The sequence below is a fragment of the Ahrensia marina genome (assembly GCF_042140245.1).
Taxonomy (GTDB): Bacteria; Pseudomonadota; Alphaproteobacteria; order Rhizobiales; family MH13; genus MH13.
This window is the reverse complement of record NZ_CP159483.1, coordinates 284,603-339,648: the sequence shown is the minus strand read 5'-3', so window position 1 is coordinate 339,648 and position 55,046 is coordinate 284,603. Positions and strand designations below refer to the sequence as shown.

Below are 55,046 nucleotides of genomic sequence, written 5' to 3'. Positions count from 1 at the left end.
GGTTGTCGGTCCCAACCCGATCGTCGGCTATCTCACCGAAGTGCATGAGGATCGTGGCGCGCCGCATATGCCAACCGATGTCGCCGCGCGCGCCGAAGTGCGACGTCTGGTCGATTGGGCTCTGGTGCTTATGGAGCATGATGTGACTGCGGTTCTCGTCCATGAGAAGGCTGAGAAGCGTGGTATTCCCGCCAATCTGGGTGGTGGACCGCCAGATACCAGCGCCATGCGCATCGCGCGCGATAATCTTGATTGGCACTTGGACTATATCGGCCATGTTCTGGCGAGCCGCGACTGGTTGGCTGGCGAGCGTATGACCCTGGCCGATCTGGCGTTTGCTGCGGCGCTGTCCTCACTGGACTATCTTGGCGAGGTGTCGTGGGCGGATCGCTCTGTCGCCAAACTGTGGTACGCGCGCGTCAAAAGCCGTCCTTCCTTTGCACCGCTTCTGGAGGAGCGTGTCAGTGGTGTGATACCACCGGCGCACTATGACGACCCGGACTTTTAGTCAAAAGCAGATCGATTTCATCCACACCGCTGCGCGAGATGTGGGCTTTGATACCTGCGCCATCACACATGCTGAGCGGATCAACGACCTACGACCGCGCCTGGAGCGGTTTGTGGCACTAGGTCGTCACGGCACAATGGGGTGGATGGAGGAAACGCTGGAGCGCCGCGGCCACCCACGGACGCTTTGGCCAGAGGCGCGCGCGATCATCATGCTGGGCCTATCCTATGGCCCAGCAACGGACCCTATGGGCACCCTTGATCAGGGTGATGTTGGCACGATCTCTGTTTATGCGCGCAATCGGGATTATCACGATGTCATCAAAGGGCGACTGAAAACACTCGCTTCCAAAGTCGTCTCCAAACTGGGAGGTGGCGTCAAAGTCTTCGTCGACACTGCACCGGTTATGGAAAAGCCGTTGGCTGAAGCGGCCGGGCTTGGCTGGCAGGGCAAGCACACCAATCTCGTTTCGCGCGAGCATGGGTCCTGGCTTTTTCTAGGCGCTATCTTCACCACGCTCGACTTGCCTGATGACGCTCCAGAAAGTGACCATTGCGGGTCCTGTACGCGGTGTTTGGATGTTTGCCCGACCAACGCGTTTCCTGCGCCCTATCAGCTGGATGCGCGGCGCTGCATATCCTACCTCACCATTGAGCACAGAGGCCCCATCCCGCTGGAGTTTCGCAAGGCGATGGGTAACCGCATCTATGGCTGCGACGATTGCCTAGCTGTCTGTCCCTGGAACAAGTTTGCTGAGACCGCCCGCGAGACGAAGCTAAAAGCGCGAGACGATCTAAACGCCCCCAAGCTTGCTGATCTCCTTGCTCTTGATGATGTTGCGTTTCGCCAGCTCTTTTCCGGCTCGCCTATCAAGCGGATCGGGCGTGACAGGTTCGTGCGCAACTGCCTGATCGCAGCGGGCAATAGCGAGGATAAAACCTTAGTCCCGCACGTGGACGCGCTTCTGACCGACCCATCAGACGTGGTGCGGGACGCTGCGCAATGGGCGATAGTGGAACTGGCGGGAAAGTAGCAACAACCAAAGGCGTCATCCTCGCCCTTGTGGCGGGGATCCATGCCGAGGAGGTCCCGATCATGGAAGCGAGCAGAAAGCGCCTGGAAACGGATCCCCGTGACAAGCACAGGGATGAGGGCAATGGGGCGCCTGTTTAAACCGGCTCGGACCCGTCGGCTTTCAGCGAGTACCCAGCCAGATAGAGCGAGCCGCAAACGAGAACCCGTGCCGGTTCGCCAGCGGCCATCTCAATTTCTTGCAGTGCATCTTCAAGACTTGGCGAGACCGAAGCAAAGGTGCCGCCCTCGGCCGCCGATGAAGCAAGGCTCACCGTATCATAGCTGTTCTCATGCCCAGGAATTGGGATCGCGATCACTTGGCGTGCAAGACCGGCAAAAGGCTCAAAAAAACTTGAGGCATCTTTGGTGCGCAACATGCCTGAGACCACATAGAGTGGACGTGGCACACGGTCTTCAAGATCGGCCATCGCCTCAGCGAGCGCCTGCCCACCTCCGGCATTGTGTCCGCCGTCAAGCCAAACATCGCAAGATGGGGCAAGCGCTGCCAGTGTGCCCGTCAGCTTTTGCAGGCGGCCCGGCCACGTCACTGTGCTCATGGCCGTCTCAACGGCTTGGTCTGGCAACTCAAACTGGCTGTGGCGCATGCAGGCAATGGCAAGGCCAGCATTGGCGATCTGGTGGCGTCCAGGAAGGCGTGGAAGCGGTAAGTCCAACAGGCCAAAAGCATCTTGGTAGACCAAGCGACCATGCTCCTCATAAGCCATGTAATCCTGCCCGTGGATGACGAGCGGCGCACCCACACGATCAGCAACGGCACGGATAACATTCAAGGCGGCAGGCTCTTGCGGGCCGATAACAGCGGTCACATCGCGTTTTAAGATGCCTGCCTTCTCGCCGGCGATTTTTTCCAGTGTGTCGCCAAGAAAACCCATATGATCCATTGAGATCGGCGTGATGGCGCACAGATGCGGCGTTTCCACCACGTTTGTGGCATCGAGCCGACCGCCTAAGCCGACTTCGAGCAGCGTGGCATCTGCTGGGTTTTGTGCAAACAGCACCATGGCAGCGGCCGTCGTCGCTTCAAAGAAGGTGATCGCTTGGCCAGCGTTGACCCGTTCGCAGTGAAGCAGTGTTTCGGTGAGAGCCGCATCGGACACAAACTGGCCGTCACCAGGCTTGCCGATGCGGATGCGCTCATTGAACCGCACCAGATGAGGCGAGGTGTAGACGTGGGCACTGCGCGCATCGGCTTCCAGCATGGCGCGCATGAAAGCGATCGTGGAGCCTTTGCCATTGGTACCAGCCACATGGACGACCGGTGGCAGACGCAGATGCGGGTTACCCAGATCGTTCAGCAGACGGGCAAGCCGCTCCAGGCCAAGATCCCAGGCGCGTGGGTGCAGCGTGGTAAAACGATGCAGCAGGTCAAGAACATCGACCTTGTCGGTGGATGCCCGCCCGCCCGTGTTGGGCATCACCGGATCGTTCATGCGGGTTGCGTTTCGCTTTGAGCAGAGGGTTCAAGCGCTTCGTCAGCCGTTTCGCCGTCGCCGTCGCTCTCAACGGTTTCTTCGGTCATCTCTTCAGGGGCCTCCAGCGCTGGTAGGGCGACCGGGTTCATGAACAGATCAACCAAGCGTGCGAGCGTGTCGCGCATATCTTTGCGGGTCACCACCATATCGAGCATGCCATGCTCCAGAAGGTATTCTGAGCGTTGGAAGCCCTCGGGCAGTTTTTCCCGGATTGTCTGTTCGATGACACGCGGGCCGGCAAAACCAATTAGCGCCCCGGGTTCGGCGATATGGATATCGCCAAGCATGGCGTAGGAGGCGGTCACGCCGCCCGTGGTCGGATTGGTCAGCACCACGATGTAGGGCAGGCCTGCCTCTTTCACGCGCTGAACAGCGACGGTTGTGCGTGGCAACTGCATCAGCGAGAGGATACCCTCTTGCATGCGTGCACCACCAGAAGCGGCAAAGAGGATCAGGGGACGGCGACGTTCGACGGCTACCTCGGCAGCTTTGATGAAGGCCTCACCAGCCGCCATGCCAAGCGATCCACCCATGAAGGCAAAGTTTTGTGCAGCCACAACAACAGGCTGGGCATGGATGGTCCCAGCAGCAACCAGAAAGGCGTCTTGCTCGCTCGTCTTGCCGCGCGCATCGCGAATGCGGTCAGTGTACTTGCGCTCGTCGCGAAATTTGAGCGGATCGGCGACAACATCCGGCGTTTCGATCAGTTCAAACTGTGCTTCATCGAACAATCGCTCCAAGCGCTTGCGAACCGGCATGCGCATATGATGGCCAGAGCTTGGCACCACCCAGTCATTGTTTTCCAGATCACGGTGGAACACCATCTCACCGGTTTCTGGGCACTTGATCCAGAGGTTCTCCGGCGTTTGGCTCGAAGAGGAGAACAGGGTGCGGATTTTTGGTCGCACAACATTGTCGATCCAGTTCACGGGGCGATTTCTCCTAGGTGTAAGGCTGGTGCCAGACTTGGGTGAGCACCCTAGCTAGATTTGGCTGCGCGGCGTACGCCACCAGCAAGCTGTGCGGTCATTTCTGTCACCGCTTTTAGCGTCATATCGGTGGCCTTGCCATCCTCATCAAGGCTCTGCGCTATGGAGTCGACCAAAGCAGAGCCGACAACCACCCCATCAGCCACCGCACCGATGCCGGCTGCATCATCGGGCGTTTTGATGCCGAAGCCCACCGCAACTGGCAAGTCTGAGTGTCGTTTGATCCGCGCGACAGCCTCGCCAACCTGTGCTGGGTCAGCGCTTGCGGTGCCTGTAATGCCTTTAATGGCCACGTAGTAGACAAAGCCTGACGTGTTGTTGAGAACGGCTGGCAGGCGTCTATCATCGGTTGTTGGGGTAGCCAGACGCACGAAGTTGAGACCAGCTTTCAGCGCAGGCAAGCAAAGCTCTTCGTCGGTCTCGGGTGGCAAATCGACCACGATCAAGCCGTCAACGCCCACGCGCAGCGCCTCGGTTAGAAACGCGTCCACTCCATAGATGTAGATGGGGTTGTAGTAGCCCATCAAGATGATGGGTGTCTCTGTGTCGGTTTCGCGAAACTGCTCCACCAACTTCAGAGTTTTGGCCAGGGTTTGGCCGCCCTGTAGCGAGCGCCGTGCCGCCGCTTGAATAGAGGGGCCATCGGCCATCGGATCAGAGAACGGCATGCCGAGCTCGATAAGATCGGCGCCCCACATAGCAAGTGATTTCATGATGCCCAGTGAGGTTTCCATGTCTGGGTCACCACCCATCACATAGGTCATGAGAGCCGGGCGACCTTCCTCTTTGAGGGCCGCAAAGCGGGCTTCGATACGCGTTGTCATTTACACACTCATTTCCCGCTCTGTTCCTGCAGAGCGCCCGCAGGAGAGTCTTTCGAGACCACTTTCTCACCGTCTTCTTTGGTGAAGTGGCTGATTTTGTCAGCGTTTGGGAGAACCGCCAGCACCTTTTCTGATGGGCGCGAGAGCACCGTTCCCAGCGGTGTGACCACGATGGGGCGATTCATCAGGATGGGATGCTCCACCATCGCGTCGATCAATTGATCGTCGGTGAAGTCTGGACTGTCCAGGCCAAGCTCCTCATAGGGCGTGCCCTTCTTACGCAACACCTCGCGCACCGACAGCCCCGTCGCCTTGATCAACTCAACCAAAGTCTCGCGACTTGGCGGAGTTTTCAAATACTCGATAACCACTGGTTCTTCCCCAGAAGCGAGGATCATCTCCAGCGTGTTGCGCGAGGTGCCACACTTTGGGTTGTGGTAGATCGTAATGGTCATGCGAGAACCCTATTGCCGCGCTGCATCTTCAGCTTCCAAAGCCTGCGCAACGGTGTGCACATCCTTGTCGCCGCGCCCACAGAGATTCATCACCAGGATCTGGTCTTTGCCCATGGTAGGTGCGATTTTTGCAACATGCGCCAATGCGTGAGCGGGTTCCAAGGCGGGCAGAATACCTTCGGTGCGCGACAGCAGTTTGAAAGCGTTCAGTGCTTCGCTGTCGGTCACCGGCACATACTCAACGCGACCGATATCCTTCAGCCAGGAATGTTCTGGCCCGATGCCGGGATAATCAAGGCCTGCCGAAATCGAGTGACCCTCCAAAATTTGTCCGTCCTCATCTTGCAGCAGGAAGGTACGATTGCCGTGTAGTACGCCCGGTTTGCCGCCTGATAAGGAAGCGGCGTGGCCGTTCTCAACGTCCACACCGTGCCCGCCCGCTTCAACGCCAATCAGCTTAACATCGCTGTCGTCAAGGAATGGGTGGAACAGTCCGATAGCATTGGATCCACCGCCAACACAGGCCACGGCGGCGTCTGGTAGGCGACCTTCCACTTCCAACATCTGTCCGCGCAACTCTTTGCCAATCACCGATTGGAAGTCGCGCACCAGCATCGGATAGGGATGTGGGCCTGCTGCGGTGCCGATCAAATAATAGGTTTCGTCCACCGTTGCGACCCAGTCGCGCAGCGCCTCGTTCATCGCATCTTTCAGCGTACCAGCACCCGCCGTAACGGGAATGACCTCCGCGCCGAGCAGCTTCATGCGGAAGACATTCGGAGCCTGCCGTTCCACATCGGTGGCACCCATATAAACAACGCATTTTAGCCCGAACCGGGCGCAGACAGTGGCTGTGGCGACCCCATGCTGGCCGGCACCTGTCTCAGCGATAATGCGCGTTTTGCCCATGCGGCGGGCAAGCAAAATCTGTCCAAGGCAATTGTTAATCTTGTGGCTGCCGGTGTGGTTCAGCTCATCACGTTTGAAATAGATCTTTGCGCCGCCAAGCTCTTCGGTTAGCCGCTCAGCGAAATAGAGTGGCGAAGGGCGGCCCGCATAGGTCGCGTTGAGGCCATCAAGCTCAGCTTGAAAAGCAGGGTCGGCTTTCGCGTCCTCATAGGCTTTTTCCAGATCGAGGATCAGTGGCATCAGCGTTTCAGCGACGAAGCGCCCGCCAAACAAACCAAAGTGACCGGCCTCGTCGGGGCCGGTGCGGAAGGAGTTGGGCTGCGCAGCCGAACCGGTTGTATATGTCGTCATGCGCTGGACCTTATCTTAGGCGTGGAGGCTGCTTTGGCAGCGTGAATAAACTGTTCGATCATGGCTGCATCTTTGCGGCCAGGGGCGCTTTCAACGCCGGAAGAAACGTCAACGCCTGGTGCGTTGGTCGCGACGATGGCTTCACCCACATTGGAGGGGTTCAGACCTCCCGAAAGCATGAAGGGTTGCGAGCGGTCAAGCGTATCGAGAAGTGACCAGTCGAACACAGCACCTAACCCCCCTGGGCGCGTCGCATCTTTGGGCGGCTTTGCATCCAGAAGAATTCGATCGGCGATACCAACAAAACCATTGGCTTTGACCGTATCCTCCCCAGAGCCAATGCCCAGCGCCTTCATCACCGGCTGGCCAAATTTGGCACGCACCGACTTAACGCGGCTCTCGTCCTCTCGCCCATGCAATTGCCACCAGTCGGGCTTCACTGCGTCATCAAGGGCGCTGAGGTGCGCATCAGTGGCATCGACGGTCAAGATAACAATCTCAGCACGACCGCGCGCCTGGTTCGCGAGTGCCCCCATCGTCGACAGCTCAACATGGCGCGGGCTTTTCTGGAAGCTCACAAGGCCAATCATATCGGCCCCAGCACCCAGTGCCGCTTCCAGAGTTTCTGGCTCGCTCAAGCCACAGATTTTCACAACAACGGTAGACATCGCGGTGATCTAGCCGGGCAGGCAGTTTGGAGCAAGCATGAGGTGACGGCAAAGCGGTCTGGGGTTAAGACCGTGTCATGAACAATGCTTTGTCTTCAGCCGAAATCGAGCGTTACGCCAGACACTTGGTCATCCGAGACGTGGGTGGGCCAGGGCAACAGAAACTGAAGGCTGCCCATGTGGCGGTAATTGGTGCAGGGGGACTTGGCGCGCCGTGCCTGCTCTATCTCGCGGCGGCAGGTGTCGGGACGCTGACGATCATCGATGATGATGCGGTTTCTCTGTCCAACCTGCAGCGCCAAATCATCCATCCAACCGAGCGGATCGGCGATGCTAAGGTCGAGAGCGCCAGTGTTGCGCTCCAAGCGGTCAACCCACACGTCGTGCTGATCAAACACCAGCTAAGGCTGTCGCCAGACAATGCGACCGATCTGCTAAAGGGTGCTGATATGGTAGTGGATGGGTCAGACAGCTTCGAAACGCGCGCTGATGCTGCCGTGGCCTGTGAGGCCCTGAAGATCCCTCTGGTGACGGGTGCGGTGTCAGTCTGGGAAGGTTCGCTCACCGTCATCGCGCCGCACCGTATCAAGCCGGGTGGTAGCAACTATCCTCGTTTCACCGACCTCTACCCCACACCGCCAGCGCCTGGGTCGCTGCCAACATGCTCTGAGGTGGGCGTTATCGGCGCTTTGACGGGCATGCTTGGCACGATGCAGGCAATGGAGGTGATCAAGCTGATCACGGGCGCCGGCGAGCCACTGCTCGGTCGCTTACTTTTAGTTAATGCGTTGACCATGCGGTTTGAAGAAATCGCCTATGGCTGAAGCCAAAAGGTGAGCATAGCCCAGCGCGCGATGAATGTGCACCGCCCGGCCTGCGGCAGGCAGGGCGACTAGTCTACAACATACTCGGCAGCACCCTGTCAGGTGGGCGGTGCCCGTCGGCGAAGGTGCGGATGTTGATGATCACCTTCTCCCCCATATCGATGCGGCTTTCCAAGGTGGCTGAACCCATATGGGGAAGTAGGACCACCTTGTTTTCGCGGGCAAGCTTGATCAGCTTCGGGTCGGCAGACGGTTCATGCTCAAAAACATCAAGCCCGGCACCAGCCAACTGATCGTTTTCCAACATCCGGATCAGTGCGGCTTCATCGATGATCTCACCGCGCGCGGTGTTCACAATGAAGGCTGATGGTTTCATCAGTTTCAGGCGGCGCGCTGAAAGCAGGTGAAAAGTTGCTGGGGTGTGCGGGCAATGCACGGACACCACATCCATACGGGCCAGCATCTGGTCCAGCGAATCCCAATAGGTGGCCTCAAGCTCTTCTTCGATATCGGCGGCAACCCGGCGACGATTGTGATAGTGGATAGCAAGACCAAACGCTTTGGCGCGCCGAGCCACCGCTTGGCCAATGCGGCCCATGCCGACAATGCCCAACCGTTTACCCCAAATACGATGCCCGAGCATCCAGGTGGGTGACCAGCCTTCCCAATTCTCCGCGTGATCGACCAGATACCGCGCGCCCTCTTTTAGTCGGCGTGGGACAGCCAGCATCAAAGCCAGCGTCATATCGGCGGTGTCTTCGGTAAGGACACCCGGCGTGTTGGTCACGATGATTGAGCGGTTGTTGGCAGCATCGACATCAATATTGTCCACACCAGCGCCAAACTGAGCGATCATCTTCAGTTTTGGGCCGGCCTGAGCGAGCACGCCTGCGTCAATCTTGTCTGTAACGGTTGGCACCAGAACATCAGCGGTTTGAGCCGCTTCGACCAACTCAGCCTGCGTCATCGGGCGGTCATCGGTGTTCAGCTTGGCGTCGAACAGTTCGCGCATGCGCGTCTCAACCACATCGGGCAGCTTCCGCGTGACCACGATTTGAGGTTTTGTCTTCGCCATCTGCACTCACCTTTTCATGTGGGTCATCAAACGCCGGTTGGCGGTTTTTGACCCAATCTTAACGCTGCTGCGCTCACTATCGGCCTAACAACCGCACGCAATCATCCTTGTCTAGCCAAACCAAAGGCGAGCCATGGTGATGCCTGCTTTTCAAGGCTTATCGCAGCGCACAATGTCCTGTCCAATCCGCATCGTCAGTTTCGCACAATCGCTTATGTTCATCCTCGCCGTCTTGATGACGATGATTGTCGGGAGTGCCCTGCCTGCGCACGCGCAGGCGCCCGCCATACAGAACGGCGTCACGGTAGGCCCTGTTACCGGTTTTCCCCTTCCGCGGTTTGTTTCCATCCGCCCGAACGAGGCCAATGTTCGCGTTGGACCGGGTAGCGCTTATGATATCCGCTGGACTTTCGTGCGCTCTGGACTGCCTGTTGAGATCACAGCCGAGTTTGGTAATTGGCGAAAAATCCGTGACATGGAGGGGGACGAGGGCTGGATTCGTCACGATCTGCTAACCGGGCGCCGCACGGCGGTGATTGCTCCATGGAGTGATGGCGACCCCATCCCAGCGCGTCGTGCACCCTCGCAGGACGCCAACACGCGTTTTCTGCTTCAGCCCGGCGTTCTAGGAGAAATTTTGGAGTGTGATGGAACGTGGTGCGAAGTGACATCGGCCAACCCACAAGTTCAGTGGCGCGGTTTTGTGCGCCAAACATCGCTCTGGGGTGCGTACCCAGATGAGGCATTTAGGGCCAACTAGGTCCAGCGGTCGGTGGTTTAGTCGGCTTTCGGTCGGACGCGAACCAGCACGTCAACACTTACCAATTCCATGCCGTCTGGAATCTCTGGCAGTCGGTTCACCGAAACTGCGTTCGACGGCACATCAATCACCTTGTCCTCATGCTCTAGGAACATGTGGTGGTGATCGCCAATGTTGGTGTCGAAATAGGTGCGTGTGGAATCAACTGTGATCTCACGTAACAACCCGGCCGCGGTGAATTGATGCAGCGTGTTGTAGACGGTGGCCAGTGAAACATCCGCTCCGGATTGCTTGGCCACGTCGTAGAGCCATTCGGCCGAGACGTGACGATCTTCACCATCAAACAAGATTGATGCGAGGGCTACTCGTTGACGCGTGGGGCGCAAACCGGCCGCACGCAGTTGAGCGGTGGTCGCAGTCAATGCGGCACTTGGCGCTGTAAAGTCTGTGCTGTCCATCGAGGCCGTCATGCTGATCTCTAAAATATTTGGAACGATGAAAATCCACGAGGTTTTTGGTAACTGCTTGTGCAGCGCACCACAAACCAGCGTTTTCACGCCCATACACCTCTCGTATGTGCCGGTTTCCGGGCGAAAGGTCAAGGTTGGCAGGGCTCACCCAAGGCGCTGCGACACACTTTTTGCAAGTCATTCGCATTTTACCGGACGTTTTTTCCAACAAAAGGCCGAACGTGCCTAAACACGACTGGGGCTTGTTTTGCGGCGTTAAACTGTTACCACCCGCTGAAAAAACACCTTGCAGTCGGCTCGCGTTACCGTTCTTCCCGGCTGATCTTCTTGGGAGCCTTGTATGTCCGACCGCCCATCATCTCTTACCTACGATCAATTGATTGAATGTGCCGAAGGCAAAATGTTCGGCCCCGGCAACGCACAGTTGCCCGCGCCGCCCATGCTTATGTTTGATCGTATCACGTCGATCAGCGAGGAAGGCGGTGCCAACGATAAAGGCCATGTGTTGGCCGAATTGGATGTGAATCCTGATCTTTGGTTCTTTAAGTGTCACTTCATTGGCGACCCTGTGATGCCAGGTTGTCTGGGCTTGGACGCGCTGTGGCAGCTCACCGGTTTCTATCTCGGTTGGCTGGGCGAGAAGGGCCGTGGCCGCGCGCTTGGCGTTGGCGAGGTAAAGTTCACCGGACAGGTTCAGCCTCATGTCAAAACCGTTGAATACGGCGTGGACATGAAGCGGGTCATGCGCTCACGGCTGAAACTTGCCATTGCCGACGGTTGGGTGAAAGCTGATGGCGAGACCATCTTCACAGTGCAAGGCATGCGCGTCGGTCTGTTTGAAGATGAGACTTCCTAATCCCACCTGCTAACACTATTTGGCAGAACAAGCGGGTTTCCGCATTTACCATTTGAGGAGATCGCCATGCGGCGCGTCGTCGTCACCGGGATGGGCATTGTGTCCTCCATTGGCAACACCACCGATGAGGTGCTCGAAAGCTTGCGTACGGCCAAGTCTGGCATCGATACAGCGCAAGACTATGTTGATCTTGGCTTCCGCTGCCAGGTGCACGGCATGCCGACGGTCGATGTGGAAAGTCTGGTGGATCGCCGCAACATGCGGTTCCATGGCGGTGGCACAGCCTGGAACCATATCGCGATGGATCAGGCCATTGCCGATGCGGGTCTGGCGCCTGAAGAGGTATCAAACCCTCGCACCGGCATCATCATGGGCTCTGGCGGTCCCTCGACCAAAGTGATTGTGGAATCAGCGGCCATCACCAAAGAAAAAGGTCCAAAACGCGTTGGACCATTCGCGGTACCCAAAGCGATGTCGTCCACCGCGTCGGCAACGCTTGCGACCTTTTTCAAGATCAAGGGTGTGAACTACTCCATCTCCTCGGCCTGCTCCACATCCGCGCATTGTATCGGCAATGCCATGGAGCAGATCCAATGGGGCAAACAGGACCGCGTGTTTGCCGGTGGCTGCGAAGATCTCGACTGGACGCTCTCGGTCCTGTTCGACGCGATGGGCGCCATGTCATCAAAGTTTAATGACACGCCTTCGCGTGCCTCACGTGCTTATGACAAGAACCGCGATGGGTTTGTTATCGCGGGCGGCGCTGGTGTTTTGGTCCTAGAAGACTACGAGACAGCCAAGGCTCGTGGTGCAAAAATCTATGCCGAGCTGATCGGCTATGGCGCAACCTCAGACGGCCACGACATGGTCGCGCCTTCGGGTGAAGGGGCTGTGCGCTGCATGCAGCAGGCGCTTGAAACCGTCGATATGCCCGTCGACTACATCAATCCCCATGGCACATCGACGCCCGTTGGCGACGTCACCGAGGCCAAAGCCATCCGCGAAGTGTTTGGATCGGATATTCCGGTCATCTCAGCAACCAAGTCTTTGACAGGTCATTCATTGGGCGCCACTGGTGTGCAAGAGGCCATTTACTCGCTGCTGATGATGAACAATGACTTCATCTGCGAAAGCGCGCATATCGACGAACTCGATCCTGATGTCGCCGATCTGCCAATTGCGCTGGAACGCAAAGAACAAAAGGTGGCAGTGGCCCTTTCGAACTCCTTTGGGTTCGGCGGCACGAACTGCACGCTCGTGTTCAAACACCCTGACGCGTAAGCCGGAGTATCACGTATGACACAGCTTATGGCTGGCAAGCGCGGCCTCATCATGGGCGTCGCCAACAATCACTCGATTGCCTGGGGCATCGCAAAAATGCTCGCCGATCATGGGGCAGAGCTGGCGTTCACCCATCAAGGCGCGTCGATGGAGCGCCGGGTTCGCCCATTGGCTGAAAGCGTTGGGTCGTCAATTGTGATGGATTGCGATGTGGAAGACATCGCCTCTGTTGATGCGGTTTTCGACACGTTGAAATCGGAATGGGGTAGCATCGATTTCTTCGTTCACGCCGTGGCGTTCTCCGACAAGAATGAGCTTGCCGGACGTTTCGCAGACACGAGCCGGGGCAATTTTACCCGGACCATGACGATCTCATGCTTCTCCTTCGTGGAAACCGCCAAGCGGGCCGCCGCTTTGATGACGGATGGCGGGTCCATGGTAACGCTCACCTATGATGGCTCGCAGCGTGTGATGCCCAACTACAATGTCATGGGCGTGGCCAAAGCGGCACTTGAAGCATCCGTTCGCTATTTGGCCACTGATTTCGGTCGCGATGCGATCCGCGTGAACGCGATTTCGGCGGGGCCCATGCGCACGCTCGCTGGTGCTGGGGTCGCTGATGCGCGTTTGATGTTCAACTTCCAGAAACAGCATGCTCCCCTGGGCCGCACCGTGACACTGGATGAGGTGGGCGGCGCAGGCCTTTATCTGCTTTCTGATCTTGGAAGCGGCGTAACAGGCGAAGTTCACTATGTGGATTCTGGCTACAACACCATTTCCATGCCGCGCCTGGAAGCGCTGAAGACTCTGCCCACGGCTGAGTAGCACCATGAGGCTGGTGATTGTCGGCTATGGCTATTCCTCCAGGGCAATTCACCAGGCTCTGGACAATGGCTTTGAAAGTCTGACTGTCACCACACGAACAGCGGAAAAGGCCGAGCAGCTGCGCGCCGATGGTCTTGATGCTGTGGTGTTTGATGGCACCGCTCCATCAGACGGTCTTGCGTCTGCTCTGGCGTCGGCAACCCATCTCATTATGTCCGCCGCGCCTGGCGACGTAGGCGATCCCTTGCTGGCTCAGCATGAGATTGCTGTGGCGCGGGATTTGCAATGGGTTGGCTATCTCTCCACCGTCGGCGTCTATGGCAATCATGACGGCGCTTGGATTGATGAGACGACGCCTGCCGATCCGCAAAGCAAGCGCTCAAAACTGCGTGTGGCGGCTGAGAAGGCGTGGCTCCACCGGCAGGCCAAGATCGGTTTTGCGCTTGGTGTCTTTCGGTTGGCCGGGATTTATGGGCAAGGCCGCTCAGCGCTCGACAAAGTGCGTGATGGTACGGCCCGCCGCATCATCAAGCCTGGCCAAGTTTTCAATCGCATCCATGTCGATGATATCGGCCGTGTTGTTGCGTCGGGGGCAGCGCAAAGTGTCGGCGGCATCTTCAATGTTACAGACGATGAGCCTTGCCCGCCCCAAAATGTGATCGCGCATGCATCGTCGCTGGTTGGCGTTGAACCGCCGCCTGAGATTGCCTTTGAAGACGCCGACCTCTCACCCATGGGGCGGTCGTTCTATGGTGAGAACAAGCGGGTTTCGAACGCCAAGATCAAAAAGGCGTTCGGGCCTATGCTCTATCCAACCTACCGTGAAGGTTTGGCCGGGTTGCTCTAATCCAACACCTTCTGCATCAGCACCAGATCCAGCCAGCGGTCGAACTTGCGACCCACCTGCTTCAGATGGGCGACCTGCTCGAAGCCATGCTTAGCGTGTAGAGCAAGCGAGGCAGTGTTTTCCGCCTCAAGTCCGCCAACGAGCACATGCACACCGTCGGCCCGAGCGCGCCCTTCCAGCGCATTCATGAGCTTGCTGGCAATCCCTTTTCCGCGATGGGCCGCATCGACATAGATCGACAGCTCACGGCTGTGTTTGTAGCCATCATTGGGGCGAAACGGGCCGTAGGTCGCGTAGCCTGTGCACGCACCATTGAGCTCGGCCACCAGCACAGGAAATCCCTGTTTAACACGATCTTGCCACCAATGCCGCCGGTCATCCAAGTCGCTCAGGCGCTCATTCCAGATCGCCGTCGTGGTCGCAACAGCATCGTTGTAGATGGCCAGAATGGCAGGCAAGTCAGCGTCGATCGCCGGGCGGATCAAAATCTCAGACATGGGGTGTCATTGCCCATGTCGAGCTGTTCGGCAAGCCAACATACCAAATCACGGCCCTGATACAAGTTTACCTGGTGTGCATTAGGGGATAATAATCAACTTGACGCGGGGTAAAAAGAAAGAGAAATCAGTCTGTTAAAGCGTCTTGATGCAAAGCGTTAGCACCCTCTTTACGTTCTATTGCGTATAGAATTCCCTTTGGGTCACACATCGTGTGATGAGGGAGCTCTTTTTGTCCATTGCCGCATCGTTTAGCGATCAGCCGGTCGATCACCAAACGCCCTCGCGCTTGACCTATCGGTTGGCGATGTTTGCTGTACTCGCGGTCTTTCTGGGCTCTCTTGCAGCCTTCGCTGCACGGCCTGCGGAAGGCGCATCTTTCGCGGTTATTGTGCCACCCCATACGGCCCCTGCCGGCCTGATGCGCACGGTTGCTGAGGCCGATGGCGTGCTTGTTCGCCAGAGTCGCTACCCCTGGTTAGCGATAGCAGCACCCCGTGCCGAACAGTCTGCATCGCAGTTCCGCGCCGCTTTGTCTGATGCAGGTGCTGTTCTTCTGCTCCATCCAGCGCTGCTTGCTGGATGTTTCACCGAACCTTCTTCCGCCGCCAGAACGAGAGACATCTCATGAGCGATACATCTTCAGCCATTTTGGCCACCGACAACGCACTTTCCAAATTACGCGCCCAGTTCGCTCGGGTGCTCGTTCCACTGTTGTGGTTGAACGTGGGCTTGATTGCCATGTCGGTGATGTTTGTCACCGAGCAGGCGCCACTGTTCTTGGTGCCGGCTGGTGCTGTCCTGGCGGCTGCAACCACGTTCTCTTGGTGGAAGTATGGATCTGTTCAGCTCACCCGCGACCTTTCCGCCTTGGCGATGATGGCTCAAGTGGCGTTCTTGGTGATGGCTTTTACCGGTCATGCCTACCAGATCGACATGCACATGTACTTCTTTGCCAGTCTGGCCATTTTGGCGGCCTGGTGTGACTGGCGCCCCATCGTAATCGGCGCGGCCATCACAGCCGTGCATCATTTATCATTCAACTTCTTGCTGCCCTTTGCCGTATTTCCCGAAGGTATGAGCATTGCGCGTGTGTTGGTTCACGCCGTTATTCTTATCGCTCAAACAGCCGCCTTGGTCTTCCTTACGCACGCGCTGGAAGCGGCTCTGCGTGCATCGAAACTGGCCGTTGATGATGCACGTGACGCGCAAAGCAAAGCCGATGCTCTTTCCGCTGATCTGAATGTCAGCGCGCAGGAAGAACGTGATCGTCGTGAACGCTCTGCTGCGGTCATCGATCAGTTGCAAGAACGTGCATCCGAAGTGGTGTCGACGCTACGTGACACCGCTCAGCAATTGGGAGGTGCAGCCCAGTCGGTCACCGGAAAAACCCAATCGAGCAAGGCCTTGGCGACCGAGATCACCACGGATGCTGGTCAGGCTGCGGACCGTATTGCCTCCGTTGCTGCCACCACTGTTGAATTGGACCAGTCAATCGCCGAAATTTCCAATCGCTTGAATGCCTCGCGCGAGCACTCGCAGGCCGGTGCCCAAAGCGCCGAAGAGGCAATGGTCACGGTGCGATCCTTGGTGGAGCGTGCCGACGCAATCCACCGCGTGATCGAACTGATCTCCGATATCGCGGAACAGACCAATCTGCTCGCCCTCAACGCCACCATTGAAGCCGCGCGTGCTGGCGAGGCCGGACGTGGTTTTGCCGTCGTGGCATCTGAGGTGAAATCGTTGGCCGAGCAAACTGGTAAGGCAACTGAAGAAATCTCTGGTCAGATTGCAGGCATTCAAGATGCCTCATCCGGCGCTGCCGATGGGCTGAGCGGTATTCATGGCGTCATCGGTGAGATCAACGAGACGCTTGCCGATCTCGCCTCTGTTGTCAGTCAGCAGTCGGCGGCCACCAACGAGATCGCGTCCAGTATGGATGGGGCCTCAGATAACGCCAAAGGCGTATCGGGCGAGCTGTGTGGTGTTGTGTCAGCCGTTGAAGCAATCGAACAGGAAATGGGCCAGGTTGAGCAAGGGTCAGGCTCTTTGCTCCAGCAGGCCGAAACACTGTTGGCGGAAATTGAGGGTGCGCGCCAAAAACTGGCCGCCTAGCCAAACAGTCCACTGAAAGCGCGCAAGGCGAATGCCCACAAGAAGGGCAGCCTTGCCGCCAATTGCGCTTTGACGGCGATGGCCGCGCGCGGCATCTTACCCTTGAGCGTTTTCAAGGAGTGAGTGATGAGCATCGCAACAGTCGATACTGGCAATGGCCCACGGGCTTTTTTTGAGTTTGGTCTTGAGGCCAAACCCACACCGTTTGACGCCATTCCCTTGATCGACTTCGGCCCGATGCTTTCTGACGATCCTGCTGAGCGCGCCAAGGTTGGCGCTGAAGTGCGCAAAGCCTGCACGGAGGTCGGCTTCTTCTATGCGCTCAACCATGGTGTGCCCAAAAAGGTGATCGACAACACCTTTGCCGCAGCTCACCGTTTCTTCGCCTTGCCCGATATGATCAAGCAGACAATCAGTGTTGAAAAGTCTGACAACAATCGCGGGTACACCGCATTGCTTGGAGAGAACACTGATCCCACTGCTAAAGGCGATATGCACGAGGCGTTTGATTTTGCATTGGAGATGGATGCTGATGATCCTGACCTTGCCAAAGGGCTGTTTGGCTATGCACCTAACCAATGGCCGGACCCTAACCACGAAGGCATGAATGATTTTCGTCAGACGCTGCTCACGTATCATGAAGAAGCGCTGACCTTTGGTGCACGCATTTTTCAAGCGTTTGCTTTGGCATTGGAACTGCCTGAAGACTATTTCACACCCAAAATCACCAAGCCGTTGGCCGTGGCACGTGTCCTTCACTATCCTCCACAAGAGGGTAAGATTGATGAGAAGCAGATCGGCATCGGCGCCCACTCGGACTATGAGTGTTTCACCATCCTTTGTACCGATGAGAAGGCTGCCTTGCAGGTGCTGAATGCCGCTGGCGAGTGGATCGAAGCCCCGCCGGTGGAAGGCGCGTTTATCGTCAATGTCGGCGACATGATGGAGCGTTGGACGAACGACTACTTCAAATCAACCATCCATCGCGCGATCAACCGCTCTGGCAAACAGCGCTATTCCATCCCGCTGTTCTTTGGCACCAATCCCGATGTGGAGATCGCTGTGCTGGAAAGCTGCCAATCAGCCAGCAACCCACCGCGCTATGAACCGATCCAGGCCGGCGCTTATGTGGAGCAACGTATCACCGAGACGTATGCGCATCGCCAGGAAGACTAGACCCCTCGACCTGCATCAACCTAGCTTTCTGGCGGCAGGTTGCGCCACCAAGTCAATGTCTCAGCAATCGTCGTTTCCATAGACCGCGGCGCCATGCCGAACTTAGCTTGGAAGGCTGAACTGTCGAGCACAAAAGGTGCATCGCACTGATAGCGCACCTCCGCGACCTCTCTCAGCACAGGAATGAACGGGCTGAGCAGCGTCTGGGTCAGTGCGCTCATCGCGCCAACAGGCTTCGGTGCCATGTCCAGTTGTGCAAAGGCAATCGTGGCGATTTGATTGGCTGAAAGCGCCGGTGCAGTGGGCACATGCCAGGCACGGCCGTAGGCATCCTCTGGCGCATTGCTCAGTGTGATCATCGCGCGCCCAAGATCATCAATGTTGGTGTGACTGTGCGGCAAATCGGGATTGCCGATCCAGGCTGGTTTCTTGCCCGCTAGAATGCGGGGCCAATACCGCTCGCCAAGCGCAGCAATGCGAACACGTGGCCCAACGAAATCAGACGCTCTGGCCAAAACCGCTTGAACATCACCGGTCTTGTGCCGTTTGAGCAGATCATCGGCCATCCGCGCACGCAGGGCACCTTTTTTGCCTGATGCTTGCATGGGCGTCGCTTCGATGAGAACGCCAGTCTGTCCATACCCATAGGCATTGTCGAGTACCACAAGCTTTGCACCGGCGTTGGCGGCGGCATCGATGATGCTTGACTGAAGGCGAGGGAAGTCTTGTGCCCAGCGATCATAGCGAGGGGCAGCACAGTGATAGATGACGCGCGCCCGGCTAAGCGTTGCCTTCGCATCATCGGGGTTGGAAAGGTCTGCAACAGTGTGTTGAACGCCTTTTGGCAAACCAGACGGCACGCGCCGACTCACAAGCGTCACACTGGCATCGAGCGCAGCAAGTTGCCGCGCAACACTCCAACCAGCGGGGCCAGCGCCGAGCACACAATGATAGGGGGAAGAGGCCATACGACCCTATCGTGCAGAGCAGGGTGGCGAAGCAATGACGGAGGTCAACGGCACAAAAAAACCGGCGGACAGCGCCGCCGGTTTCATCACACTAACCTGGTCGTGATCGTTATGCTGCGTGGTGCAATCGATCATAAAGCCAAGGATTGCCTTTGCCGACTGAGCCAAGGGCTTTGGCGCCGGCCAGGATCAGCAGATCCAGAACTGGCTCCAAAATAATCACCGTCATATAGGCAACGCCGAAGGTGCCAACCGCCGAGAGGTTTTCAGCTCCAAAGCCCTGGCCATAAAACGCCCAGAAAGCAACCCAAGCCACCACACCACCTTGATACATGGCCGATAGCGCCAGCACGTCGCGGTAACGCAAATCCACATAGGCTGTGCCAGTTGGAATGATGCGTTTGGCAAGCAGTGAAACAGCCCAAAGCGGGACAACAAGCGTGGTCACGTTCATGGCGTATTGCGGCAAATCGGCAGGAGCGAAAAGCACGCCTTGTGCCAAAAGCCCAAGGGCAAAACCAATGGCCGCCGGTCCAGCTCCAAACACCAGATAAAGCGTGGCACCCAAGATGAGGTGCACCTCCGATACGCCGACCGGATATTTGAAGAAGACTTCAAAGAAGATGAAAACGGCAACAGTTGAAAGGGCGGCACGAAGGCCGAACGACAAGAAACCATCCTTGCTGATTGTGTCCCACGCCATTTTGGCGGCAAGGCCTGCAGCGCCAGCAGCGGTTGCGTAAGACAAAACAAGTTTTGCGCCGTCCACGACGCCCGGTTCAATATGCATGAAGATCACTCCTGAAAAGCGCACCCATCGTGCGCGGGTCATAGGTTCATGCTCAGGCAGGTCTCCTGGCTCGCGATCATCACCACATCCCACCTTCCCAGATCGTCTCGATCCAGTGGTCTTGGAGATATGGCTCACGCTTACAGTTGCGTGGGCAGCTGCGGCTAAAGCCCCCTGTTTGGGTCGGCCTGTCCCGCATTCCCTTTTCACCCAACCGGCCATACGCTGGCATGATCGGTCAGGCACCTGAACGGTGGCGACACTAAACGTGCGGCAGTTGGTCCGCAAACGGAGTTTCCCTCATCGCCATCATCCCTTTGCCGGATGCAGACGCAATGCTATAGGCGGCATATGAACCAAACCGCTCTTGCCCCCCAGGCTGGTACCGCCGATGAACCGGTGGAAATCAGCCATATCCGCAACTTTTCCATCGTCGCGCATATCGACCATGGCAAGTCAACGCTGGCCGACCGCCTCATCCAAATGACAGGTGGTCTCACCGAGCGTGAGATGAAGGATCAGATCCTCGATTCGATGGATATCGAGCGCGAGCGCGGGATCACTATTAAGGCGCAGACTGTCCGCTTGCTCTATCAGGCGCAAGACGGTGAGACCTACACACTGAACCTGATCGATACGCCGGGCCATGTGGACTTCGCGTACGAGGTGAATCGGTCCCTGGCAGCCTGCGAAGGCTCATTGCTTGTGGTCGATGCGTCTCAGGGCGTCGAAGCGCAGACGCTGGCCAATGTCTATCAGGCGATTGAGAACGATCATGAGATCGTACCGGTGCTCAATAAAGTCGATCTGCCTGCTGCCGAGCCGGAGCGCGTGCAGCAGCAAATTGAGGATGTGATCGGTCTGGATGCCACCGACGCGGTGATGATTTCAGCCAAAACTGGCCTTGGCGTTGAAGATGTTCTTGAAGCGATCGTCACCCGCCTGCCAGCGCCCAAAGGCAACCCCAATGCAACGCTGAAAGCCATGCTGGTCGACAGTTGGTACGATGCTTATCTCGGCGTTGTCGTGCTGGTTCGCGTCATCGATGGCAAGCTGAAAAAAGGCCAGAAGGTGCGCATGATGGGCACCGGCGCGACTTATGACGTGGACCGGGTGGGCGTGATCACGCCGAAGCTGGCGACGCTCAATGAACTCGGCCCTGGCGAGATCGGTTTTATGACCGCCTCGATCAAAGAGGTGGCGGATACTCGCGTCGGCGACACGATCACGGATGAAAAAAAGCCCACCGAAACCATGCTGGAAGGCTTCAAACCTGCCCAGCCAGTCGTATTCTGTGGCCTGTTCCCAGTCGATGCAGCGGACTTTGAAGACTTGCGCGCCGCCATGGGCAAACTGCGCCTTAATGATGCAAGTTTCTCGTTTGAAATGGAAAGCTCCGCGGCGCTTGGCTTCGGCTTCCGCTGCGGGTTCCTCGGCCTTTTGCACTTGGAAATCATCCAGGAACGTCTGGAGCGTGAGTTCAATCTTGATCTCATCGCAACGGCCCCTTCGGTGGTTTATGAGATCCAACTGCGCAAGGGCGCCAATGATGAAGGCGAGCCGGAGGTGGAAGAACTCCACAACCCCGCCGATATGCCCGATGTGATGAAGATCGAGGAAATCCGCGAGCCCTGGATCACCGCGACCATCCTGACGCCGGACGAGTATCTCGGACCGATCTTGAAGCTTTGCCAGGAACGACGTGGCATCCAAAAAGAGCTGTCCTACGTCGGTGCCCGCGCGATGTTGGTTTACAATCTGCCGCTCAATGAGGTGGTGTTTGATTTCTACGATCGGTTGAAATCCATCTCCAAAGGCTATGCAAGTTTTGATTATCAAATCACCGGCTATGAAGCGGGCGATCTGGTTAAGATGCAGATCCTCGTCAATTCTGATCCCGTGGATGCGCTGTCTATCTTGGTGCATCGCAGCCAAGCGGAGTATCGCGGCCGAGCGATGTGCGAAAAGCTAAAGGATCTTATTCCTCAGCACATGTTTGTGATTCCGATCCAGGCGGCCATCGGTGGCAAGATTATTGCCCGTGAGACGATCCGCGCCCTGCGGAAGGACGTGACGGCCAAATGCTATGGCGGCGACGTGACGCGTAAACGAAAACTGCTGGAAAAGCAGAAGGCCGGTAAGAAGAAGATGCGCCAATTCGGCAAGGTCGATATCCCGCAGGAAGCCTTCATCAAAGCGCTGAAGATGGACAGCTAAGCCAAGATTGCAGCCGCCGCGCGCAACCCGCTCAAATACGCGCAGTGAACATTGCCGTGATAATCAAAGCTGGTGTGCTCGCCGGCAAAGTGCAGCGGTCCTATCGGCTCGGCGAAGCGATTGAAATCATCGGGTGTCGCGCCGAGCTTGGCGAACGAATAGGCGCCCAGCGCGAGCGGGTCATTGGACCATGCGGTTTTGAGAACACCAGTCGGTTCTGGGATGGTATTGCCGAACACGCCGCGCAGCACATCCATCATATCCGCCGTCGCATCGTCCTCGCTCATCGTGTCGGCAATGGGCGCGTAGGCCCCGAGGCTCACGCCCATGAGGATGGGCGCGTCACCATAGGTCATCGTGTTCATGAAGTAGGGCCAACGGCCCATCAGCTCCGTGACCACCCCGAAATATTGCACGTCCTGCGGCCAAAAAGGGGCATCAAAGCGCAGCGCAAGCTTTGTTGCTTGGCCCATGCCCAACGCTTGGATCGATCTTTGGTATTCACTTGGCAAAGGCGGGTCGAAGGCTATGCGCCCTGCTTTCAGAACGCCAAGCGGCAGCGTACAAACGAGATGCTTAGCCTCGAATGTACCGTTTTCTGTGGTGACAGACACACCTTCTGGGCCATAGGCGATGCTTTGAACCATTTCGCCGAAGCGAATGTCCAGTTCGCGCGCCAACCCAGGCAAGATGCGTTCATAGCCGTCGGGTAGAATGACATCGGTGCCTGCAAAGGCATCATCTTCATCCCAGAAGGCCGCGGAGATGTCGTGGACGGAGCCACCGGTCAGAAACTCCAAATAGGCTGACAACATCCAGCGCATGAGTGGGTCCTCAAGCTCACCATTGCCAAACCGCCGGATCGCTTCAGACATCGCGATATCGTTGTCCACGCCATCATCAACAGCTGCCGCAAGGCGCGCCAATCGCGCCTCACCGGCCACCACATCAGCATCACGAACCGCGGTTCCATCCGCGCGGTAAACCTCCAGACTGTTGTCATCGGTCAAAAAGGTTTGCAGATCAGCGCGGCCAGCCAGATCAGAGATTGGATTGCCATCCGGGCCGTGGATCCAACCAGCGCCCAACTCCACCGGAAGTCCAAGCGATCGATCAGTATGTATGCGCCCGCCAATGCGGCCAGACGCTTCCAGCACCACAACAGCTCGACCCGCATCGGCAAGAGCGCGCGCGGCCGCCAAACCAGCAATACCGGCGCCGACAACCAGGACATTAGGATTGGACACGGCCCGCGCAGCTTCAGGGGCTAGCGTTGCCGCCAATCCAAGCTTTAAGGCATCGCGGCGCGTGGGAGGCCGAAATCTCATGCAGCAGCGGCCAGCTCGTAATCCGGTGTTCCGGACCAGGTGAAGGTCCAACTCGCACCTGGCCTGACATTTTGAACGATGTGCGGGTCAAAGGCGACGAAACATCGTCCGCCCTTGTGACGAACCGACTGATAGAGCAGCCCGCGATGGCCCTCGGCGCGCAGCGCGCGGGCAAGAGCTTGTCCAGCCGGGTAGCCAAGGGCTGGGTCGTCTTGCAATGCGTCGGGATGTGATGCGCTGGAGATGCTGGGGAAGGTTCCCACAAAGTCGGCCAGAAGCTCCACATAGCGGGCCTCATCGTCATAAACGCCAATAAAGCTGAGCTCTCGCGTGCGGTGATAGCCAACCTCGGCAGCCGATGTTTGAAGGTCATAGGCGCAGTACCAGGCGCCCCGGCTTTCATCGTTGAACCGGTTGCCCCCGGTGCGCGTGTAAGCAAAGGCGGCGTTGATGTGGCTCTGGCCATAAACGCGCAAATCCGCGCTGCGCCGGGCAAAGGCAAGCTCACGCCGGTCCAAGGCGGGGGAACCCTCGCGCTCCACCTTCAGGCGTTGGTTTGTCATCGCTTCCAACTCGGCCAAAAGCTCCGCCTCATCATCACTATCGACAAGGCCGCGCAAAACAGGCGGTTTGTGGTAGGTGGCTGGGATCAGGCGAACCAGCGCACGATCATTGATCAATTGAAGGTTCAAGCGCCGCCCCGCAGCGCGTCCACATAGGTGCGCACAGCAATAATAGTCGGCAAACCACCTTCTATCATGCGAGCAAGAGGGCGTTGCCCATCAAACAAAGGGCCGGTATTCTCAAGCTTCACCCATTGATCGCTCAAAGGTGAGTCGAAATAGAGCGCCAATGCCTTGTAGAGGCCAACAAGCGCACTCAAACGCAACATCTGATCGCGGGTCAGGTCACCGGAGAATTGGCCGGTTTTGATCCGCTTCCACGTCGATTCCGAAACGTCGAGAAGGTCTGCTGCTTCGCGCAACGTTAGGCGCCATTCTGCGGCCAGTCTGCTGTAGGCTTTTAAGCCAACAGACTGCATGTCAGTGGGCGCTGACTGAAGATCGGCAAGGGCCATAATGTTTCTCCTTGCTCACAATATAGTCCAAATGGACGTAATAACAAGGTCAAAAGGACTTGGATATGTCTGATCTCAACAACCGAACCGTCTTCATCACTGGTGCGAGTCGCGGCATCGGCGCCGCCACCGCCCACGAGTTTGCCCGTCAAGGCGCCAATGTTGTGTTGGCAGCTCGCTCCACCGGCGACATTGAAAAGCATGCCGCCGCCATTCAAGCCAATGGTGGCAAGGCACTGGCTGTTGCCTGTGACGTGGCGGACAACACTCAGGTGGAGTTGGCAGTTAAAGCCGCTGAAAATGCTTTCGGTTCTGTCACTGTGCTCGTCAACAATGCTGGTATTATCGATCCGATCGGCCGCATGGATGACCTTGATCCTGCCGACTGGGGCAAGGTCATCGATATCAACGTAAAGGGCGTTTATCACTGTGCCCGCGCTGTTTTGCCAGGCATGCAGGCGGCGGGTGGGGGAACCATCGTCAACATTTCCTCCGGAGCTGCAACCAATGCCATGGAGGGCTGGAGCCACTACTGCTCATCCAAAGCCGCAGTGCTGATGGTGACTCGCTGTTTGCACAAGGAGTTTGCCGACAAGGGCGTTCGAGCCGTCGGCCTGTCGCCGGGTACGGTGGCGACGCAAATGCAAGTTGATATCAAAGCGTCAGGCATCAATCCGGTCAGCCAGCTTGATCCCAACGTGCATATTCCGCCTGAATGGCCCGCCAAAGCCATTGCCTGGCTCTGCACAGCTGAGGCTGATCCGCATCTGGGTGGCGACGTTTCTTTGCGTGATGAGGCGATTAGACAGGCGGTTGGGCTGATTTAGGTTTTTAGGCGTTCAGTCACGCAACCGTGCACCCACTTTGAGCATGGCTGATGTTTAGGCCATCTTGTCGCAGGGCAAGATTCATGGCATGGGTGATTTTAATACTCAGCGTCACGGGAGACGCTGCCAACGCAAGTTGGCAGGGCCGAAGAAGCAACCTCCCCGGAATCTTTCAGGCGAAAGGACCGTGGCGCGACAAGGCAATCTGGAGAGCGATCATCACGTGATGATCCACCGAAGGAGCAACGCCGCTGATCACCGCGCCACAAGGGTGCGAAGCCCTTTCAAGGGGGTGAAGCGACGAAACTCTCAGGTTCGAGGACAGATGGGGACCGAAAGGTGCAACGGACAAGCACCAGACGGTCCATCACGTCCGCAACTTGAAGAGGCCTTGTGTGATGAACGCACCCACCACCTCGCAGCAGCTTAAAAATGCCACCGCGCTCGCCGGAAACATTCCTGGTGCACGCTCTCCGTCTTCATCGCGCAGTGTCGCCGTCATCGGGGCCGGGATAACGGGTGTCACCGTTGCCTACGCACTGGCCAAACGCGGTTTGCAGGTGACGGTCTTTGATCGTCATCGCTATCCGGCCATGGAAACAAGCTTCGCCAATGGCGGTCAGCTTTCAGCCTCCAATGCAGAGGTCTGGAACCATCCCGGCAACATCATAAAAGGCATCAAGTGGATGTTCGCCACCGATGCGCCGCTGCTCTTCAATATGACACCGAGCTGGCACAAATACTCATGGATTGCCGAGTTCATGGCCGCCATGCGCAACTATGAAGCCAACACAGTGCGCTCAGCCGAAATCGCGATCATGGCCCGCAAGAACCTGTTCGACTGGGCGCAGGCCGAAGGCATCGACTTCAATCATGAGAAGCGCGGCATTGTGCATGTCTACAGAACGGACAAAGCCACGCAGCATGCGCGTATGGTCAATGGTCTGCTGGAGAAAGCGGGTCTTGACCGCCGCGAGATTGCACCTGAAGAAGCCAAGCAGCTCGAGCCGACGCTTGCTGGGGACGTTAAGGGCGCGTTTTACACGCCGTCGGACACCACAGGTGACATCCACAAGTTTACAGTCGGCCTGGCAGAGGCTGCCAAGCGGTTGGGCGTGCGCTTTGAGCAAGATGTTGATGTTCAACATGTCTCTGCGGGCAATGGTATCGCGGTGCGCTACGCCAAGGATGGAGCCAATTCAACCGAGCGTTTTGATCAGATCGTGGTTGCGGCTGGTGTCGGCTCCCGTGCCTTCGGCAAGCAGCTTGGCGACCGGGTAAATGTCTACCCTGTCAAGGGCTACTCGATCACCGTGGAGCTAAAAGACAAGGCAGCGCAGGTAGAAGCGCCCTGGATGAGCTTTGTCGACGACGACGCAAAAATCGTCACTTCTCGCTTGGGCGCGGACCGGTTCCGTGTTGCTGGTACAGCCGAGTTTAATGGCTTCAATCGCGACATTCGCGCTGATCGCATTCGCCCGCTTGTTGAGTGGTGTCATGCGCTGTTTCCGGGCATGCCAACAGAGCATGTCGTGCCCTGGGCGGGTTTGCGTCCAATGATGCCTGATATGATGCCGCGCTTGAAAAAAGGCAGAGCGCCAGGCGTGCATTACCATTGTGGCCACGGTCACCTGGGTTGGACGATGTCAGCGGGAACCGCCGAGCTCGTAGCCGAAAACGTGTTGCAAGAAGTTTTGGCTTAGCACACGGTCAAACGAAAACGGCCTGGACGCCCGCTGAAGCGTCCAGGCCAGACTGAAGGTGGGTACAGGGAAGGACCAACTTTCAGCCATTCCGGGGGGTCAGAAGGGGTGTTTAGCGCAACACGCGCGTTTGGCTGATGCGCTTGAGCTCGGTCCCTGCGCTTTCACGCAGAGGCAAATTGTAGGCCCGTAGGACATCGCCACGGGTGATCCCCATGTCGCAGAGCATATGGTCATCAAGCTCCAGCATCTCGCGTATGCCGCGGCGATACTGAACACGCGCATAGAGGTCTTCCGCCGCGTGCCACACTGATGTGACAGCATGGGCCGTGGCGCTGAGAGCGTTGTGCACGAAAGCGCCGATGCTTGAGGGCGCTCGTGTGGTGTTGTGAACGGTCATTTTTGTCTCCTTTGAGTCAGTAAACGAACCGCCTCGCAGGTGGTCCGTTTGCCAATGAGGAGACTTCGCGAAGGTCTCAAGATGGACAATGCGCGCAGATCATGCTTCAATCAAACGAATAGTTTTGAAGGTAACTGTCAGAAAAAATTGAAAGACGGTTTTCCAAGGATCCACGGCCATGAATGTGTCCACCACTGTCCAGCCTGGCCCTCTGCTGGAACTTGATCTCCTGCGAACCCTGGTCGCGATTGCTGAGACAGGCAATTTCTCTGCCGCTGCCGACCGTTTAGGGCGCACGCCTTCGGCGGTTTCCATGCAAGTGAAGAAGATGGAAGAGCTTATCGGCGCAACGCTGTTTGTGCGCGATAGCCGCTCTGTCAGCCTCACGCGCGACGGCGAGGCTTTGCTGGAGCATGGCAGGCGTTTGCTTGCGCTCAACCGCGAGATGATGGCGCGTTTTGTTGAGCCCGAACTGGTCGGCGAGGTGCATCTTGGCGCGCCCGATGATGTCGCCGAACGGTTCTTGCCAAGCATGCTACAGCGGTTCACCGAAACATTTCCCGGCATTCTCCTTAGCGTCACTGTGGACGGCACCGCGCGCTTGATCGAGAGCGTGGAGCGCGGAGAGCTCGATCTGGCCGTTGTAACGTGCGAAACCGGCTTCAACACCGATGGCCGAGCTGAGATCGTGCACCGCGAACCGTTGGTTTGGGCTTGTGTGGCCGGTGGCGTTGCCGCCGAGCAACGCCCTTTGCCAGTATCCATGTGGGAAGAAGGGTGTCTTTGGCGCAAAGGCTCACTGGAAGCCTTGGAGCGTGGGGGCTGGGATTACAGGATCGCGTTTCAAAGCTCTAACATTTCTGGTCAGCGCGCCGCTGTGCTTGCCGATCTGGCGATAGCGCCGTTGTCACGCTCGCACATCACCGGTCGTATCGTTGAGGCGAAAGCTGCGTGTGGTTTGCCGTCATTGCCTGATTGTGCCCTGGGTTTGATGGTGAGGGACAATCCCTCGCCACCCGTCGCCGCTGCCGCTGCGCAGGTCCGCGAATGCTTTGCCCGTCATGCCAACAAGCATTCTTAGACCCAGCCGCCGTGGCGTGCTTGCAGGTTTGGGCTTTGTCGCACTCAGTGGCCAACGAGCCTTTGCCATGGGGCCAGGTGTGACCCGTCCGCCCGGCTTTTATGTGCCAGATGAGGCACTGCGACACGAACGCACCTTCATGCAATGGCCGGTGAGCCGCGAGGTTCACCTGGAAAGAGACTTTCTGGCTTACCTGCAAGAGACCATTGCTGAGATCGCCAACAGCATTGTGGATTTCGAACCAGTGGTCATGCTCATGGCGCCTGAGCATGAGCGTGCCGCTCGTCGATTGCTATCTGGTGCGGTCGAAATCTGGCCCATCCCAACGGAAGATCTTTGGGCCCGCGATTCCGGACCGCTGTTCGTTGTTGACGGGCAGGGCGATCTGGCCATTCGTCAGATGAATTTCAACGGTTGGGGCGGCAAGCAGGTACACATCCATGATGGCCAAATCGCCGCGCGCGTCGCTGACCGCATGGGGCTCCAACTGCTCGACAATGGGCTTGTTGGCGAGCCTGGCGGTGTCGAAACCGATGGAGAGGCCACGCTGATCGCCCATGAAAGCTCGTGGGTGAACCCCAACCGCAACGGGCAATCCAAAGAGGAGATCGGTGCGCTGTTGAAAGAAGCCTATGGCGGCCTGGAGCTGATCTGGGCACCGGGTATCGCAGGCGAAGACATCACCGACTATCACATTGATAGCCTCGCCCGTTTCGTTGAGCCCGGCGAGGTCATCATACAACTGCCGGCGGAATACGATCCCGATGATCTCTGGAACGGTGCTGCGCACCAAACCTTCGACATCCTTGCCGGGGCCAGCGACGCCGCTGGGCGACGGCTCAACCTTACGGTGATCACCGAGCCGCAGCGTGTTCGCGTGCGCTCGGATGATTTCGTTGCATCCTACGTCAACTACTATGTCTGCAATGGTGCCGTCATCGCGGCCGAATTTGGCGACCGGGAAACGGACGAGGAAGCGCGCCGCGTTCTGGCCAACGCCTATCCAAACCGTGAGATCGTTCTGCTCAATGTCGACGCTCTTGGAGAGATCGGCGGCGGCATCCACTGTGCAACACGCGAACAACCTGCGGTTTGATGAGCCATTCCAAGATCGACTCCATCGAGGCCCTTGAGGCGCTCTACGGCACGCCCGTGGCAGCCGCCACGGTCAAGGTGTCCTCAGTCATCACGCCAGAGTACCGCGCGTTGATCCAGGCTTCACCCTTTTGCGCGCTAGCCACTGTGGGGCCTGAAGGGCTCGACTGCTCGCCGCGCGGAGATGCGCCCGAAAACGGCATGGATGGTATGGTGCGCATCGTCGATGAGCGCACCCTCATGATTCCCGACAGGCGTGGCAACAATCGTCTGGACAGTCTGCGCAACATCGTGCGCGATCCGCGCGTGGCGTTACTGTTTCTTATTCCGGGGTCCGGCACCACCTTGCGCATCAATGGGCAGGCGCACATCACCGCCGATCCAGACGTGCTGGAGAGATACGCAGTGGACCGCAAAACACCGCGCAGCGTGATCGTCATTGCGATTGAGGAAATCTACTTCCAATGCGCCCGCGCGGTTGTACGCGCCGATCTTTGGAACGCTGAAAAGCATGCTGATCCGGGTAATCTGCCGACGCCCGGCGACATCTTGGCGGTGCAAAGCGCTGGCGAAGAGGGCGGCGAAACCTACGACCGCGGATGGCCTGACCGCGCCGCCAAAACCATGTGGTGACGCTCAGCCGTCGGCCAGAACTTGTAGCTGAAAGCTGGTGCGCTCGCGCACATCGCGCAGCGTTTGCCGGGTGATATCAACGTTGAACTGCGCGTCATGGATGTCGGCGCGCACATCATCGGCTTCGTTGCGCAGGATCCAAAGGTTCTGGCGAGCGCTGCGCCGAGCGTCGCGGTTGTCAGCTGCATCGACGCGCTGTTGGGCTGCGTCAATCTCTTCTTGGGTGTCCGTCAATCGGCGTTCCAGGTTGCGTAACCGCTGCTCTGCTTCTGCCACATCTTGTTCAGCATCGTAGACCTGCTCGCCAAGCAGATGCCCATGCAGAAAGCCAGGCGCAGTTTCAGCTGGGCAAACATTCGGCGCGGAGCGACCGCGCTCGCCGACCCGGTACCCGGAAACCGGCGTGCAGTAAGAGAGCAAGCCAATGTCGCGGCCTGCGCGATAGGCGCCTTCATCAATGATGGCTGGCGTATCGCGACACGCGCGGCGATGATCGTCGAGCCGTAAGAGCACATGGCCCTGCTGACCATCATTGACGCCAATCTGATACCAGTCACCGCGCACGCATTCTTCGTGGCTGAGTGTGGCACACCCGGCCAGCGTAAGCGCCAGCAGCAAACCCGCAAGGGCGAGCAGTACCTTCTGATTGGGCTGAGGAAGGATCAAAGCGTTGAATGAGCGGATCGTCATCGCATCGCCTCTATCGTGTTCCACCTGTACCGAAGATGAACCAAAAGTTCAGACACTCGACGGGCGCCCTCAACTTGGGTCATGCTCGCAGATGGGGCAAAGAGCAGAGACGTGATTCCGTGTCGATCCGACATCTTACTCGCAGGCTAAAATGGTCACTGGGTATCACCGTGACAGGTGCACTGGTCGCTGGCCTTGCGGTTGCGCAAACGGTGCCCAACCCGGTCCCTCGCCCAGACCGTGCTCCGGAGGCGGTGATACCGGTGCCGGTATCAGCCACCACACCTGCCCGTCAGCTGTTTGGCGGTGAGCCGACACCCGCACCGCTGCAAGCGCGCTCCATTGGTGGCTATGCCCGTGGCTGTCTAGCCGGTGCGGTTCCGCTGGCCGTCGATGGTCCAGCCTGGCAGGCCATGCGCCTGTCGCGAAATCGCAATTGGGGCCACCCAGCGCTGGTGGCGTATCTGCAGGAACTCGCTGTTGCTGGTCGCGAGCAGGAGGGGTGGAACGGCCTTTTGGTCGGTGACATGAGCCAACCGCGTGGCGGACCGATGCTTACAGGCCACCGTTCCCATCAGATCGGATTGGATGCCGATATCTGGCTAACGCCCATGCCGGACCGGACGCTAAGCCGACAGGAACGGGAGGAAATCTCCGCCATCTCCATGTTGCAAGATGGCACGCGCACCATCAGCACCAGCCGGTGGAGCGAAAACCACGCCCGTATCATCCGACGCGCCGCCATCGATGATCGGGTGGCGCGCATTTTCGTGCACCCAGCGATCAAGGAACAGCTGTGCGCCTGGGAAAGCCCGAGCGCTGATCGGTCGTGGCTGCGCCGCGTGCGCCCTTGGTATGGGCATCATTACCACTTCCATGTGCGGCTTTCCTGCCCAGCTGGAATGGAAGGGTGCCAAAACCAAAACCCGCCACCTGCTGGTGACGGGTGCGGCGAGGAATTGGCTTGGTGGTTGGGCCCCGAGCCGTGGCAGCCAAGCGATACGCCCGCGCGCCCGAGACCTGAAACCATGCTGTCAGACCTACCGGCAGCGTGCAGCCAAGTGCTGGTCGCCAACTAGTTTCGGGCGTAATGCCCTATCCTCTTGGAACATCCGCTTTTAGGCGGGAGCTCCTGTCCCAATCGGACAACTCACGCCCGTCCCGCCCATTCCGCAATAGCCATTGGGGTTCTTGGCAAGATATTGCTGGTGATAGTCCTCAGCGAAATAGAAAGGCCCTGCTTCGCGGATTTCGGTCGTGATTTGGCCGCGTCCAGCTGACTTCAAAGCCTCTTGGTACATCGCCTTGGAGGCCTGCGCGGTGGCCAAGTCATCCTCGTCGGTCAGATAGATGCCCGAGCGATACTGCGTGCCGACGTCATTGCCCTGGCGCATGCCTTGCGTTGGATCATGGGCTTCCCAGAACGCTTTCAGCAAAGTTTCGAGGCTTGTTACCGACGGATTGTAAACGATCCGCACCACCTCATTGTGTCCGGTTCGGCCTGAGCAAACCTCTTCATAAGTCGGATTGGGTGTCGACCCAGCAGCATAACCAACAGCCGTTACATAGACACCAGGTAGTGACCAGAACGCTTTTTCAGCACCCCAGAAGCAACCAAGGCCGACATCCAGAACCTTGTGGCCATCCGGATAAGGGGCCGCGAGCGGCAGGCCATTGACGAAGTGTGTTTCAGCCGTCGGGATGGGCGCATCGCGACCTTCCAAAGCTTCGCCTTCGCCGGGCATCTCGGTTTTCTTGGTCAGGGATGCAAACAGATTCAGCATGGCAAAAGCCCTTTCTCGTCTGGCCCTAGGGGGCTGCGAATGTCAGGCCAAGAGGTGGGTCTTGGCCATGGATGCGTCAAGGCGTACCACACCGTGATGCCGGTCACAGCCGCGTGAAGCGTGCAATTGGATAACCAAACTGCCATCAAAGTGACGCGAAGCGCACAAAAAAGGTGGCCAACACTCTCCCTTGGCGGTTTCATGGCCGTCGATCCTCATTTGCACGCTAGGACATACCATGCGCTCGCTCTGCCTCACTTTGCTTTCCTCCACATCGCTCTTGCTGGCCACCAGCGTTGGGGCACAGACAATCGACCAAGCAGGTGCAGACGCATTGGAAGCGCAAGTTCCGCTTGTTTTGGACTTTCTCTTTCAAGGCTCGCCAGATGTGAACTTCGCATTTGATGGTGAGGTCGAGGCCGTTCCCGATGGTGATAGCTATGATCTATCGATTCCTGCCATCACAGTGGATGTGAATGGCGACGCTGACGTCGCCGTGCCACCCTTTGCAGTGGAAGTGACGCCGCAGGACAATGGCTGGCAGCGAGCGCGGTGGGACTTTCCAGGGTCAGTTGTGGTCACCAATCCACGCAACAGTGATGACCGAGCCGACATCGCGTTCACCAGCAATGACAATGATATGGTCATCGCGCCAGAGTACAGCATGGCCCTGCAAGCAGATGTCAGCCTGTCGGATTTGTCAGTCACCGTGCAGGGTCATCAAGGTGATATCACGGTTCAAAGCATCGACATGACCGTGGACACTGATCCATCTGGTACCGGTGAACATAGCTTCGATTCTGAAACACTGGCGACGCTTGAACGCCTTCGGATCGATATCCCAAGCGAACAGGTCTTGTTGCAGCTGGAATCCGTAGAACTCTCTGGCACCTCTGCCCGTCAGCGACTTGATCTTTTCGCTGGCCTCCAACAGCGTGTGCAGGGGCTTGATCCAGAAAGCGAAGCGTTTCTAACCGAGTTCGTCGAAGTGCTGCGCGAGAACGCGGGCGAAAAATGGATCGGAGATGCGTCCTACACCATGGGTCTGGATGGGCTCTCTTTCACCATTGAAGATGTCAGCGGATCACTGGGTGCTTTGGGCTTGTCCATGACAGCAGATGACCTTGATGAAGCCGCAGCTGAGCTTGGCCTTTCAATCAATGTTGATGATATCACCACAACAGATGTTCCCCCGCAGTTCGCTCAGCTCATCCCGGTACGCGCGGATTTGGACCTGGTGGCGGTAGACGCACCGGTCCAGGCCATCAGTGACCAACTCTACGGCTATCTAGGTGAAGCGCCCAGTGACGAAGAATTGTTCGGACCGAAGGGTCGCCGCGCAGGCGTTGGCAATCCCTTGGCCAGTCTTCAAGATATCGACCCGATGGAGTTCTTGGGTATCTTGATGAGCTCAGAGGTTGAAGTGGTGCTGCAGGACTTCTTTGTCGAAGCCGACATCGGCTATGTGGCCGCTGAAGGCACAGTGCAGCCCGATGCCCAGGCAGCCTTGCAAGCCACCGCCGACTTGGACCTGCAGATCGCCGGATTACCAGAAATGATTGCCTTTGCGCAGCAAATGGGCGGCGAAGCGGCGGACGGTGCGGCCTTTGTTTCGGTTCTGGCGGCAATGGGTCGTGATGCAACCGATGAGGATGGCCGCGACATCAAAGAGTTCGATCTGCAGTTGACGCAGTCTGGTCAGATATTGCTCAACGGCAACGATATGAGCGCAATGATGGGCATATTCCAGTAACGGTCGACCTTACCCGGCCGTTTCGACCGCAGCAGCGTCGATCTTCACTTTGGGACGTCGCGCGATCACCGCAAGGATGAGCCCGAGGCCGCCAATCGCTGCCCAATCCCACCAGAGAAGAATGGTCTGAATGACGGGATCCCAAAGATAGGGGGAAATAGAGCGCTGGATGTAAGACTGTGCTCCATTAAGCCACTCCGGTATGGTCGCGTAGAACAAGTCGCCTAGTAGCTGAGGCGTAAAGCCTGAAAAGGATGACCAGTCCATAGCGGCCAGATCATCCGCCAGCAGCACCAGCGCGATTGCCAGAAGCGCCAGGCCGAGCAGGCGGATCGGGAAGCGTATGACCGCCATAGCGGGTCTCCTTGCAGAAGTATCATATGCCAGTCTTATCATCCTGGCGGGCCGGGCAGATGTATGGAGCTTTTCGCTCAGCAGCAAGGCGCTCGCGCGCCGTTGCACGCAAGTGTGATGCCGGGTGAGCTTGGGCGCTACCCGTCGTGATCGCCCAAAACCAACAAGTTTGCGCCCACGGGTAATGCGCGAAGGGGTGATGGAGAGCGCTGTTCAACAGTCCGTTTGAGCTTGCGCACGCCATCAGCTAGACAGACGTTTCAACCGCCTTTTCGAGCCAAGGTCTCCTTCTTGATGCCCAATCCTTCCGCTTTACCGAACGCTTTTCCAGCTGATTCCGGGCATGAGGGCAGCATCCTTGATGCTGCCAAAACCGTGCTGGCCACCGAGCGCGCTGGCTTGGGTGCACTGGAAGCCTCACTGAATGGGGAGTTCGTTACTGCCGTTCAATGGATTTTGGGCGTGAAAGGCCGGGTGATTGTCTCCGGCATGGGCAAGTCCGGGCATATCGGCACGAAGATCGCTGCAACGTTGGCCTCCACCGGCACGCCAGCCCATTTCGTGCATCCAGCTGAGGCAAGCCATGGCGACCTCGGTATGATCACGCCGGATGATCTCTGCATTCTCATCTCCAATTCAGGCGAAAGCCGCGAGCTTGCCGATATTGTTGCCTACACGCGCCGTTTTGCGATCGGCATGATTGCCATCACCAAGGTGCGCGAAAGCTCGCTTGGCAAACAGGCCGATCTCATCCTGCAACTGCCAGACGTGCCCGAAGCCTGCACCATCGGCATGGCGCCTACGACGTCCACGACCTGCACCTTGGCGCTGGGTGATGCGCTGGCCATCGCTGCGATGAATGAGCGTGATTTTGATGCGTCCAGCTTTGGAAACTACCACCCAGGCGGCAAGCTTGGGTCTCATCTCATGGATGTGGCCGCGTTGATGCATGCCGGGCCGGAATTGCCGCGCGTCGCGCCCGATGCTTCCATGGGTGATGTGCTTGTTGAGATGACCGCCAAAGGTCTTGGCATCGCCCTTGTTGTCGATGATACCGACCATTTGAAAGGCATCATCACCGATGGCGATCTGCGGCGCAATTTGGTGGGCTTGATGGATCACATTGCCCTGGATATCGCCACGAAATCGCCGCGCACCATCCAACCATCGGCGCTGGCAAGTGCCGCGATTGGTGTGATGAACGAGCGTGAAATCACTGTACTTGCTGTGGTCGATGAAGCCGGGATTTTACAAGGCGTTTTGCATATGCACGACTGCTTGCGCGCAGGCATCGTCTAGGTTTCTGTCCTTTCTTGCTTGCGTTTGCAGAACTTCGGGCCTAAAGAGGCGCCGCTGCTAGGGGCAGCACCCAGGTCCGCGGAAAGCCGTCATCGGCGCCCCTTTTGATTGGTTTTTGATACCCTTCCCGGTATTTCTCATGCCCGAACGTAGCGGATCGGCGGGCGTTTTGATGAGGAAGCCGATGACCAAGTCCCTAGACCAATTGCGCCGCGATGCGCGTGCCCTAAAGACCGCTTATGATGTTGGTGATGTGCATGCGCGCGAGCGTCTGCGTCTGCGTCCACCGCGACCCAAAGGCACGCCGCTCAAGCATGCCGACTATTTGCATGTCGTTGCCCAAGAAAACGGGTTCGCCAGTTGGCCAGCGCTCAAGCTTGCTGTCGAGCTACATGGCATAGACCGCGCCACCAAACTGCAACGCCTGAAAGTCGCTCTTTACAACGGCCAGATGGCGGTGGTTGAGAGGCTGCTCTCCGACGTCCCCGATCTTGCCGATGGCGTGCTTAGCCTGGAGATCGCGCTTTACCGGCGTGAGGCAGTAGAAACGGCGCTGCAAGTCGATCCGTCTTGTCTAGCGCATGACCTTGGGCCAGCGCCGGCTTTTGTGCATCTTGCGCGCTCACGGTTCATCCACAAGCACCGCGAACGCGAAGCCGACATGCTGGCCATCGCCGACTTGCTCCTGGCACATGGTGCCGATGTGAACGAGGGGTTCTTGGTCGCGGAAGGGTCGGACCATTACCTTTCACCGCTTTATCTCGCCATTGGGCACGCGAACAACATGCCGCTGGGGCGTTGGTTGTTGGAGCATGGTGCCGATCCCAACGACAATGAATCACTCTACCATGCCACTGAGCTCGGTCATCATGAGGGCCTCAAAATGCTGCTGGAACATGGTGCTGATCCACATGGTACCAACGCCATGCTCCGCGCGATGGACTTCCATGATGTGGACGCGGTGCGCATGCTGTTGGACGCAGGCGCTCTAGTTGACGAGTTCAATGACGCTGAAGTGGGCGGGGAAAAGCCTTGGGTGGTGCCTGCGCTTCATCAAGCGGCAAGGCGGATGTCACCACCAGCGATGATCGACTTGCTCCTTGAAGCCGGCGCTGATCCTAGTCGGACGTATCAGGGTTGCACGGCCTACGGGTACGCGCGGGTGTTCGGCAACCGCGATCTAGCACGTGCGATTGAGGCGCGTGGAGATACGCCCGATCTCACATCGGAGGAAGCGTTGCTTGCCAAAGCCGCCGATGGCGAGGACGTCTCAGGTCTTTTTGTCGATACGGCGAAACTGCCCGAAGCCTATCGCAACATCATCCGAGTAATCCTGCATCTGCCGGGCAAGCTCGACCATGTGAAGCGTTTGGTGGCCATGGGCGTCGAGTTTGATCGCCCCGACAGCGAGGGCTTAACCCCTGTCCAGGTCGCGGGCTGGGAGGGGCTGCCCGAGGTGATGGCCTATTTCCTGTCGCTCAGCCCTGACCTCTCACACATTAACAACTATGAAGGTACACTGCTTTCAACCATCGTTCATGGCTCTGAAAACTGTCCGCAGCGGGCCGAGCGCGATTATGTCGGGTGTCTTGAGCTTGCCCTCCATGAGGGTGTGGCCTTGCCGCGCCGCGCGCCTGACATGGCTGGCGACCCTGAAGTGGCAGCCTTCCTGACGGAATGGGCCGAAGCCCATCCTGGTCAGGTGGTTGAGGGTGGTGTGGTTTAGGCAGCGATTCAATGGCCTCTACACAGCATTGCGTGTGTAGAGGCCATTGATCTGTCCGTCCTCGGCAAGCGACAGCCCCCATTCGGTGCGGCCATTGGCAAACTGCACCTCATAAATGTCGTAGCCATGGCCATCGACACCTTTGAAGGTGATGGCGCCTGGTTCTCCCAGGCGTTCCATCTCAGCTTCGATCATATCCGCTTGGGTCCGCGCCAGATCAGCCAAGGGTGCCGTCATGCGATCATAGTCAACGGTGCCGTTGACGTGTTGGTCGATCATCTCGCGCATCACAGCTTCGCTGCCTGGCGCGGGGGTTTTATCGGCGATGCGCTGCTCCAAGGTTTTTACAACGGCGGAAAAGGCGTCATCGCCCACTTTCTTGGCCAGCAGCTCATGGCCGTTTTGGTGCAAGGTGAGGGCGGTAACGAGGCCAGCATCATCACGCCGAAAGGTAACTTGGGCCGCGACGACAGTGGTGAAGAAGGCATCCTTGGCTTCTGGCTGAAACAGCACTTCCGGTTGGCCGATCAACTGCAAGTAGAGCTCACCCTTCTTCAGCGAAATGGCCACCAGCGAGCCATCTTCCATGGCGTAACTACCGGGATAGTCGGTCAGCGTGTCTGGATCGATGGTTGCGGCGTTGCGTGGCCGCGACTGTTCATAGCGTTTCCACGCCAGCGCATCGTCTTGGGTCGGGGTCATGATGGTCTCCTTGGCAAGTTTGATCATGTCATCCAGTGAGAGAACCTCACCATCAGCATGTTTGCTTTGAAGAGAGCGAACCAACGCCAAGCTGTGATCGATGCGAGCCTGACGGCCGCGCAGGGTTTCCTCCTGCACGGTGAGAAAATCAGCTAGGTCTGTCGGCTGTCCGGAAAGCACTTGGCCAATCCGAAATAGGGTGAGCCCGAGCTGTTGCAGCATCATGATTTCATTAAGCCGCGCGATCTCACGGCTCCCATAAAGCCGCCAGTTCTTTTCCGTGCGTCGCGGTTCGATCAGACCACGGTCTTCATAGACCCGCAGTGCCTTGGTCGTAAGGCCAAGGCGACGGGCACAGTCAGCAGCGGTCAACAAGGTTTCGTCGGTCATCTTTCTCTCCGACGTATCCATTTAGGGTATGCCCTAGGGGCCGGTGCAAGAGGGTGACGGCAAAAATGTTGGGCCCTAGTGTCGTGCCATCATCAGGCGAGCCATGTCGATCATGCGTGCCGAAAAACCCCACTCATTGTCGTACCAGCCAAAGAGCCGCACTTGATGATCGCCCAGTTGGCGTGTTTCCGGCATGGCCAAAACGAGTGATTCCGGTCTGGCGCGCATATCGGTGGAGACGCAGGGGTCGTGCGTGAGTCCAACCAGGGGCGACTCCGAAAACATCTTTTCGAGCAAACCATCCATCGGGCCATCGGGAGCGCGTTCCAGCTGCAAGACAGCATCAATAGCCGACACGCTGATGCAAGGCACCCGCACCGCAGAGACGGTGAGCTTCTCTGCCATGCTTGGGAGCACGCGCGTCACCTGTGTGGCCGCACTGGTGCTCGTCGGCACCATGGAAACAGCAGCAGCGCGACTGCGCTCAAGGCTGGCTGCCGGCGCATCCACTGTAGGCTGGCTGCCAGTGTAGCAATGGACGGTCGTAATGTGGGCTCGCGCAATGCCAAGCGCTTCTTCCAGCCGCTTCAACAAGGGTGCGATAGCATTGGTGGTGCAAGAGGCATTGGAGACGATGGTCGCATCACCGATCTGATCGTCGTTGGCGCCGAGCACCGCTGTAAGATCAGCGGCGTCCGACGGCCCAGAGATCAGGATTGCCTTAGCGCCAGCTTTCAGTCCACGCTCGGTGACATCGCGTGTCTTCGCCTTGCCGGTGCATTCCAACACCAGGTCGATGCTGGAGAGATCAGCCTGCGAAATGTCGGCGAGCGTCGTGAAGGGGATGGCTTTGCCTTCGACGACCAGGGCACCGGGTGCTTCTTCGACAGCCTTGGGATAGGGGCCAAAGACCGAGTCATAACGAAACAGATAGGCGCAGGTTTCGAGTGGAGCGATATCGTTGATGCCAACCACCTCAATATCGCTGTTGCGATCATCGCTGAGGATTTGACGCAGAAGGGTCCGGCCGATCCGGCCGAACCCATTGATCAGAACACGCATGGCTTTGAATGACTTTGCAAAAGAGGCCCTAAGGCCGAGGTTAGAAATCGACCTCGATAGCGATGCCTTTTTCGATCGCAAGGTCAACCACGCTTGCGGCCACAGCAAGATCTTGCAGGCCAACACCGGTGCCGTCAAACAGCGTGATCTGGTCGGCTCCCGTGCGCCCGCCATGGGCGCCGTTGATCACCGCGCCAATTTGGTTGACGTCACTTTCCTTGATCAACCCTTGGCCAACCGCATGCTGCGCCTCGCCAATGCTGATCGATTGCGCCACCTCGTCGGTGAACACGGCTGAACGCCGAAGCAGCGCCGGGTCCACCTCCTGCTTGCCCTCGGTGTCGGTGCCCATGCACGCGATGTGCGTGCCAGGGCTGACCTGATCAGCCATCAGGATTGCATCATGTGAGGAGGTGATGGAGATGATCACATCGGCATTCTGCATCCCGTCGAGTTCCACCGCTTCAAACGGCAAGCCCGCTTCCTCAGCCACTTTCTCAAGGTTCGGCAGCATCTCAGGATGGAAGTTCCAACCGATCACCTTTTCAAAGGAGCGCTGCTCTAGCGCGGCACGCAGCTGGAACGTCGCCTGATGACCCGCACCAATCATGCCGATCACTTTGGCATCCTCGCGTGCCAAATGCTTGATGGAGACAGACGATGCAGCGGCTGTGCGAAGTGCCGTCAGCAAGTTTCCGCCAACAATCGCCTTTACCTTGCCGGTGTCTGGGTCAAACAGAAACACCGTCGACTGGTGATTGATGATGCTGTGGGTCGCCAGATTGTTCGGCCAGTAGCCGCCAGCTTTCAAACCCAGCGTTAGCCCAGCACGGTCAAATCCACCTTTGAAGCCATAGAGCGCATCGACATGACCAATCGCCTCGCGCACTACCGGGAAATTGTAGGCGTCATTGGAGGCCATCGCAGCGAAGACTTTCTCCACCGCATTAAAGGCAGCCTCGCGCGTCATCAGATCAGCGATTTCACGTTCTGGAACAATCCACATGTCTAGAGTCCTTTGAAAACAAATGCGCCCGCGCGACTGGGTGTGCCGCGCGGGCGAAAAGATGCAAACCGTGGAGGCCGCAGGCTCCTAGTAGGCTTTGCCGCGTGCCGAGACCGGCCAGAGGGTTTCCACCTTGCCGCTGCGCACGCCGACATACCAGTCGTGGACATTGCAGGTTGGGTCACAGTGTCCGGGCACCAAGCGCAGCTTGTCGTTCACTTTCAGCACACCCTGCGGATCGGCAACGACACCGTGCTCATCAGAGCATTTAATATACTCCACATCGTCGCGCCCGAAGATGAAGGGCAGACCGCTATCCACCGACTGCGCCTTGAGACCGGCATCAACAATGGCTTTGTCGGCTTTAGCATGGCTCATCACGCTGGTCAGGATGAACAATGCGTTCTCCCATTCGCCCTGGTCGATGCGGTTGCCGTCCTTGTCGAGGATGCGGCCATAGTCGGCGTCCATGAAAGCGTAGGAGCCGCACTGAAGCTCGTTGTAAACGCCTGACGTGCTCTCGAAATAGTAAGAACCGGTGCCACCGCCGCCGACAATATCGCACTCGAGGCCATCGGCTTTCAGCGTATCGACAGCGTCTTTCACCATCGCCACAGCAATATCGATTTTCGCCTTGCGATCATCGTAGGAGTCCATGTGCTGCATGGCACCCTGATAGGCCTGGATGCCGGAGAACTTCAGGCCCGGCGCCGCATCAATAGCTTTGGCGATCTCAACGACCTCTGGTGTTGTCGTCACGCCACACCGGCCAGCACCGCAGTCGATTTCAACAAGGCACTCAATCTCGGTTCCGTGCTTCTGCGCCGCTGCAGAAAGATCAGCCACATTGGCCACATCATCGACGCAGCAGATGGCACGTGCGCCAAGCTTGGGGATGCGTGCCAGACGGTCGATTTTGGCTGGGTCGCGGACCTGATTGGAAACCAGCACGTCTTTGATGCCGCCACGAGCAAAGACCTCAGCTTCGGAGACTTTCTGGCAGCACACGCCACAGGCGCCGCCCATCTCCATCTGCAGCTTCGCCACATCGACCGACTTGTGCATTTTGCCATGCACACGGTGGCGCATGCCTTTGGACTGCGCGTAGTCGCCCATCTTCTTGATGTTTCGTTCAAGCGCATCAAGATCCAAGATCAGACAAGGCGTCTGAATGGTCGCCTCATCCATGCCTGGAACGGCTGGTACATCATAGCCAACGTCGAGCGCGTTGATGTTCACTGGTGCGTTCATCGATCAGTCTCCCTTCACTTGATCCAAATCACTTGATCCATGGCAACGTGTCGAGATCGACATTGCCGCCGGTAATGATGACGCCGACCCGCTTGCCCGCGAACCGGTCCTTATTCTTCAAAATGGTGGCGAGCGGCACCGAACAGCTGGCTTCCATCACGATCTTCATGCGCTTCCACGTCAGCTTCATCGCATCGATGATTTCTTGCTCTGAGGCGGTCAGAATATCGGTGACGTGGTTCGATACGAAGTGCCAGGTCAGCTCTTTCAGTGGCACTTTGAGGCCATCCGCAATAGTCACTGGCGCGTCGTCTGCGATGATGTGGCCGGCTTTGAAACTGCGATAGGCATCATCGGCCTGTTCCGGTTCAGCGGCGATGATCTCCGTTTCCGGGGCGATGTTGGAGAGTGTCAGACAAGTGCCTGAAATCATGCCACCACCGCCAATAGGGGCAATGACGATATCCACGCCATCGGTCTGCTCCATAAGCTCGCGAGAGCAGGTGCCCTGACCAGCAATCACGCGCGGGTCATTGTAGGGGTGCACGAAATCGCCACCCGTTTTGGCTTGGACTTGCGCGAACACCTCTTCACGGCTCGACGTCGATGGCTCGCACTCGGTGATGATGCCGCCATAACCTTTCACGGCATCCTTCTTCGCCTGCGGGGCCGTGCGTGGCATCACCACATTGCAGGGTATGCCGCGACGTCCGGCAGCGTAGCTCAGCGACAAGGCATGGTTGCCGGAGGAATGCGTGGCGACACCTTGCTTGGCGTCTTCCTCTGACAGGCCGAACACAGCGTTCGACGCGCCGCGTACCTTAAACGCACCAGCCTTTTGGAAGTTCTCGCATTTGAAGAACAGCTCGGCCCCAACCAGATCGTTGAAATAGGACGATGTCAGAACAGGCGTGCGGTGAATGTGCGGCTCGATCCGCTCATGCGCCGCCAGAACGTCATCATAGGTGGGTATGTACATTGGATAACCTTCCTCAAGCAGCAAGCTTCGGCGCCATAGCGGGGCTTGCGCGATAATAGTCTTGCGCGGCGGCGACCCCTGATCCGAGCTGGATGTCGAGGCCAAGATCGACCATGCACATTTCAGCGGTCGCGATGCCACTTAGGGCCATCACATCGGTGAGGCTGCCCAGATGGCCGATACGGAACACCTTGCCCGCCACTTCGCCAAGTCCGACACCAAAAGCCACACCATAGGTGCTGGCCGCATGCTGCACGATGCTGGTGGCGTTGAAGCCGGTTGGCGTTTTGATCGCACTCACCGTATCAGAATGAACTTCGGGAGAAGCTGCGCAAAGCTCAAGGCCCCAAGCTGAAACAGCCCGGCGAACACCCTCTGCAATGCGATAGTGGCGCGCAAAAACGTTCTCCAGACCTTCGTCCAAGATCATCTGGCAGGCAGTGTGCAGCCCATTGATAAGCCCAATCGCCGGTGTGTAGGGATAGGCGCTGCTTTCGTAGCCCTTCAGCATGTCGTGGACGTCAAAGAAGGTGCGCGGAAGCGTAGCGGTCTTCGTGGCAGCCATCGCTTTGTCGCTGAAGCCGACAATCGCCAAACCGGCAGTAAGCATGAAACCCTTTTGTGAGCCCGTGACGGCAACATCAACGCCCCACTCATCAAAGCGGAAATCCATGGAGGCAATCGATGACACGCCATCCACGAACAGCAGGGCAGGGTGGCCAGCATCATCAAGCGCTTTGCGTACAGCAGCAATGTCAGAGCGCACCCCAGTGGCGGTCTCATTGTGCGTGGCCAGCACGGCTTTGATGGTGTGGGCTTTGTCAGCCTTCAAAATCTCGACATAGCGATCAGCCGGCAGGCCATGGCCCCAAGGGGTTTCGACAATCTCCACTTTCAAACCATGACGATGACACATATCGATCCAGCGGTGGGAAAACATGCCGTTGCGCGCGGCCAGAACCGCGTCGCCAGCGCAAAGTGTGTTGGTGAGCGCCGTTTCCCAGCCGCCGGTACCGGTGGAGGGAAAAATGAAAACTTCCGCGCTTTGGCTCTTCAAGATTTGCCGTACGCCATCACGGGCTGGATGAAGCACGCTGCCGAAAAACGGTGAGCGGTGATCAACCGTGGGCATGTCACATGCCTTGCGCAGGCTTTCAGGAATGTTTGTCGGGCCTGGAATGAAAACTGGATTTTGCAAGCTCATGACCGTTTCCTCCGTACTGTGCGGTCACCATACGGAGAAAGACGGAGGGAGGAAATTTTTTTGAAATATTTTTTCAGAAAGGCACAAGTGAGATTATTTCAATCTTGTCAGACACTTATATTTTTCATATCGTGAATACATATTTCACAATAGAATAAGTGAATCATGAACGAGTTGAAAACCGACAAGCCAGGCCGTCATCGCGCCCGTGGAAGACCGCGCGGATGGGATGACAAAACAGCCCAAAACACCATCAAATCCCTCGACCGGGCGATGGAGGTTTTTGAATTTTTAAGTGAGGCCCAGGGCAAAACGCTGTCGACGCTTGCTTCTGAGATGGGCCAGTCGCCAGCCACGGTGTATCGCATCCTTGTTACACTTGAAGGGCGCGGCTTGGTGGAGTTCGATGCCGACGAGCAAGTGTGGCACATTGGTTCGCAGGCCTTTGTGATCGGCGCGCGTTTCCTGCGTCGGTCCAGTCTTGTTGATCGTGCACGCCCCATCCTGCGTAAGCTCATGGCGCAGACGGGCGAGACAGCGAATTTGGGCATGGAGCGCAATGGCTCGGTGCTTTTCATTGGCCAAGTTGAAACCCACGAAAGCATCCGTGCTTTCTTTCCACCGGGCACGCTATCGCCCATGCATGCATCAGGTATTGGCAAGTCATTGCTGGCGCATATGGATGAGGAGCGCTTGCAACGGGTTTTTTCTGCGCAAAGCCCGCAGGCTTTCACCAAGCACACCATCACCGATCTGGATGCGCTCCGTGCTGATCTGGCAGAAACGCGCGATCGCGGTTTTGCTATTGATGGAGAGGAGAAGAATTTGGGCATGCGCTGCATCGCTGCTCCGGTGTTCGATATGAGCAAAGAAGCGGTTGCAGGTATTTCCGTGTCCGGTCCAACCAGTCGTGTGGGCTTGGAGCAGATCGGCCTCTTAAGCACCGCTGTTATCGAAGCTGCCGCAGCCCTATCCCAGTCCATCGGTGGGGAGCCACCTTCAACGTTGTCCTCAAAACTGTGATGTCGCTACCGGTGCTGTGGGCCAACTTGCGGAGTGACATACGCTTGGTGAAAATAGTCCCGCAAAACGCTCATTGCAGGCGAGAACTCAGCGGCTCGGTCCCAGGCAAGGCCAACATCCATAGATGGTAGGCTAACATCAGTCGCTGCTGTTTCCAGCCGTTTGCCCTCCAGTGACCATGGCCGGAGAACCATGTCTGAAAGAATGGTGACGCCACGCCCATTGGCGACCATTGAGCGGACTGCTTCCACCGAGGAAGTGCGCAGCTTGGTGCGTGGTGTATAGTTGGTTTTGCTCCAATAGCGCATGGTCGTATGCGCCGCCTCATCCACCGTCAACATAATGTAATCTTCCTGCGCGATCTCTTTGAATGTCGCCTTGCCATTACGTGCAAAGCGATGGCCGCTCGGCACCCAAAGGCGGCGCGGCGAACGCATTAAAGTTTCGGTTTCAAGATGCGGATTGCTGAGGTTGGACGTTAGTAGCACCGCCATATCAAAGCGGTTGGATAACAGTCCCTCTTCGATGCTCTCGCGGTTAAGTTCGTGCAATGTGATATCAAGGCCAGGGTGCAGCTGGGCGAGTTGGTCAAGATGATAGGGCAGGAAGTAGCCCATCACCGTGTAAGTTGCGGCTAGCGAGAGCGTACCCGTCAACTCACTGGGCCGCCGGGAAAGCTTCGTCGCCTTGTCCACCTTCTCCAAAATGTCTTTGCAGGAGGCGAGGAATTCGCGGCCAGTTTCGGTGAGTTCCATGCCGTGTGACGTTCGCTGAAACAGCTCTGTGTCCAGCGTCTGCTCAAGCTCCTTGATAGCACTGGTGACGGAAGACTGAGAGATGGACAACGCGTTGGCAGCGCGGCTCACTTGACCTGTTTCTGCCGTCGCAACGAAGTATTTCAGGTGCCTCAGATTCATGCTGACTGCTCAATTTGTTGTCATTTGAAACAACGATATCAGTTTAGCACATAATGCGAAAGTGGCCTCTTAGTGTGAGTGAAACCGATTTGAGCATCTGATTTTATTCAGAAAAATAGCGCTCCATCTATTATCGTATTTCTCGATATAGCTTCCACAAAAAATAGAACTTTTCATTTTTCGGAGCCTTTGGAAGCCTATGCCGCACCTAGGGAAGAGGCGTTTGATGAAAAGTGTGGTCGATCTGAATTGCGACATGGGCGAAGGGTTCGGCCAGTGGTCTCTCGGTGATGCACCCGATGAAGACATCATGGCGCTCATCAGTTCGGCCAATGTTGCAACTGGCTTCCATGCCGGTGATCCCAACTCCATGAACCGTGTCGTCCAACTGGCGGGCAAGTACGGTGTCGGGTTGGGTGCGCATCCCGGATACAATGATTTGCAAGGCTTTGGCCGCCGCCGCATAGACACCAGCGCTGAAGAGCTGGTGAATGATATTCTCTACCAGGTAGGGGCGCTCCGCGAGTTTGGTCGCCGCCACGGCGTGTCGCTCCAGCATATCAAGCCCCACGGCGCGCTCTATATGGAGGCCGCGGTCAATGAGCAGCTCTCCCAGCACCTGGTAGAAACCCTCGCCGATGTTTCCGGTGACACCATCCTTTTCTGTATGGGCATCTCCAAGACCTATGAGATCGCCAAGAACGCAGGGCATCCAGTGGTGCGCGAGTTCTACGCCGACCGAGACTATGACGCGTCAGGGTCCATCGTCTTTCGTCGCCAAGTTGGTCGGCCCAACATCGAACAGATCGCTGCCAAGTGCGTGAAAGCCTGCGCTGAAGGAACAGTGACAACGGTCGATGGCGATGAAGTGGACATCGCCTTTGAATCGATCTGCTTCCATTCCGACACGCCGGGCGCCTTGGATATGGGCAAAGCCATTCGTGCTGCGCTGACCGACGCTGGGATCAACATCGCACCCGCTGCCACCGTTATCGGTCATTAGCCAACCAGCAGAACCGAGAAAACGGACAAGAAACCGAATACGAGGAACTCAATCATGGCCGCCATTCAATCCCCGCTTCCGGGCACGTTCTACCATAAGCCAGATCCGAACTCCGCACCTTTCAAGGCCAAGGGCGACAGCGTGGCCGTTGGCGATACCATTGGGCTCGTAGAAGTGATGAAGACCTTCATCGAGGTCAAATCCGAGAGTGCGGGCACCTTTGACGGTTATGTGGCGGAGAACGAAACGCCGGTCACGGCAGGCCAGGTTCTTGCGGAGCTGGCGGGCTAGCCATGGCCATTTCGCGCCTTCTTATTGCAAACCGTGGCGAGATCGCTGTGCGGATCAACCGCGCTGCTAAGGCGCTCGGTATCGAGACTGTACAGGTCTATTCTGAAGCTGATGCGGACATGATGGCTGTTGGGCTCGCTGATGTGTCCGTTTGCATCGGCCCGGCCAAAGCCAGCGATTCATATCTCAACATTGAGAAGGTCATCGGTGCCGCCGCAGAAACCGGCGCTGATGCCGTGCATCCTGGCTATGGCTTCCTTGCAGAAAGCGCTGCCTTTGCGCGTGCTGTAATCGATGCGGGCATGACCTTCGTTGGGCCGGATGCCGACACCATCGACCGTATGGGTGACAAGGTCGCTGCACGTGAAGCGGCGCAGGCGGCAGGCGTACCCGTTGTGCCCGGCTCAAAAGGCCGTCTTGAAACGGTTGACGAGGCCGCGCAGTTGGCTGGCGATATCGGTTACCCCGTCATGATCAAGGCTGCTGCCGGTGGCGGCGGCAAGGGCATCCGCATTGCCCAAAACGAAGACGAATTGCGCGCTATGGCGCCACAAGCGCAAGCTGAGGCCGCGTCGGCCTTTGGCGACGGCGGGCTTTACCTTGAGCGTGCGATCCGTTCGCCCCGCCACATCGAAGTGCAAATCATGGGCGATGGCGACCGTGCTGTTCACTACTTTGAACGTGAATGCTCCCTTCAACGGCGACGCCAAAAAGTGTGGGAAGAGGCTGGTGCGTCATGTCTTGATGAGCCCACGCGCCAAGCACTCTGCGCCAGCGCCGTCGCACTTGCCGAGGCTGTCAACTATCGCGGCGCGGGCACGCTTGAATATCTCTACGACGAAACCTCCAACGAGTTCTTCTTCATCGAGATGAACACGCGCATTCAGGTGGAGCATCCCGTCACCGAGATGATCACTGGCGTTGGTCTTGTGGAAGAGATGATCAAGGTGTGCGGTGGCGCATCTCTCACTCACACGCAAGATACTATCTCACGCAACGGTCACGCCATTGAAGTGCGGATCAACGCCGAAGATCCCTTCATGCAGTTCATGCCCTGGCCGGGTCAGGTTGCAGCGATGAAGGTGCCGGATGTGGCAGGCAGCCGTTTCGATCACTTCATTTACGAAGGCTACCAGATCCCGCCGTTTTACGATTCCTTGGTCGGGAAGCTCATTGTGCATGGTGCCTCGCGCGCCGATGCCATTGCCACCCTGTCGCAGGCGCTCGATCAACTGGCGATCGACGGCATCAAAACAACGATCCCCCTGCATCAAGCCCTCTGCCGCGACCCCAGCGTACTGGCGGGCGATTTCCACACCCAATGGCTCGAACCCTGGCTTGATGCCGGGAACTTGATGCCGCCCCAATCACAAGGAGCAGCATAATGAAAACCCGCTACACGAATGGCGGCGATGAGCACATCTATGTCGAGATGGACGATGAGATGTCCCTCGATGCGTTCTTCAAATCGCTGTCCATGAGCAACGCTGTGCGCGATGCCAACATTGAAGGCGTGACGGAAATCTGTCCGGCAAACGCTTCGTTCCAAGTGCGCTTTGACCCAGATGTCATTCATCCAGATGATATCATGGCCCGCATCAAAGAGCTGGAGCACAAGGCCGAGGATGCCGACAAAAGGCTATCAACGCGCATCATTGAAATCCCAGTCTACTACCAAGACCCTTGGACGCACGAAACGCTGATGCGCTTCCGCGAGCGTCATCAAGACCCGACAGGGACTGACTTGGACTACGCGGCCAAGATCAACGGCTATGATAGTGCCGAAGCCTTCATTGAGGCTCATCACTCCCAGCCTTGGTTTGTTTCTATGGTCGGGTTCGTGGCTGGTCTGCCGTTTCTGTACCAGCTTGTTGAGCGCGAAAAGCAGCTTGAGGTGCCCAAATATCTCCGCCCGCGTACCGACACGCCCAAGCTCACAGTTGGCTATGGCGGTTGCTTCTCTTGCATCTACTCAGTGCGCGGCGCTGGCGGCTATCAGATGTTTGGCATCACCCCGATGCCGATCTTCGATCCGGAGCAAAAGACCTCGTACCTGAAAGACTTCATGGTCTTCTTCAAGCCAGGTGACATCGTCAAATGGAAGCCCATTGATCGGGCCGAGTACGATCGCATTCTCAAAGAGGTTGAGGCCAACACGTACGCACCGCGCATCGCCGAGGTTGAGTTCGACCTTGATGCATTCAACGCGGATATGCGCGGCACCAACGCCAAACTGCTGGAGGCCCTCAATGTCGCTTAAGATAAAAAATCCCGGCCTCTCAACCTCCATTCAAGATCTCGGTCGACCCGGCTATTTCCACTTGGGAATTCCCGTTGGTGGGGCCATGGATCGATTGGCTATGCGCGCCGCCAACATGTTGGTTGGTAACCCTGAAGACGCAGCTGGATTGGAAGCTGTGTTCATGGGGCCTGAAATTGAGTTCACCGCGCCCGCCACCGTTGCCGTAACAGGCGCGACCATGCCCATCCTGTTGGATGGAGAGGAGCAAGAGCCTTGGACATCCTTCGCGGTGAAGGCAGGTCAAACGCTGAGCTTCGGCTTTCTTAAAGACGGTGCGCGTATCTACATCGCTGTCTCGGGTGGCATCAGCACACCGCCAGCCCTTGGCAGCCGGTCCACCTATCCCATCGGTGCTTTGGGCGGCTATGAGGGCCGCGCGATTGCAGCGGGGGATGACATTCCCGTCGGGCAGGGGGCTGGGGCCGCAGGCAAAAGCGTTCCTGAAAATCTTCGCCGCGGTCCAGGCTCCCCCACGACCTTGCGGGTCTTGCCTGGTCTCTACTGGCATCGCCTCACCGAAGCATCGGGCCAGAATTTCTTCGACGATGATTGGGCTGTGGCGCCGGAAGCAGACCGCATGGGGTACCGCTTCAAAGGTGGGCGCCCGCTGGAATTCGTAGACCGCGAACCGCCCTTTGGTGCGGGTTCAGACCCGTCCAATATTGTTGATGGTTGCTACTCATACGGCTCCATTCAGGTGCCTGGTGGAACCGAACCCATCGTCTTGCATCGAGATGCTGTGTCCGGCGGCGGTTATTTTACGCTCGGCGCCATCATATCGGCAGACATGGACCTGATCGGTCAGCTTCAACCGCACATGCCGGTGAAGTTCCAAAAGGTCGACATGGATGGTGCTCTGGCCGCCCGCAAGGATCGCAAGGCCGTCCTCGGCGCAATCCGTGAGGCCCTTTCCTGAGATCTTCGACCACGCCCCAGCTGGCGCCATATAACTGGGCCCAGCGTTCCCCCCGGATCAAGACACCAAAAAGAACAGACCACATTCAACTTGGAGGACTACCCAATGACTTTGACCAAGAAGCTGCTTGCAACGGTCGCCGTTGCCAGCCTTTTGCCAGCCAGCGCGTTTGCGATGGACAGCTGGTTTCCTTATCCCGCTCAACAAGTAACCCCTCCCTTCTCCGCTGACGGGGAAGTGAGCGATGTGAGCTATGAAGCGCTGGAATCAGCCAGTCAGCCATGGAACATCTGTGTATCGTTCCCACACATGAAAGATGCTTACTGGCTTGGCGTGAATTATGGTGTGGCCGATGAAGCTGAACGCCTTGGCGTCAACCTTAACCTTGTGGAAGCAGGTGGCTACACGGAACTCACAACCCAGATCAGTCAGTTGGAAGACTGTGTTGCTGGTGGTGCGCAGGCCGTGGCAATTGGCGCGATCTCAGGCGATGGCTTGAACAATGTGATTGCTGAAATCGCTGCCCAAGGTATCCCGGTGATTGATTTGGTGAACGGTGTTTCCTCAGAAGACATCACTGCCAAAGCGCTCGTGTCATTCTACACCATGGGTGCTGAAACGGGCCGCTATCTTGCTGAGCAGCATCCCGCTGGCAGCGATCCGGTTCAGGTCGGTTGGTTCCCAGGACCAGCGGGCGCTGGTTGGGTGGAAGCGGCGCATCAGGGCTTCATGGAAGCCGTAGAGGGCTCAGCTATCGAAGTCCTTGAACCGCGCTACGGCGATACCGGTCGTGAGGTTCAGCTTTCTCTGGTTGAAGACGTTCTCCAGGCCAACCCAGATGTGCGTTATCTGGCGGGTACGGCTGTGACGGCCGAAGCCGCGCAGGGCCTGATCCGCGAACGCGGGCTGGTTGGTGAGGTTGAACTTCTCTCCTTCTACATGACCCCTGGCGTCTACACGGGTATCCAGCGTGGTTTCATCTTAGCAGCTCCCGCCGACAGCATGGTGATCCAAGGCCGCATGGCGATTGACCAAGCCGTCCGCGCGCTGGAAGGCGAAGACCTCATCTCCCATGTTGGGCCGCAGATCTTTGTGGTCGATCCCGACAACATCAACGATGTGCCACGTGAGAACATCCTTCCGCCGGATGGTTTCTCACCTGTGTTCAGCGTCGAAAACTAAGGGAGCTGAGCCGCGCCCTCCCGACGCGGCTCACTCACAATGCTGGGCTGGGAGAGCCTCTCCCAGCCCACTCTTTTGCCAAAGGTCCATCCCGTGTCATCCGCCGCGCAACCGCTGATCTCTCTTGAGAAGCTCACCAAACGCTATCCCGGCGTTGTGGCGTTGAACGCTGTCGATTTCGACCTACAGGCTGGCGAAGTGCATGTTCTTTTCGGTGAAAATGGCGCCGGAAAGTCGACGCTGATTTCGTTGCTCGCCGGGGCCAACAATCCCTCGGGCGGCACAATGAGCCTTGATGGTCAGCCGCTGCATTTTACGAGTGTCGCCGATGCGCAGGACAAAGGCATCTACACCGTTTTCCAGGAGTTCAGCCTGCTGCCGACGCTGACCGTCGCGCAAAACATCTTTATGGGTTGGGAGCCGCTGATCGGACCGTTTCTCGACCATAAAACCATGCGTCGGCGTTCCAAAGAGATGCTCGCCGAACTTGGTTTTGACATCGACCCCAATGTGACTGTGGCCAGCCTGTCGCGCGCGCAGCAGCAGATGGTCGAGATCACCAAAGCTTTTCACGGTGACCTCAAAGTTCTTATCCTCGATGAGCCAACAGCATCGCTAACCGACAAGGAAGTTGATCATTTGTTCGACTTTGTCTTGTCGCTCAAACAGCGTGGTGTGGGCGTCATCTACATCTCCCACCGTATTCAGGAATTTGCCCGCATAGCTGACCGCATCACTGTGCTGCGTGACGGCGCTAAGATCGGCACCGTGGCCATGAACGAGACCGATGAGGCCGCTCTGGTTGAGATGATGACCGGGCGTGCCATCGACGAAATCTACCCGAAAATCGACAATCTTGAAGGTGAGACCCTTTTGGAGGTGGAGAACCTTTCCACCGACGGTGTTCATGGAGCGAGTTTCACCGTGCGCGCTGGTGAGGTTCTTGGCGTCGCTGGGCTCGTCGGGTCAGGCAAGTCACGTCTGTTTCGTGCCTTGATGGGGCTCATGCCACACGCGCATGGAACAGTGCGTTTGAAAGGCCAGGATATCAGCAAGGCCCCCACAGCAGCGATCATCCGTGCTGGCATGTACTACCTTTCATCCGACCGCAAGAATGAGGGGCTGGATCTGGCCAAACGATCCGATCAGAACCTCGCGGTGAACCTCATCATGGGCGACAAGGTGCCCAATCGTTCCGCTTTTGTGGATCGCAAGGCGGTGAGCGCAGAGGTTCTGACCATCTTAGATCACGTGGAGCTTTCAGAAGGCTACCGCAGAAAAGTTGTTTCTCAGCTCTCCGGCGGCAATCAGCAAAAAGTTCTGTTTGGCCGCTGCTTTGGCCAGCACGCCGATGTCTACATTTTCGATGAGCCGACAGTTGGCGTTGATATGGGCACGCGAGCTGCCCTCTACCTCTTGATCAAAGAGCTTTGTGAAGCCGGTAAAGCCATCATCGTGATCTCCTCTGATCTACCTGAAGTGATGAACCTTTCTCACCGTTTGCTGGTGCTCGCCCATGGCGCGGTTACTGCCGAGCTTGCTGGTGAGGACATGCGCGAGGATGTGGTGTTGAAATATTTCTTTGATGAATCTGGAGCGCAATCATGAGCCCCAACCCTGAAACAGGCGGCGCGAAACAGGACGTTGCTCCATCTGAACCCACGCGATCTGGCGCTCTGGCGCTGATCCGCAACGTTTTCGTAAAGGTGGGCGTGCTGCCCTTTTTCCTGGTCGCTGCCGTGGTCATCTTCGCGCTGTTGTCCTCGTCCTTCTTGACCATGCAGAACATGGTCAATGTGGCCCGCCAATCGGTGTTCTTGGTGCTTGTCTCCATGGGCCAGATGGTGGTGCTGATCTCAGGCGGTTTCGACCTTTCCGTTGGGACCGCAATAGCGCTCACCTCGGTGGTCTCCGCCTTGGGTATGGTTTGGCTGGCAGGCGTCTTCCCCGATGCCATTTGGCTCGCCATCGTTCTGGGCGCCTGCATGGGCTTTGGTGCGGCATTGCTGGTCGGTTTGGTCAACGGCATTGGCGTGGCCTATTTTGAGGTTTCGCCTTTCATCATGACGTTGGGAGTGTCTTCGGTGGGCGCGGGCATTGCGCTCTTCCTCACCGGTGGTGTGCCTGTTTCCGGCATGCCCTTTGTGTTTGCCGATACGCTGGGCTTCGGGCGATTATGGGGAATACCTGCGCCCGTTCTTGTCGCCATTGTCTTTATTGTCATCATGTGGGTTTTGATGACGCAAACTCGTTTGGGAACGCAGATTTACGCCGTTGGGGGCAACATCAAAGCCGCCCACCTTTCGGCAATCAACACCAAGCGCACGCTTTTGATGTGCTATCTCATTTGCGCGTTCATCGCTTCGGTGACGGGGCTTTTGCTAACCGCACGCGTGGAGTCTGGCGAGGCCAATCTCGGCGCCTCTATTGCGCTTGAGTCCATCGCTGCATGCGTGATCGCCGGTGTGTCGTTGCGCGGTGGGATCGGCAGTGTGCTAAGTGTCGTGCTCGGCGCCTTCTTCATCGTGTTGGTGCAAAATGGGATGAACCTTGCGCAAATCAGCTCCTACATGCAGATGGTGCTTCTGGGTGCGCTGCTCATCCTCGCTGTGATATTTGACCAATTCCGCTACAGGCTGATCCTTAGCGGCGGATAGCTTTTCGGTTTTTGTTTTGGTGTCTTCGCCTCTCCAGCCCATGTCGTTTGAGTTCTCCAACGTCTCGCTGGAGATGGAGGGCAAAGCCATCATCACCGATCTTTCGGTGCGAGCTGACGAACACCGCATCGGTGTTGTCGGTCGCAACGGATCGGGCAAGTCAACTTTTGCACGCCTCTTCTGCGGGTTGGTGAAGCCAACCGGTGGCACGGTTCGGGTCGATGGCATCGATGTCTACGCGGACCGTGCGGCAGCCCTCTCAACCGTTGGTATCCTCTTTCAGAACTCTGATCATCAGATCATTTTCCCGACGGTCGAAGAGGAGCTGGCTTTTGGCCTCTTGCAAAAGGGTTGGAACAAAAACCAAGCCAGCGAGAAGGTTGAAGCGGTCCTGGAGAGCTTTGACAAAACCCACTGGGCCAAAGAGGCGGTGCACCG

At 57.5% G+C, this 55,046-nt stretch carries 55 protein-coding genes, 1 pseudogene and 2 riboswitches (2 of these 58 running past the window's edge); of the genes and pseudogenes, 31 read left to right on the top strand and 25 right to left on the bottom strand.

Annotation, left to right across the window (positions count from 1 at the left end; translation table 11 throughout):
* Window positions 1–508 carry the 3' portion of a glutathione S-transferase family protein gene (locus tag ABWH92_RS01650; RefSeq protein ID WP_375571559.1) on the top strand. Its footprint begins 179 nt before the window's first position, so 508 of the gene's 687 nt are visible here — the last part of the coding sequence; its start codon lies beyond the left edge, outside the window; the stop codon is at window positions 506–508.
* A pseudogene (gene queG / locus ABWH92_RS01645) lies at window positions 489–1,532 on the top strand (tRNA epoxyqueuosine(34) reductase QueG); the annotation flags it as partial. The gene ABWH92_RS01650 and the pseudogene queG, both read left to right, overlap by 20 nt.
* Before the next feature lie 145 nt (window positions 1,533–1,677).
* On the opposite strand, the gene ABWH92_RS01640 reads toward queG, so the two are convergent.
* From ABWH92_RS01640 to ABWH92_RS01615, 6 genes are read right to left on the bottom strand one after another with little or no spacing between them, the layout of a single operon-like run.
* A complete protein-coding gene (locus ABWH92_RS01640) occupies window positions 1,678–3,033 on the bottom strand; it encodes a bifunctional folylpolyglutamate synthase/dihydrofolate synthase (RefSeq protein WP_375571557.1) in 1,356 nt (451 codons plus the stop codon).
* Window positions 3,030–4,004 carry an acetyl-CoA carboxylase, carboxyltransferase subunit beta gene (gene accD / locus ABWH92_RS01635; RefSeq protein WP_375571555.1) on the bottom strand — a complete coding sequence of 325 codons (975 nt, stop codon included), beginning with the start codon at window positions 4,002–4,004 and terminating at the stop codon, window positions 3,030–3,032. The genes ABWH92_RS01640 and accD overlap by 4 nt, the downstream gene beginning before the upstream one ends.
* A gap of 50 nt (window positions 4,005–4,054) precedes the next feature.
* Window positions 4,055–4,888: a tryptophan synthase subunit alpha gene (gene trpA / locus ABWH92_RS01630; RefSeq protein WP_375571553.1), complete on the bottom strand. Its 834-nt coding sequence runs from the start codon at window positions 4,886–4,888 to the stop codon at window positions 4,055–4,057.
* Between the two features lie 8 nt (window positions 4,889–4,896).
* Window positions 4,897–5,343, bottom strand: a complete 447-nt coding sequence (arsC, locus tag ABWH92_RS01625; protein WP_375571551.1) for an arsenate reductase (glutaredoxin) — start codon at window positions 5,341–5,343, stop codon at window positions 4,897–4,899.
* A gap of 9 nt (window positions 5,344–5,352) precedes the next feature.
* Window positions 5,353–6,603, bottom strand: coding sequence for a tryptophan synthase subunit beta (trpB, locus tag ABWH92_RS01620; protein ID WP_375571549.1), 1,251 nt, complete (start codon window positions 6,601–6,603; stop codon window positions 5,353–5,355).
* A complete protein-coding gene (locus tag ABWH92_RS01615) occupies window positions 6,600–7,271 on the bottom strand; it encodes a phosphoribosylanthranilate isomerase (protein WP_375571547.1) in 672 nt (223 codons plus the stop codon). The genes trpB and ABWH92_RS01615 overlap by 4 nt, the downstream gene beginning before the upstream one ends.
* A 77-nt stretch (window positions 7,272–7,348) precedes the next feature.
* Here ABWH92_RS01615 and moeB point away from each other — a divergent pair, with 77 nt between their 5' ends.
* Window positions 7,349–8,095 carry a molybdopterin-synthase adenylyltransferase MoeB gene (gene moeB / locus ABWH92_RS01610; RefSeq protein ID WP_375571545.1) on the top strand — a complete coding sequence of 249 codons (747 nt, stop codon included), beginning with the start codon at window positions 7,349–7,351 and terminating at the stop codon, window positions 8,093–8,095.
* Window positions 8,096–8,168: 73 nt separating this feature from the next.
* Here the strand turns inward: moeB and ABWH92_RS01605 are convergent, their stop codons facing one another.
* Complete coding sequence (locus ABWH92_RS01605) at window positions 8,169–9,170, bottom strand: 2-hydroxyacid dehydrogenase (protein WP_375571543.1); 1,002 nt, start codon at window positions 9,168–9,170, stop codon at window positions 8,169–8,171.
* A 139-nt stretch (window positions 9,171–9,309) separates the two neighbouring features.
* On the opposite strand from ABWH92_RS01605, the gene ABWH92_RS01600 reads away from it, so the two are divergent.
* A complete protein-coding gene (locus ABWH92_RS01600; protein WP_375571541.1) occupies window positions 9,310–9,930 on the top strand; it encodes an SH3 domain-containing protein in 621 nt (206 codons plus the stop codon).
* Between the two features lie 17 nt (window positions 9,931–9,947).
* Here ABWH92_RS01600 and irrA read toward each other — a convergent pair whose 3' ends face one another.
* Window positions 9,948–10,493, bottom strand: coding sequence for an iron response transcriptional regulator IrrA (irrA, locus tag ABWH92_RS01595; RefSeq protein ID WP_375571539.1), 546 nt, complete (start codon window positions 10,491–10,493; stop codon window positions 9,948–9,950).
* Between the two features lie 247 nt (window positions 10,494–10,740).
* Between irrA and fabA the strand changes: the two genes are divergently transcribed.
* From fabA to ABWH92_RS01575, 4 genes are all read left to right on the top strand, one after another.
* A complete protein-coding gene (gene fabA, locus ABWH92_RS01590; protein ID WP_375571537.1) occupies window positions 10,741–11,256 on the top strand; it encodes a bifunctional 3-hydroxydecanoyl-ACP dehydratase/trans-2-decenoyl-ACP isomerase in 516 nt (171 codons plus the stop codon).
* Window positions 11,257–11,322: 66 nt separating this feature from the next.
* The gene (fabB, locus tag ABWH92_RS01585) at window positions 11,323–12,537 is read left to right on the top strand and encodes a beta-ketoacyl-ACP synthase I (RefSeq protein ID WP_375571535.1); all 1,215 of its coding nucleotides are present in this window, start codon (window positions 11,323–11,325) and stop codon (window positions 12,535–12,537) included.
* A gap of 15 nt (window positions 12,538–12,552) precedes the next feature.
* Window positions 12,553–13,362 (top strand): enoyl-ACP reductase FabI, encoded by an 810-nt coding sequence (fabI, locus tag ABWH92_RS01580; protein WP_375571534.1) that lies wholly within the window; start codon window positions 12,553–12,555, stop codon window positions 13,360–13,362.
* Window positions 13,363–13,366: 4 nt separating this feature from the next.
* The gene (locus tag ABWH92_RS01575; RefSeq protein WP_375571532.1) at window positions 13,367–14,209 is read left to right on the top strand and encodes an SDR family oxidoreductase; all 843 of its coding nucleotides are present in this window, start codon (window positions 13,367–13,369) and stop codon (window positions 14,207–14,209) included.
* On the opposite strand, the gene ABWH92_RS01570 is transcribed toward ABWH92_RS01575, so the two are convergent.
* Window positions 14,206–14,706 carry a GNAT family N-acetyltransferase gene (locus ABWH92_RS01570; protein WP_375571530.1) on the bottom strand — a complete coding sequence of 167 codons (501 nt, stop codon included), beginning with the start codon at window positions 14,704–14,706 and terminating at the stop codon, window positions 14,206–14,208. The genes ABWH92_RS01575 and ABWH92_RS01570 overlap by 4 nt on opposite strands.
* A 232-nt stretch (window positions 14,707–14,938) precedes the next feature.
* Here ABWH92_RS01570 and ABWH92_RS01565 point away from each other — a divergent pair, with 232 nt between their 5' ends.
* The 3 genes from ABWH92_RS01565 (at window position 14,939) to ABWH92_RS01555 (ending at window position 17,997) form a co-directional block, all read left to right on the top strand.
* A complete protein-coding gene (locus ABWH92_RS01565; RefSeq protein ID WP_375571528.1) occupies window positions 14,939–15,337 on the top strand; it encodes a hypothetical protein in 399 nt (132 codons plus the stop codon).
* The gene (locus ABWH92_RS01560) at window positions 15,334–16,821 is read left to right on the top strand and encodes a methyl-accepting chemotaxis protein (protein WP_375571526.1); all 1,488 of its coding nucleotides are present in this window, start codon (window positions 15,334–15,336) and stop codon (window positions 16,819–16,821) included. Before ABWH92_RS01565 ends, ABWH92_RS01560 begins: the two co-directional genes overlap by 4 nt.
* Window positions 16,822–16,947: 126 nt before the next feature.
* The gene (locus ABWH92_RS01555; protein WP_375571524.1) at window positions 16,948–17,997 is read left to right on the top strand and encodes an isopenicillin N synthase family dioxygenase; all 1,050 of its coding nucleotides are present in this window, start codon (window positions 16,948–16,950) and stop codon (window positions 17,995–17,997) included.
* A gap of 20 nt (window positions 17,998–18,017) precedes the next feature.
* Here the strand turns inward: ABWH92_RS01555 and ABWH92_RS01550 are convergent, their stop codons facing one another.
* Window positions 18,018–18,965, bottom strand: a complete 948-nt coding sequence (locus ABWH92_RS01550) for an NAD-dependent epimerase (RefSeq protein ID WP_375571522.1) — start codon at window positions 18,963–18,965, stop codon at window positions 18,018–18,020.
* A 109-nt stretch (window positions 18,966–19,074) separates the two neighbouring features.
* Window positions 19,075–19,755: an energy-coupling factor ABC transporter permease gene (locus ABWH92_RS01545; protein WP_375571520.1), complete on the bottom strand. Its 681-nt coding sequence runs from the start codon at window positions 19,753–19,755 to the stop codon at window positions 19,075–19,077.
* A 37-nt stretch (window positions 19,756–19,792) separates the two neighbouring features.
* A riboswitch (cobalamin riboswitch) is annotated at window positions 19,793–20,020 on the bottom strand.
* An 86-nt stretch (window positions 20,021–20,106) separates the two neighbouring features.
* On the opposite strand from ABWH92_RS01545, the gene lepA reads away from it, so the two are divergent.
* Entirely contained in the window at window positions 20,107–21,972 is a 1,866-nt protein-coding gene (gene lepA, locus ABWH92_RS01540; protein WP_375571519.1) for a translation elongation factor 4, read from the top strand.
* On the opposite strand, the gene ABWH92_RS01535 is transcribed toward lepA, so the two are convergent.
* The 3 genes from ABWH92_RS01535 to ABWH92_RS01525 are packed head-to-tail and all read right to left on the bottom strand — an operon-like array spanning window position 21,969 to window position 24,378.
* On the bottom strand, window positions 21,969–23,300 hold the full coding sequence (locus tag ABWH92_RS01535; protein WP_375571517.1) for a flavin monoamine oxidase family protein: 1,332 nt from the start codon (window positions 23,298–23,300) through the stop codon (window positions 21,969–21,971). The genes lepA and ABWH92_RS01535 overlap by 4 nt on opposite strands.
* Window positions 23,297–23,992 carry an RES family NAD+ phosphorylase gene (locus ABWH92_RS01530; RefSeq protein WP_375571515.1) on the bottom strand — a complete coding sequence of 232 codons (696 nt, stop codon included), beginning with the start codon at window positions 23,990–23,992 and terminating at the stop codon, window positions 23,297–23,299. The genes ABWH92_RS01535 and ABWH92_RS01530 overlap by 4 nt, the downstream gene beginning before the upstream one ends.
* A complete protein-coding gene (locus ABWH92_RS01525) occupies window positions 23,989–24,378 on the bottom strand; it encodes an antitoxin Xre-like helix-turn-helix domain-containing protein (protein WP_375571513.1) in 390 nt (129 codons plus the stop codon). The genes ABWH92_RS01530 and ABWH92_RS01525 overlap by 4 nt, the downstream gene beginning before the upstream one ends.
* A 65-nt stretch (window positions 24,379–24,443) precedes the next feature.
* On the opposite strand from ABWH92_RS01525, the gene ABWH92_RS01520 reads away from it, so the two are divergent.
* Together ABWH92_RS01520 and ABWH92_RS01515 are read left to right on the top strand one after the other, a co-directional pair.
* Complete coding sequence (locus tag ABWH92_RS01520) at window positions 24,444–25,205, top strand: SDR family oxidoreductase (protein ID WP_375571511.1); 762 nt, start codon at window positions 24,444–24,446, stop codon at window positions 25,203–25,205.
* A gap of 104 nt (window positions 25,206–25,309) precedes the next feature.
* A riboswitch (glycine riboswitch) is annotated at window positions 25,310–25,403 on the top strand.
* A gap of 200 nt (window positions 25,404–25,603) precedes the next feature.
* Complete coding sequence (locus ABWH92_RS01515; protein WP_375571509.1) at window positions 25,604–26,908, top strand: D-amino acid dehydrogenase; 1,305 nt, start codon at window positions 25,604–25,606, stop codon at window positions 26,906–26,908.
* Between the two features lie 112 nt (window positions 26,909–27,020).
* Here the strand turns inward: ABWH92_RS01515 and ABWH92_RS01510 are convergent, their stop codons facing one another.
* Entirely contained in the window at window positions 27,021–27,308 is a 288-nt protein-coding gene (locus ABWH92_RS01510) for a DUF1127 domain-containing protein (protein WP_375571507.1), read from the bottom strand.
* A gap of 178 nt (window positions 27,309–27,486) precedes the next feature.
* Here ABWH92_RS01510 and ABWH92_RS01505 point away from each other — a divergent pair, with 178 nt between their 5' ends.
* Genes ABWH92_RS01505 through ABWH92_RS01495 form a run of 3 tightly spaced genes read left to right on the top strand, consistent with a single transcriptional unit; the run spans window position 27,487 to window position 30,117 of the window.
* On the top strand, window positions 27,487–28,389 hold the full coding sequence (locus ABWH92_RS01505; RefSeq protein WP_375571505.1) for a LysR family transcriptional regulator: 903 nt from the start codon (window positions 27,487–27,489) through the stop codon (window positions 28,387–28,389).
* Complete coding sequence (locus tag ABWH92_RS01500; protein ID WP_375571503.1) at window positions 28,370–29,485, top strand: agmatine/peptidylarginine deiminase; 1,116 nt, start codon at window positions 28,370–28,372, stop codon at window positions 29,483–29,485. Before ABWH92_RS01505 ends, ABWH92_RS01500 begins: the two co-directional genes overlap by 20 nt.
* A complete protein-coding gene (locus ABWH92_RS01495; RefSeq protein WP_375571501.1) occupies window positions 29,485–30,117 on the top strand; it encodes a pyridoxamine 5'-phosphate oxidase family protein in 633 nt (210 codons plus the stop codon). The genes ABWH92_RS01500 and ABWH92_RS01495 overlap by 1 nt, the downstream gene beginning before the upstream one ends.
* 3 nt (window positions 30,118–30,120) lie before the next feature.
* Here the strand turns inward: ABWH92_RS01495 and ABWH92_RS01490 are convergent, their stop codons facing one another.
* Complete coding sequence (locus tag ABWH92_RS01490) at window positions 30,121–30,807, bottom strand: DUF2799 domain-containing protein (RefSeq protein ID WP_375571500.1); 687 nt, start codon at window positions 30,805–30,807, stop codon at window positions 30,121–30,123.
* A gap of 119 nt (window positions 30,808–30,926) precedes the next feature.
* Here ABWH92_RS01490 and mepA point away from each other — a divergent pair, with 119 nt between their 5' ends.
* Window positions 30,927–31,886 (top strand): penicillin-insensitive murein endopeptidase, encoded by a 960-nt coding sequence (gene mepA, locus ABWH92_RS01485; protein ID WP_375571498.1) that lies wholly within the window; start codon window positions 30,927–30,929, stop codon window positions 31,884–31,886.
* A 39-nt stretch (window positions 31,887–31,925) separates the two neighbouring features.
* Here the strand turns inward: mepA and msrA are convergent, their stop codons facing one another.
* On the bottom strand, window positions 31,926–32,591 hold the full coding sequence (gene msrA, locus ABWH92_RS01480; RefSeq protein WP_375571497.1) for a peptide-methionine (S)-S-oxide reductase MsrA: 666 nt from the start codon (window positions 32,589–32,591) through the stop codon (window positions 31,926–31,928).
* 238 nt (window positions 32,592–32,829) lie between these two features.
* Here msrA and ABWH92_RS01475 point away from each other — a divergent pair, with 238 nt between their 5' ends.
* Entirely contained in the window at window positions 32,830–34,344 is a 1,515-nt protein-coding gene (locus ABWH92_RS01475; RefSeq protein WP_375571495.1) for a hypothetical protein, read from the top strand.
* Between the two features lie 9 nt (window positions 34,345–34,353).
* Here ABWH92_RS01475 and ABWH92_RS01470 read toward each other — a convergent pair whose 3' ends face one another.
* Window positions 34,354–34,698 carry a hypothetical protein gene (locus tag ABWH92_RS01470; RefSeq protein ID WP_375571493.1) on the bottom strand — a complete coding sequence of 115 codons (345 nt, stop codon included), beginning with the start codon at window positions 34,696–34,698 and terminating at the stop codon, window positions 34,354–34,356.
* Window positions 34,699–34,992: 294 nt separating this feature from the next.
* Here ABWH92_RS01470 and ABWH92_RS01465 point away from each other — a divergent pair, with 294 nt between their 5' ends.
* Window positions 34,993–35,997, top strand: a complete 1,005-nt coding sequence (locus tag ABWH92_RS01465; protein WP_375571491.1) for an SIS domain-containing protein — start codon at window positions 34,993–34,995, stop codon at window positions 35,995–35,997.
* Between the two features lie 184 nt (window positions 35,998–36,181).
* Entirely contained in the window at window positions 36,182–37,723 is a 1,542-nt protein-coding gene (locus ABWH92_RS01460; RefSeq protein WP_375571489.1) for an ankyrin repeat domain-containing protein, read from the top strand.
* A gap of 18 nt (window positions 37,724–37,741) precedes the next feature.
* On the opposite strand, the gene ABWH92_RS01455 is transcribed toward ABWH92_RS01460, so the two are convergent.
* The 6 genes from ABWH92_RS01455 to bhcA all read right to left on the bottom strand — a co-directional run bounded on the left by ABWH92_RS01455 (window position 37,742) and on the right by bhcA (window position 44,317).
* Window positions 37,742–38,815 (bottom strand): MerR family transcriptional regulator, encoded by a 1,074-nt coding sequence (locus ABWH92_RS01455; RefSeq protein ID WP_375571487.1) that lies wholly within the window; start codon window positions 38,813–38,815, stop codon window positions 37,742–37,744.
* A gap of 75 nt (window positions 38,816–38,890) precedes the next feature.
* The gene (locus ABWH92_RS01450) at window positions 38,891–39,877 is read right to left on the bottom strand and encodes a type I glyceraldehyde-3-phosphate dehydrogenase (RefSeq protein ID WP_375571486.1); all 987 of its coding nucleotides are present in this window, start codon (window positions 39,875–39,877) and stop codon (window positions 38,891–38,893) included.
* Between the two features lie 40 nt (window positions 39,878–39,917).
* A complete protein-coding gene (bhcD, locus tag ABWH92_RS01445) occupies window positions 39,918–40,883 on the bottom strand; it encodes an iminosuccinate reductase BhcD (protein ID WP_375571484.1) in 966 nt (321 codons plus the stop codon).
* An 87-nt stretch (window positions 40,884–40,970) separates the two neighbouring features.
* Complete coding sequence (gene bhcC / locus ABWH92_RS01440) at window positions 40,971–42,134, bottom strand: 3-hydroxy-D-aspartate aldolase BhcC (RefSeq protein ID WP_375571482.1); 1,164 nt, start codon at window positions 42,132–42,134, stop codon at window positions 40,971–40,973.
* 28 nt (window positions 42,135–42,162) lie between these two features.
* Window positions 42,163–43,113 carry a beta-hydroxyaspartate dehydratase BhcB gene (gene bhcB, locus ABWH92_RS01435; RefSeq protein WP_375571480.1) on the bottom strand — a complete coding sequence of 317 codons (951 nt, stop codon included), beginning with the start codon at window positions 43,111–43,113 and terminating at the stop codon, window positions 42,163–42,165.
* Between the two features lie 13 nt (window positions 43,114–43,126).
* On the bottom strand, window positions 43,127–44,317 hold the full coding sequence (bhcA, locus tag ABWH92_RS01430) for an L-aspartate--glyoxylate aminotransferase BhcA (protein WP_375571479.1): 1,191 nt from the start codon (window positions 44,315–44,317) through the stop codon (window positions 43,127–43,129).
* A 165-nt stretch (window positions 44,318–44,482) separates the two neighbouring features.
* Here bhcA and bhcR point away from each other — a divergent pair, with 165 nt between their 5' ends.
* Window positions 44,483–45,340, top strand: a complete 858-nt coding sequence (gene bhcR, locus ABWH92_RS01425; protein WP_375571477.1) for an HTH-type transcriptional regulator BhcR — start codon at window positions 44,483–44,485, stop codon at window positions 45,338–45,340.
* Between the two features lie 5 nt (window positions 45,341–45,345).
* Here the strand turns inward: bhcR and ABWH92_RS01420 are convergent, their stop codons facing one another.
* Complete coding sequence (locus ABWH92_RS01420; protein WP_375571475.1) at window positions 45,346–46,257, bottom strand: LysR family transcriptional regulator; 912 nt, start codon at window positions 46,255–46,257, stop codon at window positions 45,346–45,348.
* Window positions 46,258–46,483: 226 nt separating this feature from the next.
* Here ABWH92_RS01420 and ABWH92_RS01415 point away from each other — a divergent pair, with 226 nt between their 5' ends.
* From ABWH92_RS01415 to ABWH92_RS01375, 9 genes are all read left to right on the top strand, one after another.
* Window positions 46,484–47,260 (top strand): 5-oxoprolinase subunit PxpA, encoded by a 777-nt coding sequence (locus ABWH92_RS01415; RefSeq protein WP_375571473.1) that lies wholly within the window; start codon window positions 46,484–46,486, stop codon window positions 47,258–47,260.
* 54 nt (window positions 47,261–47,314) lie between these two features.
* Entirely contained in the window at window positions 47,315–47,551 is a 237-nt protein-coding gene (locus ABWH92_RS01410) for an acetyl-CoA carboxylase (RefSeq protein ID WP_375571471.1), read from the top strand.
* A gap of 2 nt (window positions 47,552–47,553) precedes the next feature.
* Window positions 47,554–48,936 carry an acetyl-CoA carboxylase biotin carboxylase subunit gene (locus tag ABWH92_RS01405; RefSeq protein WP_375571470.1) on the top strand — a complete coding sequence of 461 codons (1,383 nt, stop codon included), beginning with the start codon at window positions 47,554–47,556 and terminating at the stop codon, window positions 48,934–48,936.
* Window positions 48,936–49,811 (top strand): allophanate hydrolase subunit 1, encoded by an 876-nt coding sequence (locus ABWH92_RS01400; RefSeq protein ID WP_375571468.1) that lies wholly within the window; start codon window positions 48,936–48,938, stop codon window positions 49,809–49,811. Before ABWH92_RS01405 ends, ABWH92_RS01400 begins: the two co-directional genes overlap by 1 nt.
* Window positions 49,801–50,769, top strand: coding sequence for a biotin-dependent carboxyltransferase family protein (locus ABWH92_RS01395; protein WP_375571466.1), 969 nt, complete (start codon window positions 49,801–49,803; stop codon window positions 50,767–50,769). The genes ABWH92_RS01400 and ABWH92_RS01395 overlap by 11 nt, the downstream gene beginning before the upstream one ends.
* Window positions 50,770–50,874: 105 nt before the next feature.
* A complete protein-coding gene (torT, locus tag ABWH92_RS01390; RefSeq protein WP_375571464.1) occupies window positions 50,875–51,951 on the top strand; it encodes a TMAO reductase system periplasmic protein TorT in 1,077 nt (358 codons plus the stop codon).
* Between the two features lie 93 nt (window positions 51,952–52,044).
* Window positions 52,045–53,559, top strand: a complete 1,515-nt coding sequence (locus ABWH92_RS01385; RefSeq protein WP_375571462.1) for a sugar ABC transporter ATP-binding protein — start codon at window positions 52,045–52,047, stop codon at window positions 53,557–53,559.
* Window positions 53,556–54,608, top strand: coding sequence for an ABC transporter permease (locus tag ABWH92_RS01380; RefSeq protein ID WP_375571461.1), 1,053 nt, complete (start codon window positions 53,556–53,558; stop codon window positions 54,606–54,608). The genes ABWH92_RS01385 and ABWH92_RS01380 overlap by 4 nt, the downstream gene beginning before the upstream one ends.
* A 19-nt stretch (window positions 54,609–54,627) precedes the next feature.
* Window positions 54,628–55,046 carry the 5' portion of an energy-coupling factor ABC transporter ATP-binding protein gene (locus ABWH92_RS01375; RefSeq protein ID WP_375571459.1) on the top strand. Its footprint extends 319 nt past the window's final position, so the window shows 419 of its 738 coding nt (coding positions 1–419); the start codon lies at window positions 54,628–54,630; the stop codon falls past the right edge of the window.

Coding starts and splice junctions, on each gene's coding strand:
- ABWH92_RS01545 (WP_375571520.1), bottom strand. CDS start 19,755: ATGCATATTGAACCGGGCGTCGTGGACGGCGCAAAACTTGTTTTGTCT.
- ABWH92_RS01510 (WP_375571507.1), bottom strand. CDS start 27,308: ATGACCGTTCACAACACCACACGAGCGCCCTCAAGCATCGGCGCTTTC.
- ABWH92_RS01515 (WP_375571509.1), top strand. CDS start 25,604: ATGAACGCACCCACCACCTCGCAGCAGCTTAAAAATGCCACCGCGCTC.
- bhcR (WP_375571477.1), top strand. CDS start 44,483: ATGAACGAGTTGAAAACCGACAAGCCAGGCCGTCATCGCGCCCGTGGA.
- irrA (WP_375571539.1), bottom strand. CDS start 10,493: ATGGGCGTGAAAACGCTGGTTTGTGGTGCGCTGCACAAGCAGTTACCA.
- ABWH92_RS01490 (WP_375571500.1), bottom strand. CDS start 30,807: ATGACGATCCGCTCATTCAACGCTTTGATCCTTCCTCAGCCCAATCAG.
- ABWH92_RS01475 (WP_375571495.1), top strand. CDS start 32,830: ATGCGCTCGCTCTGCCTCACTTTGCTTTCCTCCACATCGCTCTTGCTG.
- ABWH92_RS01570 (WP_375571530.1), bottom strand. CDS start 14,706: ATGTCTGAGATTTTGATCCGCCCGGCGATCGACGCTGACTTGCCTGCC.
- trpB (WP_375571549.1), bottom strand. CDS start 6,603: ATGACGACATATACAACCGGTTCGGCTGCGCAGCCCAACTCCTTCCGC.
- ABWH92_RS01410 (WP_375571471.1), top strand. CDS start 47,315: ATGGCCGCCATTCAATCCCCGCTTCCGGGCACGTTCTACCATAAGCCA.
- arsC (WP_375571551.1), bottom strand. CDS start 5,343: ATGACCATTACGATCTACCACAACCCAAAGTGTGGCACCTCGCGCAAC.
- bhcC (WP_375571482.1), bottom strand. CDS start 42,134: ATGAACGCACCAGTGAACATCAACGCGCTCGACGTTGGCTATGATGTA.
- ABWH92_RS01450 (WP_375571486.1), bottom strand. CDS start 39,877: ATGCGTGTTCTGATCAATGGGTTCGGCCGGATCGGCCGGACCCTTCTG.
- ABWH92_RS01500 (WP_375571503.1), top strand. CDS start 28,370: ATGCCAACAAGCATTCTTAGACCCAGCCGCCGTGGCGTGCTTGCAGGT.
- ABWH92_RS01535 (WP_375571517.1), bottom strand. CDS start 23,300: ATGAGATTTCGGCCTCCCACGCGCCGCGATGCCTTAAAGCTTGGATTG.
- bhcB (WP_375571480.1), bottom strand. CDS start 43,113: ATGTACATACCCACCTATGATGACGTTCTGGCGGCGCATGAGCGGATC.
- fabB (WP_375571535.1), top strand. CDS start 11,323: ATGCGGCGCGTCGTCGTCACCGGGATGGGCATTGTGTCCTCCATTGGC.
- ABWH92_RS01600 (WP_375571541.1), top strand. CDS start 9,310: ATGCCTGCTTTTCAAGGCTTATCGCAGCGCACAATGTCCTGTCCAATC.
- ABWH92_RS01470 (WP_375571493.1), bottom strand. CDS start 34,698: ATGGCGGTCATACGCTTCCCGATCCGCCTGCTCGGCCTGGCGCTTCTG.
- ABWH92_RS01465 (WP_375571491.1), top strand. CDS start 34,993: ATGCCCAATCCTTCCGCTTTACCGAACGCTTTTCCAGCTGATTCCGGG.
- torT (WP_375571464.1), top strand. CDS start 50,875: ATGACTTTGACCAAGAAGCTGCTTGCAACGGTCGCCGTTGCCAGCCTT.
- ABWH92_RS01555 (WP_375571524.1), top strand. CDS start 16,948: ATGAGCATCGCAACAGTCGATACTGGCAATGGCCCACGGGCTTTTTTT.
- ABWH92_RS01495 (WP_375571501.1), top strand. CDS start 29,485: ATGAGCCATTCCAAGATCGACTCCATCGAGGCCCTTGAGGCGCTCTAC.
- ABWH92_RS01455 (WP_375571487.1), bottom strand. CDS start 38,815: ATGACCGACGAAACCTTGTTGACCGCTGCTGACTGTGCCCGTCGCCTT.
- ABWH92_RS01575 (WP_375571532.1), top strand. CDS start 13,367: ATGAGGCTGGTGATTGTCGGCTATGGCTATTCCTCCAGGGCAATTCAC.
- ABWH92_RS01460 (WP_375571489.1), top strand. CDS start 36,182: ATGACCAAGTCCCTAGACCAATTGCGCCGCGATGCGCGTGCCCTAAAG.
- ABWH92_RS01525 (WP_375571513.1), bottom strand. CDS start 24,378: ATGGCCCTTGCCGATCTTCAGTCAGCGCCCACTGACATGCAGTCTGTT.
- ABWH92_RS01605 (WP_375571543.1), bottom strand. CDS start 9,170: ATGGCGAAGACAAAACCTCAAATCGTGGTCACGCGGAAGCTGCCCGAT.
- ABWH92_RS01420 (WP_375571475.1), bottom strand. CDS start 46,257: ATGAATCTGAGGCACCTGAAATACTTCGTTGCGACGGCAGAAACAGGT.
- msrA (WP_375571497.1), bottom strand. CDS start 32,591: ATGCTGAATCTGTTTGCATCCCTGACCAAGAAAACCGAGATGCCCGGC.
- ABWH92_RS01380 (WP_375571461.1), top strand. CDS start 53,556: ATGAGCCCCAACCCTGAAACAGGCGGCGCGAAACAGGACGTTGCTCCA.
- bhcD (WP_375571484.1), bottom strand. CDS start 40,883: ATGTGGATTGTTCCAGAACGTGAAATCGCTGATCTGATGACGCGCGAG.
- fabI (WP_375571534.1), top strand. CDS start 12,553: ATGACACAGCTTATGGCTGGCAAGCGCGGCCTCATCATGGGCGTCGCC.
- bhcA (WP_375571479.1), bottom strand. CDS start 44,317: ATGAGCTTGCAAAATCCAGTTTTCATTCCAGGCCCGACAAACATTCCT.
- ABWH92_RS01615 (WP_375571547.1), bottom strand. CDS start 7,271: ATGTCTACCGTTGTTGTGAAAATCTGTGGCTTGAGCGAGCCAGAAACT.
- ABWH92_RS01550 (WP_375571522.1), bottom strand. CDS start 18,965: ATGGCCTCTTCCCCCTATCATTGTGTGCTCGGCGCTGGCCCCGCTGGT.
- ABWH92_RS01505 (WP_375571505.1), top strand. CDS start 27,487: ATGAATGTGTCCACCACTGTCCAGCCTGGCCCTCTGCTGGAACTTGAT.
- ABWH92_RS01640 (WP_375571557.1), bottom strand. CDS start 3,033: ATGAACGATCCGGTGATGCCCAACACGGGCGGGCGGGCATCCACCGAC.
- fabA (WP_375571537.1), top strand. CDS start 10,741: ATGTCCGACCGCCCATCATCTCTTACCTACGATCAATTGATTGAATGT.
- ABWH92_RS01395 (WP_375571466.1), top strand. CDS start 49,801: ATGTCGCTTAAGATAAAAAATCCCGGCCTCTCAACCTCCATTCAAGAT.
- ABWH92_RS01400 (WP_375571468.1), top strand. CDS start 48,936: ATGAAAACCCGCTACACGAATGGCGGCGATGAGCACATCTATGTCGAG.
- ABWH92_RS01405 (WP_375571470.1), top strand. CDS start 47,554: ATGGCCATTTCGCGCCTTCTTATTGCAAACCGTGGCGAGATCGCTGTG.
- ABWH92_RS01520 (WP_375571511.1), top strand. CDS start 24,444: ATGTCTGATCTCAACAACCGAACCGTCTTCATCACTGGTGCGAGTCGC.
- ABWH92_RS01560 (WP_375571526.1), top strand. CDS start 15,334: ATGAGCGATACATCTTCAGCCATTTTGGCCACCGACAACGCACTTTCC.
- ABWH92_RS01415 (WP_375571473.1), top strand. CDS start 46,484: ATGAAAAGTGTGGTCGATCTGAATTGCGACATGGGCGAAGGGTTCGGC.
- trpA (WP_375571553.1), bottom strand. CDS start 4,888: ATGACAACGCGTATCGAAGCCCGCTTTGCGGCCCTCAAAGAGGAAGGT.
- moeB (WP_375571545.1), top strand. CDS start 7,349: ATGAACAATGCTTTGTCTTCAGCCGAAATCGAGCGTTACGCCAGACAC.
- lepA (WP_375571519.1), top strand. CDS start 20,107: ATGAACCAAACCGCTCTTGCCCCCCAGGCTGGTACCGCCGATGAACCG.